A 55,946-nucleotide genomic window follows, 5' to 3' on the forward strand; every position below is an offset into this window, starting at 1 on the left:
AGATCTTTCCGCCTTTTGCTAAAGACTGAGTAACAAATACGCTCAGATAAGCATTTCTGGAGAAATCACCAGAACCGCCAATTCCATTCATCATATTTATTCCACTTATGTGTGTAGAATTGACATTTCCATAAATATCACATTCAAGGGCAGTATTCATGGTAATTACGCCCAATCTCCGGATCACTTCAGCCGCATTGCTGACACTTTGAGGGCGTAAAATAACTTTGTCTTTATATTTATCTATGTTGTTGAAAATGCGATCGTAATAAGCCTCAGAGACCGTAATAGATGAGCCGGAAGCAAAGTCCATTTTTCCTGAATCCAGCAAATCAAAAGTGCTATCCTGTAAAACTTCAGAATACATGGTCAGATGTTCAAAATCGCCCGATCTGAAACCATCTAGAACTGCATTAGCTACTTTACCAATTCCTGCCTGTAAAGGGAGCAGCGACTTTGTAAGATTGCCTTTTTTCACTTCCTGATCGAAAAAGTCAACCAGATGCTGAGCCATAGCCACGGTTGCTTCATCTGGTGCTGAAATTTCTGCCGGGCTATCTTGTTTATTGGTAATTACAACGCCTATAATCTTATTTGGATCTACATGGACATGTGTAGACCCTACCCGGGTATGTGCGGCAACAATTGGAATTTCTGAACGATTTGGGTATTCACCTGTAGAGAAAAGGTCATGCAATCCAATAATGTTTTCTGGAATACATAGGTTCACCTCTATGATAATTTTATTAGCAAGTAATGCAAAAGCTCCTGAGTTACCCACAGAAGTAGTAAGTACCAAACTGCCATCTGCTTCAATCATAGCTACTTCTATCACTGCAATATCTATTTTAGGGAAATTGTTTGCACGCAACAAATTTGCAGTTTCACCTAAATGTTGGTCTATGAACATAATTTCGCCATTATTAATGGCTTTACGCAAAACCGGGTCAACCTGAAAAGGCAATCTTAAGGATAAAGCATTCGAAGAAGCAAGGGCTCCATCCGTTCCATAACCTAAAGAAGCTCCAGTCATCAAAGTAATTTTCAAAGGATCTTTCTTTGCACGTTCTGCTAATGCAGGTAAAACAGCCTTGCTATCTCCGGATTTTGTAAAACCACTTGAGGCTACAACCATCTTGTCTTTAAATAAAGAAGCAGCTTGCTCAGGCGTTATTATTCTGTCGATTAATTCCGCTCTTTTGATTCTGTTTTCGTACATCCAATTAAGTTACACAAATTTGGAACTAATCCGATTCAGGATTGTTATTTTAAATATGAATTAAGGCTCTTAGATTAACGTACTGAAAAATGGAGGAACGTTGTCATGGAAACATTTTCTGTAATGTTCAGGGTTGGAAATCTGAACCTGAATGCAATTGTTACCGAACATAGTCATCATCAGAAATTTAAAGTAGAACTGGTGACTAAAGAGTCGGACCCGATTTTATTAGATCGTTCACCTAAGGGTGATTGGAAAGTTATACAACTAGGTCCCCGAAACTTTTCCAATAAGGATTTTGAGGAGCTTGAGTGGGCGATAGAGAAGAAGTTGATAGAAAGGTACAGCGTAAAGCATATGCTGGTGTTGACTGATTTTTCTGATGAAGCATTAAATGCAGCAAGGTATGCAACAGAACTTGCTCAGCAATTGAATTCTCAAAAAATAATCCTGTATCATTCTTATGAATCCGTTGCACTTCCCGCTACTTCTTTTGCACCCATTTCTGGATTACCCCTTGAGTCGCATGAGGTAAGTATTAAAAATATCAATATGTTAAAGACTGAACTTGAAGAAGCAGGTTCTGGCAAAGCGGAAATGGAAGTCCGTACGGATGAAAGAAACCTGATTTATGGCGTAAATTCCCTAGTTCAGCAGCTGTATGTTGGTCTTGTTGTTGCTGGTATTACAGGGAAAAGTAGTTTTGAGAGAGTGATGGTTGGCAGCAACACCCTCAGTCTTGTCAAAGATTGTATTGCTCCTCTATTAATTATACCAGCTGTAGCGAAATTCAAACCCATAAAAACCGTTGTTTTTGCCTGCGACCTTAAACGCGTTTCTGAGTCAACGCCTGTACTAGCCATAAAAACCTTTTTAAAAGCTCTGGGAGCAAAATTACTGATCTTGAATGTTGACTCTGAAGGAAAACATTTTACTACAGATACGATAAAAGAAATGACTCATTTACATGAATTATGGGATGAACAGGAGCCTGAATATCATTATATCGATCATAAAGATACTGCAGAAGGAATAATGGAATTTGCCAGGAATAAGGGGGCCGAATTGGTTATTACTGTTCCCAAACTTTATGGATTCATTGAAAGCTTGTTTCATACTAGTATGACAAAAAAACTCACTTATCATAGCTATTTACCATTATTGCTTTTTAAAGAAGACATATAGTATATTTATAAAAATATCTCGTTATGAAAATCTTTGTATTGATTGGACGTATTCTATTCTGCCTTATATTTTTAACGTCTTCAATAGGGCATTTTTCAACAGAAAGCATTCAATATTCTGCAGATAAAGGGGTGCCAATAGCAAGTATTTTGGTTCCCCTTTCGGGTGTAATAGCAGCCATTGGAGCATTGAGCATCATTTTGGGATATAAAGCCCGTTTAGGCGCATTTCTAATCATCATTTTCTTGTTACCTGTTACTTTTATAATGCATCCATTTTGGGTTGAAGCAGATCCTGTTGTACAACAAATGCAGCTGACTATGTTTATGAAAAATATCTCAATGCTCGGTGCAGCAGTACTGATAGGTTATTTTGGTTCGGGACCAATGAGTTTGGATGAAAAGTATGTGGAGGATTCACCTCTAGTATAACTTTAAGTGCTACGTTTACTTACTGCAAGCTAAAATCGTCTATGGATATATTATGGAAGTATCTTCGTCCGCATCGACTATTAATTGTTTTATCACTTTTACTTGCCGCATCTTCACAATTACTAAGTCTGCTAGATCCGATTATATTCGGGCATATCATAGATAAGTATGCCACAAACAAAGATCAGCTTCCTGAAAATGAACTGATCAGTGGAATCATATATTGGCTCTTGTTGGCCCTGGGAGTAGCTATACTGGCCAGCCTTTTCATGATTGTGTAATTCCTGTTGGCACAGATTTAGTAGCTGAAAACTTGCCAGCTCAACCTAAGGCATTAGAAGCTCCTGTAAATATGCAACCAGAAGTTCAGCAACAAGCTGTTCCAACTGTTCGTGATGTAAAATTAAATCCGGCACATGGTGCTCCAGGGCATAGATGCGATATAGCTGTAGGTGCGCCTTTAAGCTAATATTTAAGTAGCCATCCTAAGATGAGTCTTCTCTGCCTTTTTGTTGTTTACAAAAGATTTGTAGCACAGTGATTTAAGCTTTACCTTTACGGCTTCTAAAAAAAAACAGTCTGAATAATAATTTAAATATTGAAAATTCTGCTTTCTGTCCATTTGATGATTCGATTGAAATTAATGAACTGGCTAGAGATTTAAGCTTTTCTATCAACGATGAGCTACATCCGCTATGCAAGTTAGCAGCTACAGAATTACAACTTCATTTGCAGCACCAACAGGATTGGGAGCACAATTTCGGATTGTTAGCCGATGCAGAAGGAGTAGTTATTGGTAAAATGTTTGGCGTATTGGTTGTAAGGAAAAAAGAAGGCCAGATCGGATATTTAGCAGCTTTTTCAGGAAAACTGGCAGGTAAAAACCATCATCCTAAATTTGTTCCTCCCATATTTGACGGGCTGGAATCCGGAGGGTTTTTAAATTCCGGAATGGAAGAACTAAGTCGTATGAGCGAAGAAATCAGAACGCTCGAAGCTGAGGAAGATAAAAGTCTTAACCAGGAAATTCAACACTTAAAGCTATTAAGAAAAAACCATTCAAATAACCTGCAAGACAAGATATTCGAGCAATATCATTTTTTGAATAAATCCGGCATATCAAAAGGGCTAATGCAGGTTTTCGAGCATACAGCAGCAGGAAAACCATCAGCCGGAGCAGGAGAGTGTGCAGCTCCTAAATTGCTTCAGTACGCTTTTAGCAATGGTATGGAACCTTTAGCTATGGCAGAGTTTTGGTGGGGACTATCTCCTAAATCAGCACACTGGAAACACGGACAATTTTATCCTCCATGTCGTGAAAAGTGTCATCCAATTTTAGCACATATGCTATCCTAACAGTTTAGTTCTCTTAGTATAACTAACTATTATCAGCCTTTAATATGATATAAATCATTATTTTTTTGTGTACCATCCTCTAAATTTGGAACGATGGATTATATTAAAATATATAATGAGATCGGCGCTAAAGATATCGCTGAAGTTGGTGCAAAAAATGCATCATTATGTGAGATGTATAAACATTTAAGTCCAAAAGGAATAGTTGTCCCCAAAGGATTTGTAGTTACCGCCTCTGCATACAGGCATTATCTGCATTACAATGAACTGACCTGGCCACTTTCATTGCTGATGAAAGATCTAGATAGGACAGATTACCATAATTTAACAGATATTGGCAGACAGGCCAGGGCACTTATTTTGTCTGGTCGTTTAGCGAATGATATCGGTATGGCCATTATTGCCAGTTATGAATCTGTATTTAATCATACAACATTAGGCGTTGCTGTAAGAAGTACTGCGATAGCCGAAGATGCTCCCGAGGTAGAATTTTCAGGGCTTCACGATTCGTACTTGAACATTAAAGGAAATTATGCACTACTCCATGCTATAAAGCAATGTTACGCCTCACTTTATAGTGATCGGGCTATTCGTTACCGGGAAGATAAAGGATACGATCATAACAGGATCTTTTTATCAGCGGGAATTCAGGAAATGGTTCCCGCTGATATTGATAATTCTTTTGAATTTACTGAATAGGAGTAGCCTATTTAACGTAAACGGTTTTGATATTTACAAACTCCTGGATTCCGAATGAACCTAATTCACGACCGTATCCAGATTGATTGATGCCACCAAATGGTAATCTGGGATCTGATTTCACCAATGCATTTACAAAACAGGAACCAGCCTGCAATTTCGTTCTCGCAATTTCTTCACCCAATGCTACATTCTTAGTAAAAATTGCGGCACCCAATCCGAAACTTGTATCGTTAGCCAGTTTAATAGCATGTTCTGTGTCTTTAGCCGTTAAAATTGCCGCAACAGGGCCAAACATTTCCTCGCTGTAAGCCGGCATTCCTACTTTTATGCCACTAAGTACTGTAGGTACATAATAAGCATGTTTACCTTTAAGTTTTGGAATCTGACCTCCCAAAATACATTTAGCCCCTAATTCAATATTTTTCAATACCTGCTGATGAAGCTCATCCCTAAGATCTTCCCTTGCCATGGGGCCAAGATTTGTATCCTTTTCTAATGGATCTCCAGTTTTTCGCTGCTTCATTTTTTCAACAAAAAGAGATGTAAATTTCTTTTCAACCTCTTTAACAACAATGAATCTTTTGGCTGAAATACAACTTTGTCCGTTATTGATCAGTCTGCTATTCGCGCAAATTTCAGCTGCCGATTCCAGATCAGCATCAGCTAAAACCACATAAGCATCGCTACCTCCAAGCTCTAATACGGTTTTCTTAAGTAGAGCACCAGCCTGGGCGGCAACTTTAATTCCAGCTTCAGTACTTCCTGTTAGGGTAACTGCTTTAATTAAAGGGTTCTCAATTACTTTAACTACAGCCTTGCTACCGATCATTAATGTTTGAAAAACATGATCTGGAAAACCAGCATTCTTGACCAGTTTCTCAATTGCCAGTGCACAACCAGGAACATTTGAAGCATGTTTAAGTACACCGCAATTGCCCGCCATTAAAGCAGGAGCAAGGAATCTGAATACTTGCCAAAATGGAAAATTCCATGGCATTATAGCCAATATTACACCGATAGGCTGGAAACTTACATAGCTTTTGGCAGCCTCAGTTTTGATCAGCTGATCTTTTAAAAAGCCCTGAGCTTCTTCAGCATAATAGTTGCAAACTGATGCACATTTTTCAATTTCTGCAACACCTTCTTTAAGCGGCTTTCCCATCTCGTAAGCCATTAATTGCGCTAAGTTTTCCTTTTCCTTATCGAGCTGATCAGCGAGGTTAATCAGTAATGTAGATCTGATCGAAAAATCACTATTACGCCAACTGAGCCATGCCTTATGAGTTTGGGATACTTTGCGTATAACTGCTTCGTCATTATGTTCTCTATAAGATTTGATGATTTTCCCATTAGCAGGATTAATGGATTGTATGCCCATATGTATATTTTTTCTATAAATATGAGCAAATTTCATCTCAATATTCAATTCATCTTACACTTAAAAAAAGAGCGGCAGGGATGTTGCATAATGTATAGTATACATTGAATAAAATTTAAGATTATAACGATGAAAAAATTAACGGTATTTATATTTTTAATAGTTGCAGCTTTTAATGGTTTTGCGCAAGAAACACCTAATGGCTATGCAGATACCAAACCAGTAGCTGTGCAATTAAACAGAACTCCAGCAGCGTTGGGTATCTCTCAAAAAACGATGGATAGGGTAAAAGCCATGACAAATCCCCCGACAAACCTTGCTTTATTTGCGGTAGACAGGCGTCAGGATGGTGATAAAGCCAATTCTGATGTGATCATGATTATTTCATTAGATCAACAAAGTGGGAAAATAAAAATGTCTTCGATTATGAGAGATACTTATGTAGATATCGAGGGACATGGCAAGGATAAAATAAACGCTGCATATTCACTTGGAGGACCACAGCTTGCTATAAAAACCATCAATCAGAACTTTGATATGGATATTAAAGATTATATGAATGTTGATTTTTATAGTGCGGCAAAGATTGTAGATGCATTGGGTGGAGTAGAGGTGAATGTAAAACAACCAGAACTCGAATTTCTGAATAACTATCTTAATGAGTTGGCTATATATGATAAAATACCAGCTGTACATGTAAATAACGCAGGTCTTCAGAATCTAAGTGGCCGTCAGACGGTTGCATATACCAGGATTAGAGCGGTAGGTAATGGTGATTGGGAGCGTACTGAGAGACAAAGATCAGTTCTTGTAGCTTTATTCAATAAAATGAAAAATGCCGGTCCGGAAAAGTTCCCGGTATTAGCTTCACAAGTATTACCAAACTTAGAAACTAGTATGGCTAGTTTCACTTTAATGAGCTTTGCAGGAGCAATTTTGAATGCTAAAAATAAAGAGATAGATCAGGCAAGATTTCCACTTGATGGGCAAAGTGCGGGTAAAAAAATCAACAACATCTGGTACCTCACTACAGATTTAAAAACCACTACAAATTCAATTCATAATTTTATTTATAAAAGCATTAAGCCTGTGTCTAAATAGAAACAGGCTTAATTAAAATACCTGGTTGGCTATTTTTTAGGGACAAATCTGGTGACCTGGTGGTTGATAGGTTTGATCGTTTTAAGATAGGCGAACATTGCGCTTAAATCACTTTCTTTTAGACCTCCATACATGGTCCATGGCATTACCGTTTGGAACTGGTTATCAATGCTTGTACTGTCTGTGTTACCAGATTGTGCATGGGCTTTAAATTTATTGATAAATAGCTTTGCAGTCCAGTTTCCTATACCTGTAGTTTTATCAGCTGTAATATTCGTAGAATATACTGTTCCGGAAGGCATCATGAAATCTCTGCCACCTGCAAATTCCATCCCTTTCAGATTGCTGCCTTTATCTTGTTTAGTGTGACAATCTACACAAGCAGCTGCATTAACCAGATATCCACCATATTTTAATGTATCAGAAGGTAAAGGTTTTGTTTGCAATGTAGCAGGGGCAGGAATGGTGTTAACGATGAAATTTAATGGTACATTTAGTTTGCGTTCAGGAATCTCAGAAGATTGTTCAGGCAGTGTACGGATATAGGCTATAATATCGTATATATCTTCTTTATCCATTTTACTATATGCAGGATAAGGCATCAGGTTGATCAAGGCTTTTCCATCTTTTGTCACCCCTGTTGTAATCAAGCGAAAAAGTTCACCATCAGTCCAGTTTTTTAAATTAAATGGAGTGATGTTAGGGGAATATACTGTGCCAGGAAATCCAATCGATTCATCGAACTTTTCGCCACCTTTACCTAAGGACCCAGGTACAGGAGGGCCAGAAAATGAAGTCCAATCTCGTTGAGAATGGCAATCTATACAAAGCGTAACGTGGTTAGCCAGGTATTTGCCATTTTCAATACGTTCTGCTGTTACTTCTATTTTTAAATCGGGTGAGTCACCCACATTAGGTAAGGCGAATTTTACATAGCTTAAAGCTGAGCCTATCACGATGAATAACACCAGGGCTATGTAGATGAGCGTCTTTTGAAATTTTTTCATTTTTCTTTTAGTTAGAGAATGCCAATAATCAAAAATAACAATTTATCTAAAGGGAATAATTTTATTTTTTATTGAATTTTAAAAACACTGTTCTTGTATATGTAATTGAGGTTTTTTATACTATTTATATTTTGTGATCTGAAATATTTGTATTGTAATTACCTGTAATACAGTTTGTCATGGGGCGTTTGATCGCGATAAGTTTGGTTGAATTTGTTAGATATTACTTAGGTATGGAGATAATGTTTAGTTTTGACTATTATGAAAGCTTTAAAACCAACTGTTTGTATTGAGTATTGTCCGAAGTGTGGCTGGATGCTTAGAGCAGCCTATATGGCGCAAGAGCTATTAACTACTTTTACTGATGAAATTGAAGGTGTAATGTTAAAACCTGCAGAAGTAGAAGGAGCCTATATTATTAGTATTGATGGGGTAATTGTTTTCGATCGAAAGGAGCAGGGGAAGTTTCCTGAAATAAAAGAATTAAAACAATTGGTTCGAGATGTTGTTAGTCCTGAGAAGAACCTTGGGCATTCTGATAAAACGGTTTAATTGAAAAAGACAAGTAAAGATTAACCTATATTATGAAGAAGTACCTTTTGTGCTTTTCTTGTATATATGTTGTTGATTTCTAGCATTGTTTTTATTGGTTTTCAAGCAAATGCCAGGTCTTGATATATTGGTTGTTAACCAAAAGTTAATTTTTATAGTATTAGTGTATCGCTACTCGGAATCTCCAGGGATTTTACTCTATTTTTATAGGGAGGTAACAGGGGAATAATAGGGATATAACAGGGACATAACAGGGACAAATCCTTGCAATATTCTTGTTATCTCCTTTTAATATTTTATTTACTTTATGTTAATCGGTTAAGTTGGGTCTAATTATTTACTTTTTACATTAAAACAGGATTATTATGGCAATTATTAAGAATGGCATTTTAGGTGGTATTACAGGCAAAATTGGAACTGTTGTAGGTTATCGTTTAGATGATCAGGATGTTATCCGAAGCTTGCCAAAAGAACGTACTGTTCCTTTTACCAAGGGTGAATTGAAAAATCAGACGATATTTGCAGCTTCACAGGTATGGTTACAACCGATTACTGAGTTTTTACGAGTAGGGTTTATGGGGTATAGCGTGAGATATAGAGGTTTTGTCGCAGCAAAATCACATCTGTCTAAAAATTCCATTGTAAAAGATGACGCAGGTTTTTATATCGATCCTGAGTTGGTATTGGTGAGTTATGGTGATTTGGATTTGGCAGAAAATGCCAGTGTTGTATCTGAGAGTCCAAATACCGTTACCTTTAATTGGTCGGGCGGCAGGCATGTACATGATGACAGGGCGATGTTTTTGTTGTATGATCTTGATGCGGAAGAGCCGGAAGCTGAATTTGATACTGCAGCAGCAAAACGCAAGCTAGAAACCGGAACGTTTAAGCTGGAGAAAAATTTTTCTGGCAAAACTGTTCATGCATATCTTGCTTTTGTATCTGAAGACAGAAAAAGAAGAAGTAATAGTCAGTACCTAGGTGTAGTTACTGTACTTTAAATTGTTTTTTAATACAAATTACTATGTTTTCTATCTTAAAACAGTAGTGATTTATCTTCCAGAAATAAATAATTTGGCTTAATATCAGCGTAGTAGCGGATTTATTAATTAATTGTTTGGACAATATATATAGTAGCCCTATATTTGCACCACTCAAAAGGGAAACACTTAGAGTAATAGTTCAACAAGAATTATTGATTCCGTAGCTCAGCTGGTAGAGCATTACACTTTTAATGTAGTGGTCCTGGGTTCGAATCCCAGCGGGATCACTGAAAGCCTCAATGTAAATTGAGGCTTTTTTGTATTAACGGATTGCCAAAATCTCAATATAAAAATATTACTCTGCGTCGTAAGCGTTTTCAGGAACCTTGTTTGTATGATGTTGCAGGCGTGTCCAACTTCATGGGGCAGGAAAAATCCATAAAAAAATAGGGCAGCTAAAGATTTGCCTTTGTCTGCGGTTCCACCCATTTCTGTGAGAAAACTTTCCATTGGTGGTCCACCTATTTACCAGGTTAGCTGGTAGATTTTATTTGGCTTGGACCTATATTGCCCTGGCATAAACGTTTTTGGAATTTCTGTTGTAAGTCCTTTGAAACTAAAAGAAGGCTCAACAAGTTTTACTTTTGTTTCAATATCACGAATTAGTTCATCGTTTTGGTTTTTCAATGCAGCAGAATCCGTATAGATTTCAAAGTAGTTGTTCTGGGCTTTTGCTGTTAAGCAAAACCAGCTTAGTAGTAAGATTGATAAAGTCTTTCTCATATTGTATAGTTTTATCGATTAACTTAAACTGTATTTTTCAATCATCGATTGGCTCCACTTGTATAAAATGCATTTATGTTTTTAAGAAGCCTTAGCTAATCATGGTTGATGATTTCTTCTTTCGTTAGTATCAAAATAGCTTCTGTAATAAGGCCTCTTTTCTTTGGGTTGATACTTCTACTTCTGAGCCATCAGAAAGCTCTAAAGTTCCGCCATCTCCTTTACGATATTTAACTACATAAGTTAAATTGATAATTATCGAACGGCTAATGCGGGTAAAAAACTCATCGTCTAATATGTTTTCAAATTCTTTTAGGGTTTTGGATACCACTATTTTTTTACTGTCTGACAGTATAAATACGCTGTAGTTGCTCATGGCTTCAATCCTGATAATTTGAGTCTTATCTACAATATATACGCCTTCGGCAGTAGTCAACGCCAACCTATTGCTATTGACCTTTTCTTTTTTTAAGGATTTGTAGTTAGATTTTTCTGCTACACGTTTTCTTAACCGGGTAATGGCGGTTTTCAGTTCTTCTTCATCAACTGGTTTAAGCAAATAATCTACGGCACTTAACCGAAGTGCCTCAAGAGTATAGCTATCGTATGCGGTAGTAAAAATAACTTCAAAATCAAAGCTGCCTAAGCGTTCTAGAAACTGAAACCCATTTATTCCAGGCATTTCAACATCTAAAAAAAGCACATCTGGTTTAAGCTCAATAATGGAGCTTAACGCCTTGGCCGGCTGATTGAAAATGCCCACAACCTGTAATTCATCTTCAAAAAATTCAAGCTTCTGGCTAAGCAGTTTGCTCCCCTTAACCTCATCGTCCAATATCGCTGCTTTTAACATAGCTAGTTCGTTTAGTTAAATTTCGTTTATTTCTTTGGTGTATGCAATATGTTTCCAAGTTCTATTTATTTAGTTACTAAATCCAAAATGCCGTAGGTAGCACCTCCATTTCTATAAATATTCATCACCACCAACTGATCTCCGTATAAAGCAAAAATTCGATGTGATATCAATGACTTAAATCCACCAGGGCCATTCCATTTGTAGCCTGCCATGTTACCAACTAGGGTGTATTCTTGAAAAGACATCCCTTTGCTATTTTCATCAGATATCCCAAACTTATCTCCAATAAATTGATAATTTGTGCGAACAGCAACATTTGAATTCTGTTTATATAAAATACCAGTAAAACGATTGCCCTTTAGTCTATTTCCAAAAATCTTCTTTTCAAGTTTGGCGAAGGTTCGGTTGTTTACAGGAACAAGCGTAGCGCCATTAATTCTAAAATTGTATTCTCCGCTAATAAACTCGAGTTTTAGGTTGTTGTTAACAACAGTATATTTTCCTTCATGTAACTTACCATCTACAGTGAGGTATTGGAAGGTATTATTTTCGCCCATATTAAATATAAATGGTGTTTTAAAAATAGCAGTGGCAGAATTTGCATAATAACCAGTGATCACATAATCTTTAAGATCCGTAGTTTGACTGTTTGCCCTAAAAGAAGCAACAAATATTATAAAAAATACGAATATTGGTTTTATGTAATTTGAACTTTTCATAGCTTTTTTTTTATTGAGATTACATTAATCAATCACAATTGGATGGGTATGGTCGTAAACCGATATGGTTGCAGTGCGCCCTTCAACAATTGCCTTAATGGTAAAGTCTTCTTCCCAATTTCTATTAGTTAAATCGATATCTTTTAGCTCCCAATAACCAATTTTATTCGCAGTTAATGGATAGGTTCTATTTATCCTGTTTATTGGCCCTTTACCCTTACTGATGGTTTCTTTTTGATTGTTGTAAAGCGTTTCGTAATAGGTGCTTGTAATTTGTACTTTAAGTTTCATATTAGGTTCTGTATAGCCGTAAATTGAATATCTACCTCGTACCTTTTGTCCGTTTTTTGGAAAATAAATTTGAAGTCGAGGTATACGGTTAGCTTGTTGTATTTGAGTTACTTCAGGTTTTACCTTAATTTTTACTGGAGTGGTTTGTAGTACGCCAAATAAAATGTAACTGATGATGATTAAAGTTTTCATGTGCTTTTTTTTTAATTATTTCCCTAAAATTTAGAAAGTGTATTTAATACCGATACCACCATTTTCTGCAGAGAAACCAGAGGGACTACTAATAATATATGCAGGCTGCCAATCGGCACTAATGGCCAATGGCAGGTTAGCAAATTTGTATTCTAAACCTAAAACACCTGCTACACCAAATGTGGTAACGGCATCCGCATCGCTATCTTTCCAACTGAAATGGTTTACATGACCACCACCGCCAAGGTACCAATGCAAACCATCAACACCTTTAATTGGTGCATGATATTCGTAAAAGCCAGTAAATGCAATGTTGCTGCCCAAACCACTAGCACCGTTATATCTCAAAATACCCTCTAATGCAGCATTTTCTTTGATGAAGACTTTTCCAGTAAGCGCAACACCGTAGATAAATTTTAAACCAAGGGCCGCTTTGTAGCTCGTTGTATTTCCAGCATTTGCTTTAGTTTGCTTAGCAGATTTACTTGCATGTTTAACCCCAGTTTTTTCATCAGTATCTACAGGCTTAGTTGTTGTTTTGGTGGTAGCCGTAGTTTTGGCTGGTGTTGTTTTAGCGGTTATAGTTGTTTTTTTAACAGGCTTTTTTGTTTGCGCTTGGGCCATATAACAAATGCTTAAAAAGCATAGCGTAATAAATAATAAATTTTTCATAATTGATTGGTTTTAGTTTGATTGAATATTTTATTGGCAAATACGTTTCGATGTGTTTTTTATTGAGTTCACATCATCTATCGCTATCACTTTACCACCATTTGCTAAACCATTGTACAAGCCATCATTTGTCATACTCAGTTGATTGTTAGCACCTGGATTATTAAAACCCCACCACCATGCGATGTAACCAAATTCATTGTCTTGGCAAAGTTTCATCAATAACGTATAATTAATGTTGTAAGCAAGTCCGTTTTGAATATCTGCAATAGCCAGTTCGCCAAACACGATAGGCAATCCAGACTGCTTAAGCGCTCCAAAATCAGCTGTTATTTTAGCATCAGAATAGTTGCCAAAAAGCCCGTTGGTTGGCCAATATGCATGTACGCTAAACAGTAAATTATGTAAAGGGTCGGCATCCATTAGCGCCTTTCCTTTGTATAAGAAAAATACATGGTCCTTGCCCCAATTTGGAGCGTCGATCATTATAGGGCAAGTATAACCTGCATTTCTTAACGTTTTAACAGCGTTGATGTTAGCATCGGCATAACCTACGTCAGGCGCTGAACCATTATCTGGCTCGTTTGCAATATTTAAGATGATTGATTTCTGATATTTTTGAAGCATGCTTTTTATGCCGGCACTTGTCCACCATTGAGCGGCTTGTTGCAAATCTGCAGCTGCATTTGCGCTTCCAGTAAAGTCATGTAGCTCTAAAATCGGAATCATCCCTTTTGCAATGCATGAAGTAATTATTGGCTCTATTTTAGCTGCAGTTAGCGCAGTAATTGTACCACCGTTTGTCCAATCTTCATAGTTTCTTCCTAAAACAATACGCACGTTATTTGCACCAGTTTTTTCTATTTCTTCTAACTCTTTTAAACCGAAGTTTACAGCGAAGATACTTCCCATGTTTACCCCACGCAGTATAACTTTATTACCACATTTATCAGATAAATAGTTACCATCTTTTACGTGTAGACCTGTTGTGATGTCAACGTTTTGTTCTTTTTTATCTTTTTTGCAACTTATACAAATTGTAATGGCAAAAATTAGAGCTAAACTTATTTTTATTGTTTTCATGGTTATAAATTTGAAAGGTAATTTCTACAAAATTTGTTGTTTATAATTGTGATACAGCTGTACGTGGAACCACTTGTTTTTAGTTATTTTGGTATTGAGCTACCCCGGTAATATTTTTATTTTTCAATAACATTTTAATATTTTTATTACCCTTCCAAGAAGGCACAAATATTCCCAAAAGGTTCCCATTATTGTCTTTGAAACCTACATTATCTCCAAGTGCATAGCACTCTAAAAATGGTACATTGGTAGTAACTGTACTATTTGCAAACAGTTTTTTGTCTTCTGAAAAACGATAGTATTTAAAATATTCTACTATACCTACTTCGCGTATAAAAGTTTTTCCGCCCCAATTGGGAGCCTCATTTCTTTTAAACATTTCTGCGTTCAGTATTTCTACGGTGGTAGTGCCCGAAAACTTAAGGCCGTCCAATGAGATGTTACCAAAAGTATCGTTCGAAAAAGCAAACTCAAGTACAGATTCGCCATTTCCATTCAAATCAAATAGAAATTTATTACCGACCATCGTCACGGTGCTTATTCTACGAAGGTCGGGTGCATCATAATAGGCTTTTATAAGGTCACTTTCGTTTGTAAAATGCACCAAACGTAAACTATTATCAGCACGTTCAATCGCCACATAATAATCCACAAGGTCGTTAGCTTTTATTTCTTTTGTTGTATTGTCTATTTTATCTTTTTTACATGCTGCAAGGCTTAAAAGCACTAAAAGCATAGCAGTTATTTTTAAAATATTTTTTAAATTTTTCATGGTTTAAAACTTAATAGGCTTATTCAATTAATTAATCAAAAGAACAACTCTTTAGCATGGTATTTTACCAGAATGAGCGAATAGGTAAGTTTAATGAGTGAGCAAGGTTTTACGTGAGGGAAGCATTTTTCTTAGGTTAGCCAAAAAACAGTGAAAGATGGAAAATTGAAAGTGGTTGCACTTTTTAATGCCCCAGTTGGCTTGTCTAAATAATTTTTTTTCTTTTTTTATTACTAACGTGAGTTCGGGATAAGGAAATTAAGCTCTTTCGCTAGCGATAGCGCTTGAAGCCTTCGTTCAGCTTTTTTTTCGGTCTCTTGTTTTTCGGATTGCAGCAATAAGCCGAGGCACTTTCTTTGAAAGAAAAAAAGCAACCGAGAGTTTTTGTTACTTTTTGCGGTCAAAAAGTAAGAGCCCAGCGGCGGCGAGCTTAGAAATGTATCTTTAATCCCATTTTAAAAGAATTTCGTCTACTAGCTTAAACCGAACTCACGTTACTAAGGATTTTTGGCCGCTATAAATAGTTCATTTTTCCTTTCCAGTAGCATAATCGGTTTGTCTATACTCTTCCAATTAGGAAGAGATACCGCCATATACCCCCCATCAACTGTTTTAAAACCAATATTTATTAGCTCAGAAAAGTAAGGTCCGACGCCGCCCCATAATAACGCACCCCCATCTCCACTTGATCTTGGTTTGATACTAAAAGGAGTACCTGTATTGATTGTATTAAAAGGTGCATGGCTAGGTATCATTTTATAAGAAAGACCGGTAAAGATAGGTGCCGCCCTTGTCTTTATTATTGTAGCATAGGCAAGTTCGTTGCCTTGTCCATTAAAATTGAAACTATAAGATTTTAGAATTAACTTTCCAGTCGCATCTCTCTCAACAACAAAGTTATAAACCGCTTTTCCATCACCATAGTAATCAATACTGAATGCTGATTTTTTTAAAACTACATTTATAATCTTATTGCCTTCTAAAAGATGTGCCTGAGCCTTTATAGCCATATTATCTTCGGTAAAATATAATACCATTAACTTATTGGGGCCAATTGCATGTTCGGCTACAATGTAATAGTCCAATAGCTCTTTAGTTGCTATTTCTTCAGCAGCTGCATCTGGTGCAGCATCTTTCTTTTTACAGCTTACCAATACCAGTAACAATAGTACCGGCAATATTTTCAGGGCATTTTTTAAATTGTTCATAACAATGTCTTTAAAATGATTTTTTTTAATTACTTACCCAAACTTATCTATCCTAATGCGCCTGTTTTTAGGTAATGTTTGAAGCACACTTACCAATGAGTGAAGTGCCCCTTAGGATTAGCGAAGCAAGATTTTTTCTTGCATCGTTTAAGTATTGAAGCGCAGTACCTGTGTAAAAATTAAAGTTCGTCCCGCTTTTTGCTGCAATCTTTTTTTTGCTTTTGTCTGCTGAGGCACGAAGCATCTGCTTATCTGTTACGGATGCTTCGTGCCTCAGCATGACAGTATATTGGCGTTGCTGCGAAAAAAAGGATTTTCGCTGCAATCGGGGCTAGGAATTAAAGGCGGTGAAAAGTTAGACGCATAACTAGCAGGATGCACAAAAGAACCACCGGGTCTGTATTATAAACCCGATTGCAAAGCAGGGCTTCAATTGCCAAGCGCTACTAACATTGTTTTTCAAATCCTTTTTTACCTGCTATAGATTTCCTAAGCGTTTCTTTTTAATCTCCTTTGGCGGAATTGGTTGTGGATTAAGAATTATCTTATCTTTTGGATGAACTATTATGGGTTTCATTTTTTGATCGGGTATTTTGTGGACTTGTACGTAGTTGGGCTGTATGTTTGCGTACCACATTGCCGATTTTTGACCAGTATGTATTTGATAAATCGAGAGCATATAGGTGGTTCTGTTGTGGTCTACACTAGTGTTTGGTATAGAATTAGGCAAAGGTTCAATGCTTAACCCCGTAATTTCCCAGGCGCCCGTTTTACTGTCGGGAATTACATGTTTCCTTACGGTATTGATTTGCTTACTATTAGATCCTTCCATATAATAGTTCATTTGCAAATCGGCGATAATAACTGATGTAGGATACCATACACTTTTGGGTATTTTTGTAAATGGAATACCCTTAACATTAAAAGGAAAATTAACTTTTATTGTGCTTGCGCTGAGGTAACCTTCTACTTGCGGAGGTGTTAAGTTTTGTGCAAAGGCGATGTAGCTTAAGCTCATTAAAATAAAGTATAGAATGTATTTTTTCATGATGTTCAATTTTAAATCAGTCCAAATTTGTAGAAGTTTGCGTCTTCACCTTTCATCAACATAAATGTTCTCATTATACCTTTGTAATTTTCTTTAATGCTTAGGGCAAAATAAGCTTTACCGTCAAGCGTACCTTTCCATGCGCCACGAGAAATTTTTGTATAAGTTCCTTTATTAGCAGAAATCCACCACCCCCAATTATTGGTATTTTTAAAAAAGTATAAGCCATAAGGTCCATTCATATTTTCGTAAGTGTAATCTAGAATGTCAAAATCACCTAGTACATCGGATAATTTAGAAATATAACTTGCCTCTATACTCATACTTCCATCTGCTTTATTTAGAAAACTTACATTCTTAAAGCTTAAAGTTCCATTTGCATCTTTAGCAAAACTAAATTTGTAAGTGGTGTTGCCGTTTCCAAGTTCATCAAAAGTGAAGCTATCGTTTTTAATAACCACCGTTTGCGTTTTTTTAACATTTAAACCTTCTAGTGTAGCTGTAATTTCATTACCATTCTGTGTAAAATAAACTAAGCGGAGATTGGTGTTCGTTGGACTTTGCAACGTTACTACCAATTGATAATTTAATAGTTCGTTTGCCTGTATAGTAGAGTTATCTTTCTCTTTTTTACACGCCATAAAGCTTAAAAGCAATAATATTGGCAGCATTTTCAGTATGTTTTTCATGGGTTTAGATTTTAATTTGGATAATCTTGATTTTTTTGGAAAAAAACAATTGCGCTAATTACATTTATATTCGAATTTGCCTTTGATTACTTGATCAGTGGTTTCTGCACCATGGGTATATTTACTTGTTTGTATTTGTGCCAACATTCTATCATTTTCATCAAATTCATAACCGAACACAGCATTTACTTCTATATTACTGGTATTGTCTCTCAACGAATCCCTAATCGGTAAGTTTTTGCTGATGAAAGGTACACCATCTACCAAGCCAACAATTGCTTTATCAAAATCTTCTCCCATCAGTTTCGATCTGCTATCCCAATCGGTACCTGCGGCCGGTTTTTGATATCTTACAATTGCAGCGGCATAGCCGTTAGCCGCAGCTTTTTCGCATAAAGCTGTCTCGCTTGCGCCGTTAATTGAGCCTTCCGAAGGATTGCTTTCATCGTTACCACTGCCTACAACTAAAATGCCTTTAAAGTTGGTTGTGTTTACATCTGTAAAAATTTTGTAGGTAATGCCATTTACGGTTTCAGTAACTTGTTTAATATTGCCTTTAATTACTTCTTTTTCTTCGGCGGGTGTTTTATCTTTTTTACAAGAGAGAGCGATAAATAAGATACACATCGGAATTATGAGTAATTTTTTCATGGTTTTTAGGGTTTAATTCGTTAATCCATTATTCATCATCATTATCACATATTATACATGGAAGGTTTTTGGTAATAGCCGCCAGATATAGCGTGTTACCGCTTTCTAGAAGCATTAACGGAGTGGTACTATCTTTCCATTCGGGTACACAAATACCAAAGAAAAGCCCTCCATTCTCTTTCCAGCCCAAGCCATTTATTTTGGTGTAAGGTTTAGAATATTCTGGGCCTATGTAATCATTTGGAATAGGGATATAAGTGCTTGGTGGAACAAAGATATAGGTGTAGGAAACTCTTTTTTTAATGTCCCAGTTTATATTTTGCACATTGTTGGCATCTTTTTTTAACGTAAAGTAGATACCTTCCTGTGTTTTAAAGTTTACGCCTTCAAATGCAGGCACATCTTCTTTTCGGGCAATAATAGCATAGTTTAAACCTTGACTAGCGGAGGTTTTATCTGCAAATTGATACGATTTCATCACAAATTTGCCATCTGCGTTTTTGCTGAACGAAAAGCTGTAAATGTAATTCCCATCGCTATTCGCATCAAAACTAAAACCCTGTCCATTTACGCTTATGTCTCCGGTTTGTGTATAACCATCGCCCTGAAAAGTTGCCTTTACATTATCGCCTACTTTAGCAAAATAAATTAACCCTATTTTATTGCCGGAGAGTTTATGCTCAACCGCAATGTAATAAGGGATAAGTTCTTCCTTCTTTAAAAGTTCTTCTTGATTTTGGTCAGGGCCATTTGTTTTATCTTTTTTACATGATAGCGCAATAAAAGAAAGGCACATCAATAGGGTTAGTAATTTTTTCATGGTTCTTAGTTTTATGTTATTTAGTTGATTTGCTTAACAAACATATAAACCATCTATACTGTATTTTATGGCAATGATTGAAGCATGTATCTTAATGAGCGAAAGGCAATTTAAAATGAGTAAGCAAACACAAATTGGCTTACGGAACTTTAGTGAATACGCCGTATGTGAAAGTTTCTGAACCAGCACCTACCAGGTTTTTCTTATGGCAGGTAACTTCCAATTTGCCATCAATTAGTACAAGATTGTACTCCGCATAATTATCGGCAGCAGCATTTGGTGTATTGCTTCTGGCTGCAATATTTGCTATCAATGTGTAATTGCCAGAAAATGGATATGTCGTACCAGCTTTTTCATCGTAAGTATCTGGTCCAAAAGTAAACACCGAAAATGTTTTCGCTATGTTGGCCCAGTTGCCTTGATAAGACGTTCCATTCAGCTGATTTTTAGTTGGCTTTTTTTGTAGACTGTAACTGGTAAATGGATAGCGTTTAATCACATCTTCATAAGCGGTAATGGTATTATTTTCTACAGTAAAAACCATTGTACCATCAATTTTTATTTTGCCGTCTTTAAAAGTAAATGGCATGTTGCCCTCCCTCAGCAATGAGGCTTTTCCGTACTCATCAAAATTAATGATATAAGGTATTTGTACGGTTTGTCCGTTAGAGAGTTGTGCAGGTCTTCTGCCAATGATATAATAATCTGCCAAATCAATTGGCGTTTCATCTTTTGGTTCTGCTTCAACGTCGTCTTTCTTACAAGAAGCAAACAATACGATGCAAAGTATCATCCCATATTTTAGGGTATTTTTTAGAATTTTCATCAGTATATGGTTTTAAGTTTGAAAATTATCGAGTGACTAATTAAGAGAAAATGCTAGTTTGCATTCCACAATATCCATAGCTTTTGCCTACTAGTATAATCTGTAGCTTTATATCCATTATTGGCTGTAATGCCAGCTAAACCGCCGACCTGAAAAGTAACTTCGGGTTGGTATTTGGCATTATAAAACACTATAGTTATGGGACAGTCTTTACAATTTGGCAGTTTAGGGTTCAATTTATGCTCAAAGCTATAGAGTATTTGATCACGCATTTTTACCTGTACAATCTGTTTTACACCAGCCTTGTTAAGCGAATCGTTTTTAGCTATCACTTTATCAATCTGGTTGGATATGTCTTCTCTTTTAATTCCATACGTTACCCTTTGGGCGCCAGACTTACCAAATTCTGCTAAAGTATAACCATCAGCTACAAATCCCGTTGGGCCTCTGGAGTTCATAAAATAAGCTACCATATTACAATTGGCATCGTAGTAAACAAGTCCTCTTGGGCAATGGATGCAGTTGGGGATGCTTTTTACGGAAAACTCATAAACCGTTCTATTTCCGCTAAACTGTAAAACCCGCTCAAATTTGGTAGTAGTAAGATTATCTTTCTTATTCATCTTTTCAATACATTTTGGCAGGTTTTGTGCCTGGCTACCGCTTCCAATCACGAAAAGCAGTAGACTAAATATGATCCAGTTTTTCATAGTTTTTAATATTGAATTGTATTTGCAGATACTATTGTTGTCACCCTTATTTATTTGATTTTAAAGGCATTTTAACAGTTTCCATCATCATGGTTAATTTTGGTGATGCCCAGTAGTCGATGTGTTTACTCGTATAGGTATAACTTCCCCAGATCTGATTAACAAAAACAACTATTCTTCGTTCTGTTGTTTTACTATCAAACATCACTTCTATTAAAGGACTTTGCCATACGCCATTTGCATCTGCTTTAGCATTAAAATGTTGACCTCTATGTTTAGGTGTACTTACAACCAAAATTGGTTTTCCATCAGGGCTTTTCGGCAATGTATATGAGGGAGTAACATATATATTGATAGCCGTATTTGGCTCTGCCTTACCAACCATCACAAAGGGGCCATCTATTGTTGCACCAGCCGCGGGCGATGTAATGATTGGCTTAACCTTACCAGCCATAGGATCTTCTGACTTGTGTCTAGTTAGTTTTTTACCCACCTGAGCATCGGTATTTATACTGCAAATAATTAGTAGACAAACTGCTATACTAGTCTTAAATAAGTTTATGATATTCGTTTTCATAATGCAATTTTTTAAATGAATTTCCGATTTGTTTAACCAAACTTATATTCCTGGCGAGTTGTATTTTGACCAAATGATCAGGATAGGGCATACAACGAGTGAAGCATCCTTTAGGATTAGGGAAGGAGAATTTAAATTCGAAAGGTAATAACTATATTTGATTTGAGCGGTTTATCTGTTTTGTAATCAACAAAAGATAATAGAGCTAAGCGGAGAATAATAGATGTCAATAAAAATAACAGTATGTTTTTTAAGCAAAAATTACAAGGCTTTATATTAATTCTGGCTTGTTCTATGATCAATTTTGGTACTGTACTGGCGCAGACCAAAAAGATTGATTCCCTGCTCAGACGTGCTGCATCCTATACAAAACAAGATGATGTAAGAGCGAAAATTCTATTTGATCTGGCAACGCATACTCTACCACATAGTCCAAAATCCGCATTAAAGTATCCAGAAGAGATTTTATCTTTTGAAAACCAAATTAAAGATAAAAATATTGTTTCTGCTACCCATCGGATCAAAGGGCTCATTCATTTTCATTTAGCTATGTATACAGAAGCGTTGACTTCTTTAAACAAAGCTCTCAGCTTATCTATCCAATTAAAAAATGATTTACAAATCGGAGCCGCTTTATCTAATATCGGTGCAGTCTACTTGGTACAATCTAAATTTCCAGAGTCCTTAAAATATTTACTAGATGCGCTAAAATCGTTTGAAAAAAACAAAAATGAGCAACAAGCTGCAAATGATTTAGGCACAATTGGAATAGTATACACCGAAATGGGAGATTTTACGCAAGCAATGAAATATTATCAAAAATCACTTGCATTACACTATAAACTAAAAAATTATGTTGGTCAATCGAGTATCTTAGCAAACATTGGCATTATACAATTTAAAAACAAAAACATTCCTGAAGCCATAAAATATAGCCAGAAATCCCTTAAAATTGCTGATTCTATAGCTGATTTACGTGCAACTGCGAGAGAGAACGGAAATCTTTCAGCATATTACAACGAACTAAAAAATAATGATTTAGCCTTAATGTATGGATTAAAGGCTATTGAAATTAACACCAAGACCAATAACAAAAGGAGCTTGGGTATTAACATGCAGAACGTATCTGCAGCCTATCTGGGCAAGGGTAACTATCAAAAAGCTAAATCATACGGACTTAAAGCATTTCAAACGGGTACCGAACTGAATATCACTGAAATTAAACGTGATGCCAGTCTAGGTCTCAGTGAAGTTTATGAGGCCTTGAGGATGCCCGATAGTGCCCTGCTCTACTATAAACAATACACCAAATTTGCTGATACCATCAGTAATGACAAAAAGAAAAATGAGATCACCAGAATGGGTATCCAGTTTGATTTTGATAAAAAGGAATTCTCTTATAAGCAGAAGGAATTATTGACCGGGGCACAACTCAAACAGCAGCAATTAGAATTAGCCTTAAGCCAGGCTGAATTACAGAAAGGACTACAGTTTCGAGATTTACAAACCGTACAGTTACAAAATGAAAAATTACGATCTGAAGAAAAAGAAAAACAACTTCTGATCGCCAGAAACAAAGAGAAGTTACAGGCCAGTAAGGTGAACGAACTTTCGCAGCAACAAAAATTAAACAAGTTAGAATTAAAGCAATTGTGGCTATACGGAATTTTGGCGCTGGTTGTTTTAATGTCTGTATTAGTTTACCTGTTAAACCTTTACAGGATTAGACGATTGAAATATAAAAACGAACTTCAGTATGAGCAGGCAGCACAAAGTGAGTTGAAACTGAAACATCAATACCAACTAACTGAGAGCGAATTGAAAGCCATCAGATCACAAATGAACCCCCATTTCATCTTCAATGTACTGAATTCTATTGAAGCCTATGTGATGGACAATGAGAAAAAGAAGGCTTCACGTCTTATCCAAAAATTTGCTTCCCTAAGCAGGTTAATCCTCGAAAATTCCACCAAAAGTTTAGTTACAGGAGATAAAGAATGGAAAGCTTTAATGCTATACACCGAGTTAGAAGCCATGCGTTACGATGATGCTTTTACTTATACATTTACAGTAGCTGATGACATTCAGCTAAGAACATTGTACCTCCCGCCAATGCTGATCCAACCTTTAATTGAAAATGCCATTCTACATGGGCTAATTGTAGATCCAAAAGCAGATGCCCATCTCTCTGTAACACTTAAAACGAAGGGAGATGGAATTTCTATCATCGTAGAAGATAATGGTGTTGGTTTAGAAAATGAAAACATTAAAAATGCTAAAAACCCCGTGAAAGAACAATCCTTGGGTTTGGCTTCTATTAAAGAAAGGATTGATATGATCAACAAGCAGCAACCAGCCCACCAGGCTAGCTTTATGATAAAACCTAGCGCAAATCAGCAAGGAACCATTGCAATTATATGTTTGCCTTTTTTTGAACGGGAGCTCGGTGACAAAACTTAAGAAACAATACAATATTGACATAAGGAGGGATAAACTATTTTGATGACTGAAAAAATAAAAGCAGTAAGATCATCGAAATTATGACATGGATATAAATCTAATTTAGATTAATCCCATCTGTGCGGCCATTTTAACTAGTGATGCAATATTGCGAGCCTGAAATTTGGCAAGGAGATTTTTTCTGTGGCTATCAACAGTGGTTACGCTAACAAAAAGTTTAACCGCTATTTCATTATTGGTCATGCCATCTGCAATGAGTTCCAGCACTTCTTTTTCCCTTCGGGTAAGCACAATGGTTTTGTGCTCCTGTTCACGGAGCATCTGAAAAGCATCGCTGCTCAGGTAGGTTCTTCCAATGCTTACCGTGCATATAGCTTCTAATAATTCGTTCTTCGTGGCATTTTTGAGCACATATCCTGAAGCCCCATTTTCTATTATTTTTTGAATAAAGCTTTGTTGGTTAAAGGTGCTTAAACCAAGAATTTGAATAGCCGGGTATTTTTCCTTGATCGTTTTGCAAAGGTCTATTCCACTCTCTTTGCCTAAGTTGATGTCCATTAATATTACATCAGGCTGATGGTGCTGTAAAAAAGCAAGGCATGATTCTAAAGAAGTGGCATGTCCAATCCACTCAATACGGTTTTCGTTTTGCAATAGTGAACGAACACCCTCAATTACAAGGTAATGGTCATCTACAATAAAAACAGTTACCGCATTCATACCTTAAACTCGATTAATACCGATGTACCATGGTCAGGTTCGCTTTTAACATCTACCTTTCCCTTTAAAAAGTCGACACGGTTTTTAATGTTAGCCCAGCCTATTCCATGTGTTTCAGTTAATAGATTAGGATTAAACCCTTTGCCATCATCTTCTACTGTAACCGTAATAGTTTTTTCAGCTTTAGCCAATTGCACAATAACATGAGTTGCGGCCGCATGTTTCACAGTGTTGTTAAGCAGTTCCTGCACGATCCTAAATAGGGTAATAGCTGTAGTATCATCCAAACTCACATCCTGCATTCCTATCGACTGGTAATTAACCTTTAATGCACCAGATAAATTAATATCAGTACAAAAATCTTTTAGCGCCCTATCCAATCCAAATTTTACTAAAGCTTCCGGCATCATGTTATGGGCAACCCTGCGCATTTCTTTAATAGAGCTATCCAGCATATCCATACTTCTGTTAAAGGCCAGAGAGTTTTCTGGCGTCATGATTAAATTCCCTTTCATGGTACCAAATGAGTGTTTTATTCCAGATAGCATTCCACCCAATCCATCATGCAGGTCTTTAGCCAAACGTGTTCTTTCTTGTTCTTCGCCTTTTAATACAGCTTCGGTAGCAGTCAATTGTTTTTCAGTTTCTAACTCGGATATCCGTTGCTGTTGCAGCTTTCGTTTGTTGCTATAATTGCGGTAACTGAGCAGGGAAATGATGAGCAATGCAGCTGCGCTGCCAATTAAAATGGCATTGAGAATGTTTTTTTGTTTGATGGATGCCTGCTGTAATTTTATTTGCGCTTCTTTTTTTTCGGATTCGTAATGTTTCTCAAAATTTGCGGCATTTTCTACGTAAGTTTCGTTTGCAATTTCTTCTTCCTGAGCCAAAGCCTTCCGGTAATAGCGCTCGCCGGAAACTACATCATGCAGCGCATAAGATATATTGGATAGTATCCGAAAACAATTAGCATTTTCCTGATTATAATTTTCTGCATTTGCAATAGCCAACGCATTTTCTGCATATTGTTTTGCCGTACCATAATTCTTTTTTTGAAGGTTTGCCAGCGCAAGTCCCTGAAGAGACAAACATTCTCCATCTTTTGATTTGACCTCCCTGTGCAACTTTAATGATGTAGCTGCATATAGTTCTGCATTGGCATAATCTCCCTGTTGTAAACATAGGTCGGATAAATTGATAAGGATTGCTCCTTTTGCAAAGTGATCGTCAAGCTTATCGGCAATTGCAAGTGCTTCGTTAAGCATTTTTTGTGACGACTTTAGCTCATTCACTCTTTTGTAAGTCATTGAGATGTTTGACAATGCCCGCATCAAAATTTCGTTATCTTTCAATTGTTTGGCCATTTCTATTGCCTTTTGGCCATATTCAATGGCCTTCTTATAATTGGGTAGGCTGTGATAAAACAATTGAAGGTTATTGTAAGTATTTGCCACCATCGGTTTACTGCCAAATTTTTCGATAAGTTTCAACCCTTGTTCAAAATTGATAATTGCCTCGTTATTCATCGATAGCTTCCGATAGGTGCTGCCCAGGTTGGAAAAAGCAATTCCCATTTGAAGCGAATCAGCTTTCTGCTGCGCTTTATGGAGATTGTCCTTGAAGAGCACAATGGCCGAGTCGTTTTTTCCCAGGTTTGAATACAGGTTAGCCATACGACCGTTACTTTTTAGGCAACCGTCAAAATAACTGATCTCACTGCTAAGGACATGAGCTTCGCGATAAATCCTCATGGCGGTATCAGGAAAATTGTTTTCATACAATTTTCCTAACTGAAGCATCAACTTCACTTTGTTAGAATCTTTTTTTGCAATGGGCAACGCCCTTAACAAGCTGTCTTTATTTATCGTTGTCTGGGCGCTCGCTGATAAGCTAGTTACCAATGCGGTTAAGAAAAGTAGTAGATGCCTCATTTAGTATATCATTACGGGTTTTAGAATACAAATTAACTAAGTATAAGAAATCTTTTTTTCCCCCTTTTCCATGATTTTTTCGATAGGGAATTAAAAATTGACGGCGAAGCATTAAAACCATTTGACTTATTAAATATAAAAATAGTTTTTCATCATCTGCTCACTATGAAGCAGTTAAATTCAAAATCCTGTTTTTAGGGGATAGCGTTCATCAAATTTTCAGCGCAGTTTTATCTCATCAAATTAAAAATCATAGTTATGAAAAACTTAAGCTTATTATTCATCCTCTTTATCAGCTTAGTAGCTTGTAAAAAAGATAAAAATACCGAAACGCCTATTGTTGACGAAGGTGTTGCAATTGTTTTTACGGCAGGCACGGTGGTAGACGCAACTGGCAAAAGCAAAGCCTGTTATTGGAAAAGCGGTACACTTACCCTACTTAATATGCCCGAAACTGCCTATGGTGTTGCAAACACGATTATCCAAAAAGATAAGGACATTTATGTATGTGGCAGTTACAACAATAACGGAAGTTTTGTAGGTTGTGTATGGAAAAATGGCGTGAAACAAGATTTAACGCCTGTTGATGGTTATCCTCGTGTATCTCCCGCAAAAATGTTTATTTCTGGTAATGATGTGTATGTAACTGGCTCGTGCAGTAATGGTTTTGATAGTAAAATTTGTTACTGGAAAAACGGAGTATCAACCGTATTAACTGATGTGTATGATGCAGGCGCTATTAACGGTACTTCTTCTATTTGGGTTAATGGCAATGATATTTATATTACAGGTTTAAGTGTAAAATACCCAAGTATAGAGGTGGCAAGCTATTGGAAAAATGGCACTCGTAGTGATTTAACGATTACCCACACCACTAAATGGAGCAGAGGCAAAACCATAAAATTTACCAACAATACACTTTATGCAGGTGGCTACGCTTATAACGCTAACAACACCATGAGCCAAGCCATGATTTGGAAAAACGGTATGGGACAGGTACTACCAACATTGGGCGAGGCTAGCGTAGAAGATTTAGATATAAACAACACCGATGTTTATGCCGTAGGCTGGTATCAGCGTAGTCTTAATGCAATTAATGAAGCTTGCTACTGGAAAAACAATGCCATTGTACCGCTAGAAACCCAACAAAGCAGTCAATCGCAGGCAAGCAGTATCCACATAGATAATAGCGACATCTACATTGCTGGCACAATTCGTAGTGCAACAACTAAATTAAACACTCCTGTGTATTGGAAAAATGGCACGTTGGTGCAATTGTCTGGCCCAAATGGAAATCAAGAAGGTGGTGCAGCCGATATTTTTATTGGCAGAGAATAGCAATTTCAGCGCAAGTTTATTTCATCAAATTAAAAATTATGGAAACGATTAAAATAGCATTGATGCTTTTACTGTCCTATACGGCTGTTTTTGCACAGCAGTATAATAATTCGGGATGGCTTTCAGTAACCTTAAACAGTGTGGCATGCCAAGGTAAAGCAACAGATGATGCTTTGAATTTTGATGGCTGGGGAAACGAAGTTTATATCGTTACCTTTTACTCCATTGCTAGTGCAAATGGCGCTACCAAAGCATCCTGGAGAACTGTTTCTAAAGTTTATGGAGATGTCAACCGTTTCCCCGACCGCATTAAAGCCGGCGAACTAAATCCGGATAGAGTAAGTGGTGGCTTACAAAAAGGAAGTCAGTTTTTTCCCGGTGCAGAATATTCGCACCTTAAGAAAATGAAGGTAGAATCTACCGATTTTTTAACCGTTATACCCACCATTTGGGAATGGGATAACAATAGCAACAGCAGCGTACAAGCTAAGTTTGAAGAAAGAATGTTGTACGCTTTTCATGCTATTAATTTAAAACTGCCCCAACTGATGCAACATTGTTATGGCGATTACAAATGTTATGATATTACCAATGGATTAGGCGCTGCAAAACCTTCTTTTAAGGATATTTTGGAACCTGTAAATGGCACTACAGGCAGCAGGCCAATAGGCATGTCTACAGATGGCGAATACTACCCCTTCGCATTTACCATAAGTGGCAAAATGCTTCAAGTAAAAGACAACAGTGGTTTTAACAATACCCATGCAATGAGCAATCTCGAATTTGCTGTTAATGAAGAAAGCCTGGGCAATACCAGAGATAAAGGCGCTTATTGGTTTAGGTTTAATACCAGCTATGAAATAGATGTTACAAAACCAAATGTACCGCCGCCAGCACAAACTCAGGCACAAGGTACATTTATACGACCGGTAAATGCAAACCTACCAATTTCTAACAGGGCAAATATTAATCATATAGTTCCCAATTATTTAATAGGTAAATGGCAAGGCATACAAACTACCGATAGTGGGCAATATCCACAAGGTATACAGTTTGAGCTAACAGCTAATAAAGAATTTATCATAATGGCTGGCTCAGCTTTAGCGGCAAAAGGCAATTACCAATTTACAAACAATCAATTTACAGGCAGTTACAAATTATTAAGCAGTGGCGAAACCATATCTTTTAATGGTAATTATGATACCGCAACCAAAAAACTAAGTTTTACACTCGGTTCTGGTACAGCTACCACAGGACAAGGAAAAGCAGAAGTAAGCAAGCAATAAAAAAGGATTAGAAAAGCAAGGCCCGGTATTTCATTGGTGCCGAAAGCCCTGCCTTTCGCTTTACTCGCCAGTTTTATTCTTCAAAATAAAAGCTACCAAAAATTATCCTTTTAGGGGATAAGTATAAGCGGTGTTAAGCTTTGTTTTACTAAACAAATATTGCGGATTTAAAAAGAATATCCATGAAAAAGCTACTACTTACAGCCATAATTTTGATGCTTAACATTATCGTTATTGCACAAACAAAGCCAAAATCTAAATCGGCTGCAGAAAAACCACCTACGCAAAAAGAAATGCAGGATATGCTGAAACAGGCGCAGAAAGAAATGGACAATTTGAGCCCGGAAGATAAAAAGATGATGGAAGACATGGGCATCAAGCTTCCTGATACAAAAGTGATTAAAAAAGCGATGGATGGCATGAGCGATGGGCAGATTAAATCATCAGTAGAAAACGATAACAGAGTTGTGCCCTTAAAAGATATAACGAGAATTAACAAGGCTTTAGCAGTAAAATTAACCACTGCACAAATGAGCCAATACATTAGCGAAACACACCAGACGGTTTTAACAAAATTATCGCCTACGGTTAAGGCTAAAGCGCTAGAAATTTACCAAAAACTCAATGCTTCAAAAAAATCGCTTGGCAATACAGCCGTTGCATTTTGGATAGAGGGTAAACCAACATTGGCTCTTTACCTCATGGGCGAAGCCTGCAAAGCCGACATCACCGATGATAACAACCTAAACAATTATGCTTCCTTTTTAACCATGTGCGGGGCAGAGCAATTAGCGATCCCCATTTTAAACAACTTAAATAATCGCTATCCAAAAAACACAAGCATCCTTAACAATATAACCCAGGCTTGGCTGGGATTAGGAGATGTGGCAAAAGCCGAAAAATATGCGGATAGCACACTTCGGTTATTCGCCAGCCATTCGCAAGCCAATATGGCTAAATGTTTAATCGAAGAAAGTAAAGGCAATATTCCTAAAGCAATAGAAGCCGCTAAAAAAAGTATTCGCAATGCCTACAGTAGCGAAAAAGAAAGAAAACTTAAAAAACTGGGCTACAAACTGAAAGCAGAAGATATAGATTGGAATGCACCGATGCCACAAGATGCCTTAGGTTTAGCAAAATTTACATGGCCAGAATATCCGATGAAAGTAGAAGATAATGCTTTTTTAGAGAAAGAATGGAATGATTTTAAAGCCCTTCGTCAGGCTCAAATTGACCAATTGAGAGCCAAACAATCGAAATTAGAAAAGGAATACACGGACCAATTGGCCTTGCGCAACCAGCAATTAATTCAGGCAAGCCAAAAAGGGCAATATGCACAACCTGTGCCAGTTTTTATGGCAAAAGCGGTTATAAAATTAGGTCCAAGTGTAAGCGATGTATTTGGCAATACCTCATTTGTGTTTGCCAACGAGTTTAACAAGGTTCTGCAAGCCAAAGAAAAGGTTACAGAATACGAAACCATTTTAATTGAAAAACAAAAAGGTATTGATGAAAAATACAAAGACCTCATTGGCGAAGGAAAAGCCAACCCTTTTGAGGCTGTTTGTAAAGATGAAAATGGAATTAGGTCGGAGTTTTTAGCTAAGGCTAACGACAACTTAAAAATAGCTAATCAAACCTATTTAAAATATGCCCAAAGAAAAATAAACGACCTTTTATATTACTATCAATATACTACCTGGCCCGAACAATTTGAACTGTTTAAAGTGATTGCACAAATTGCCTGGCTAAAGCAAATAAAAGATCAACCTGTAGCTTTTAAAACAGAAAGCCGTTACTGCCCAAAACCAATTGTAAAACCTGGCAAATTGAGGTCACTACAAAATTTCGATGATGTGGCTTGCCAATATATAAGCGTACTACATTTAGGTGTTTATAAAATTGTATCGAGCTGTAGCAATTTAACCGGCGCTTTTGATTTTGGTGGTTTAAAAATAGACGTAACCAGCAATGTAGAAACCGGAATATACTCAGGCTCAGCAGAAGTGGGTGTGAGTAAAGGCTATAAAGGGCCAAGGGGAAGCAAGACCGAAGCCGAAGTTTCGGTAACCGGAACGGTGGAATGGGATAATACGGGTATGACCAATGTAGGTGCGGTTGTAGGCGTAGATGGCAAAATAAATGGGGTGAACATTGTAGGTGTAGAGGTAAAAGCCACCATAAACAGCGGTGTAAGCACCACCGGAAAAGGAATATTATCAGGTATTAAATAAAATAGAGATGAAAAAATTAATAGTATTATTAGCTGGTGTATTGTTTTTGCAAACCGCTAATGCGCAAATTTTTAAGAAAATAGGCGATAAAATAACAGATAAAGTTAACCGCACCGTAAACAACACTATCGATAAAAAAATTGATAAGGCGGTAGATAAAACTGCCGAAAAAATTGAAGGAGTAGTTACAAACCCTGCTAAAAAATCTGGCAAGGATAAATCAAAAAGCGATACAGCAGAAACATCATCAAGCAAAAATATTGAAGTAAATGAGAAAGCTGAACAAGCAGATGTTTCTATACAAGATTGCGACCCTGAATTGTTAAGGAAAAAACCCGGAACGTGGAAAGAAGGCTTAAAAGGCTCCATAAAAAATGTAAGCGCAACAGACCTCGCCAAAGAAAAAGCGGTAATGGCAGGCGTACACAACATGCTTTTTACAAATTATAAGCCTGTGGGCAACCAAAGTAGCTACAGTACATCATTTGGCAAACATGTTGTTGCTGGCGATAATTGGTTGGCAGATCCTTATTATTACACCATTTATATCCTGAGCTATCTTTGCGACCCTCAAGTAAAAAACAAGCATTACGTTCAAATCAGTACCTCCACAAAACTTACCATAGGCGCCAATGCTTTCTTTCCAATAGATTTATATCCGGTATTGCCTGTTAACGGTCCACGGGGTTATTTAGGTTTAAAAACAATGCCAGTAAAAAAGAATGGACACTATTTCACGGGCGAAGAAATTGATATCGACAGAAAAATAAAAACAACAAGCTGGTTAATTACTTATGATGACACAATGCCCTTTGTTTACCTTACCCGAAAGGAATATTTATTGATACAGAAAAAACGCTTAGAGCAAGATATTAAGGATAATCCAAAGGAAAAAGAATATTACACCTCATTCATCAATAATGTAGATAACTACCTTAAAAAATCTGAAGCAGAACTCAATAAAACTGCCATTTACAATCCACAAGAAGAAGAGCGCTTTCAAGCATTTATGAATGAAGGCGATAAATATTCGCTCATTGCAGTTAAACCCAATCCTGCATATTACAATAAAAAATTACCAATGTCATCGCCACAATTCTTTTCCGTGGAGTATCAGGTTGCTTATGGTAGCCCCAATCATGTAGATAATATGGAAGCTATTAAAAAAGCTGTCGATTTTAATAAGCTGAAAAGCATGTTAGGCAAGTAGAAATAAAATTTTATCCATACCAAAAAAATAAAACCTATGAAAGGCACCTATATTTTTATCATCGTTTTGTTGGTAGGACTACAAGCCTGTGCGCAAAAAAAAGAAAGTTTCGACCAGGTTTCTTATAGTCCGCCAAAGGGCTGGGCAATTGATAGGAAAGAGCAAACGGTAACATTTAGTAAAGAAGAGGGCAACCAATTTTGTGTAATCTCTTTAGGCAAAAGTATAGATGCCACAGCCGATGCACAACAGAATTTTGATAACAGCTGGCAAATAATAGCCCAAACAAACCTGGGTGCAGGTACAGTACAAATGCAACCTGGCAGTACCGACAAGGGCTGGGAAACAAAAATTGGTTCGGCTCCATTTAATAAGGAGGGTTTAAAGGGCTCGGCTATTTTAATAAACAGCAGTAAAAACAACAGGCAGGTAAACATTTTAATTATTGCCAATACAAACGAATATCAAAAAGAAATGGAGGCATTTTTAGAAAGCATTGATTTAAAGGAAATAGTTACAACAAATAACAATACCTCTACAACAGCACAATCTTCCAATAAATCAACCAACAAGCCTGAGTTATGGGTTAACTGGCGAGCATCGCAAAAAAATATGTTAAGCCCAAAAACTAGTAGCAATATCAAACAGGTTATAGACTTTTATGCCATTTACCCTAATGGAGATTACTTTCCAGAAGTGCCATGGCAGGGATTAACAAACTTCAATAAATCGTACAATACTCAATCTTGGGGCAAGTTTACTATGCAGGGGACAAAAGGAAAATTTAAAAGTAAATATCAGGATATAGAAGTGATTAAGGTGTCGCAAACCAAGATGGAACAGACGGGATTTTATAATTATGGTTTTTACAAATGTTTGCCAGTAGACGGATTGCGGATAGATGGCGCATACAATGTAGTGTCAGAAAACTGGGGTAAAGACCCACAGTTGGATTATCTTAATGGACCAGGTTGTCAATTTGTGATTTATTTCAAGAAAGATGGAACATTTGATGACAAAGGCATTTTTTACACAGGTCCTATGCCGAGTTCAGGAAATTGTAGCGGCGGAAAAGGAACTTATAGCATTGACAATTATACCATCATTTTTAAATATAATGACGGCCGAGTAGTCTATAGGTTATTTACATTACCTGGTACCAGAAACCCTGCTAGCTACGATGAAGCTATATATTTAGGAGAAACAGCCTATTATAAAAAGCGGTAGCAAATGTATTATATTTTCTCTTAAAATCATCTTTTTAGATGATACCAATTGAACTCATGGCTATATAACTTTATATCAATAAATTTTACATAAAATGAAGAACAACACCTTAATTTTCGTAGCAATAATATTGGCAATGTTTGCCAATTCATGTACCAGCAATAGCGATAGTAAAGAACAAAGCGTGAGCATCGGCTTCGCCAAGGGAGCCAAAATAAGTTCATCGGGCTTAAAAACGGTAAACGATGGGCTTACATTTAAAGAAAGTTATTTTATTGCCGATGGTGTAAAAACCGAAAGCAACGAAGTACAAATAGGTCAGAAAGTAGCCATTGTTTTTGAAGGCATTGAAGGCTTTAAAGAAAAGAGCGGTAAAGTTTTTCCAGCACTTAGCATTTTGGTATTGGATGCCAAAAATCAAGTTGTGGTTACTTACGATAACTTGTTAAAATCTGAAACAGGTTATGATGTAAAAGATGCTACCATGCTAACTGGATCATTAACTATTGGCGAGCCACTAAAACACGGCGAAAGCTACACCCTTACCGTAACCGTTGGGGATAAAGAAAGTGCAAATGGTATTGTAGGTAACATTACACTAAAAATAAAGTAAGAAGAGGTCTTATCATCATTAAAAATTTAACTATGAACACTCCGCAATCAAACCCAAGTGAAAGCAAAACCATTGCTTTGATTAGCTACCTCACCATAGTTGGCTGTGTAATCGCATTCGTAATGCATGGAAATAACAAAACCAGTTTAGGTGTTTTTCATTTACGTCAATCGGCATTTTTAATGTTGCTGGCAATTGGTTTATATACCATTCAATTTTTCTTACTGTTTATTCCGCACATTGGGTGGATGTTATCTACTGTATTTGGCATACTAGGTTTGGGATTGTTTATCCTTTGGATCATGGGTTTACTATCAGCGGTAAATGGAGAAGAAAAGCCATTGCCTGTTGTTGGTGATAAAATTCAGCAGCTTTTAGGTTCAATTTCTTGATGTAAGTTTCTTTATGAAAGCCCTGAAAATATGTACCTGTTTGCTAACGGTTTCTATTTTGATAGCATCCTGCAGAACCGTACCCATCACAGGGCGCAAACAACTAAACTTAGTGCCCGATGTATTGATTAGAGAAATGGCCTTTACACAATATGACCAGGTGCTAAAGCAAAGTAAAACTTTGCCAAAAGACGATGAATTGGCTAAACTGGTTACAAAAGTTGGCACTAAAATTCAAATGGCATTAGAAACCTATATGAATGCCAATGGAATGCAGAAAGAGATGAAAAAAATGCAATGGGCTTTTAACACTGTAGATGAGAACATTGCAAATGCATGGTGTATGCCAGGTGGCAAAGTAGTTGTTTATGCTGGCTTACTTCCAATAGCTCAGTCTGAAACTGGTTTGGCGGTAGTAATGGGACACGAAATAGCACATGCTTTAGCCAGACATGGAAATGAACGAATGAGCGAAAGCCTATTGGTAAGCTTGGGCGGAATGGCTTTACAAGAGGCATTAAAAGAAAAAAAACAAGAAACTCAAGCGCTCTTTTTAGGTATGTACATGGTAGGAAGTCATGTAGCTTTATCATTGCCCAATAACCGTAAACAAGAAAGTGAAGCTGATAAACTAGGTTTGATCTTTATGAGCATGGCGGGTTACAATCCCGAAGAAGCTATACCGTTTTGGCAACGTATGAGTATGTTAAAAAAAACAAAAACACCAGAATTTCTTTCAACACATCCCTCAGATGAAACCCGAATAAAGAATTTGTCAGGTTTAATACCAAAAATAAAAGCCGAATATTATAAGTAAGGCACATTAATTGACAATACCAATATGGTCTATTATTCATTATTTTAGTGTGATAAATTATGATAAAAGGTTAATAATGCTTATATTTAATATAGCAATTGCATCTAAAACGTATTAAAAAAAAATGGTGAGCGATTCGGTGAGTCGAATTTAAAAACCCTGCCAAATACTTTTTAAACGCTGATATTTGAACAAGGTTCGAATCCCAGCGGGATCACGTTACCGGAGTAAAATTTCTTGAAAAATTTTACTCCGGTTTTTTTATGTCTTAACTTATTGTTAATGTGGTAGATAAGCTGAGCTGCTTCATTGATTTCAGGGGTTCAATGTATTTCCCCGTCAAAAACCCATTTTTCTGGATAGATCGAACTCACAATCGCCCTTTTTACTTCAGAATCTGCTGTTGCGTAGCATTCAGTAAGGTTTTTTAGGTTTGCAACTGCTAAATCAGCTAAACCAGCTATGTCAAGATCCGGATTACTCCGCTGATTCTGCTTCACATATTACGATGGTATTGTCGCTTTCTTTTCTGAGTTTCTGATACTCTTCGCCAGTAATTGTTTTGGAGATCAACAGTTCTAAAGCTCTTGTTTTCCGATTATTTTGCTCTGCAATCTGAGCAATTTTTTGATTTTGGTTCGATAAGGATATTTCGCCATTTTCCATATAGGAATCGCAGATGACAGCCTTAAAAAGTTCAGCCATTCCAGGTTTTGGAACAAATTGACTGAGATTGCGTTCAAACAGTGTATTTACCATATCTGCCTGAAATCTTACGCCGCAACTGGATTTACAATGGTAATATGGATAATAGACACCTTTTTTTCCCCTAGATGCGCTACCGGTCATAGTGTGACCACATTTTGGACAGATCAGAAATCCCCGTAGTGCCAATGAACGCGGTGATACGGCTTTAGTACCTTTTTTCTTAAAATTTCGTTTCCTTAGTTCCAATACTTCCTGCACCCTATAAAAGAGTACTTCAGAAATTATTGGAGTATGTTGTCCGTCTGCAAGGTGCGCTGGTTCATCTTTAAATGCCGGAATCGGTATTTTACCCATATACCCAGGATTAGTGAGATGTTTCCAGAAAGTGGTGCGGCTGCTCCTTAATCCTTTTTCTTTGGCCTTCATCCAGACATGATCTATGGCCAATGCACCTTCTGCTACCTGTTCAAAAGCCCATCTCATGTGGCTGGCTTGTGGTTCGTCGATAGCAATATACTTTTTACCGTTTTCCGTGATCCTATTTTTATAGCCTGCTGGAGGTCGTCCCATCCATCGACCCTCTTTCTTTGCTCTTCTCATCCCATAGGTTACGTTTAAAGCCCTTCTGTCATTTTCTACTTCCGGCATGGATAAATAGACCGCCAGAATCGTTTTGCTTTCGGGTATAGTTAGATCCAAGGGCTGTTCTATGGCAATTGGTTCAATCTTTAAGTCCAGGGTAAGGGTACGAATCATCTGATAAGCATCTGCCGTATTCCGGCTAAATCGATCCCATTTTGTAAACATGATATAGTTAAGGTCGTTACCTTTTGATTTTTTCAATTCAGCCAGCAGTTTTATCCATTGGGGACGGTTAAATGTCTTTGCTGAATAATCTTCAAAAATGATCTTCTTGATCTCAATATTATTCTTTTCACAATGAGTCTGTAATCGTTCTGCCTGATCCCGTTGGGAAAAGCCTTTGTCTGCCTGTTCATCGGTACTTACCCTGATGTATAAACACGCTTTTTTCATAGAATTTCTCCTTTCATTTTTTGTAAATTGATCTTTGTCTGAACAGCTTTCTGGGTGTTTGTTTCTCCGGTGAAATTTTACCAGAATCCCTATCAGTTAACTGTTTTACTGATAATTTAGCAAATCCATAAAGGAAGTCCAAAATAAGTTTTGCACCTTCCAGACTGACTTCTGTGCCATATTCTTTTAATAATTTGGCGGCTTTTATTGCGGTAATACTTCGCTTATCGGTAGGAATGAAATTTTTCATAAAACCGAAGTTCAGGCATTCTAAAATTAAAACTACACTAGTAGAGATAAATAATATTTACTTGCAGTGATCTGAAAAAGCAACTTGTCGCTACTAGTGATGAACAGATATTTGTGATTTAGGTTGGATAGTTAAATTGGATTACAATTTTCTCGTATGTGAGAAAATTATATATTTGAATAATTTATATGAGTGAAATGCCTAGAAAGACATATCAGGGAGCATCCAATGACAAGGGGCGATCAATCCAAAAACTTATTGATGCTGTAGGAACGATTATTAAGACAAAAGGATACACAGGATTAACGGCAACCAACATTTCCCGTGCTGCTGGTTTAAACAGGAAGCTGATTACGCTTTATTTTGGTACCGTTGAAAACCTGATTGAAACCTATGTACGCGGCAAAGATTATTGGTTGGCTGCGTCGGGAAAGGCGGCTGAGCTGATTAAAGCCAGCAAAGGGGAAAACACAAAAGATATATTGGAAAGTCTATTGCATAACCAGATGGAACATATTTTCAATGATCAGGAAATGCAGAAAATAATCCTGTGGCAGATCAGCGAAAGTACCAAAATAATGAAAGAGGTTTCTGAGGAAAGAGAACTGCTTAGCCAGCAGTTTTTTGCCCTGTCCGATCCGGAACTGCAGGGAAAAAATATAGATCTCAGAGCGGTAACGGCATTGTTGGTTGCAGGTATTTACTATTTGGTACTCCATTCCAAATCAACCGATACACGGGTCTGTGAAATAGACCTCAATACCCCTGACGGAATGTCCAGGATTAAAAATGCAATCAGCCTGATATTAGAAAATACCTATCAAGAGAAATTACTACACAAATAAAAGAAATGTCAAAAACAAAAGCTTACCAAATGACAACCGGAAGAAAAAAGTATTTAAGTGTATAACGGTTGTAGCGAATGATTCGCAGTTTCCGTTTTCCAGTTAACCAAAGAATATAAATTTCTAAATACCAATTATGATGAAAAAGTCAATCAAATATTTATTAAGCGTAACTGCCATTCTGATACTTTCAGCCTGCATGAAACAACCAGAGGATGAAATTATTGGTTGTGATCCTGTGATCTCAGTAGCAGGCTTTCAGCTGGTAGACAAAACTTCAGGTGCAGATTTATTCTTGGAAAGTACTCCGATATATAGGCCTGCCGATCTCAGGATTTACCCTGTCAACTATAAAAATGAAACAGATACCTTAGCGTTAAGATCCATCGTTTCAGGGACGCGACAGGTTTTTGTGTTTGAACTTAAACAAGCCAAAGTTAAAGACACGGTATTGTTAAAGATTGCAGACACGCGAATGGATACCTTGGCATTTACAGTCAAAATGCCGTCTAATCCTTGTTTACGTTCTACCGTTGACCAGGCCTGGTTTAATGGCAATCAGATCATTCGGGACACAGACTTACTTATCTTAAAAAAGTGAGGAATATCAGACATCAAGCCTTCCAAAAGGCTGATTATAAAACACTGAAACACATCAATTACAAAATAGAAAACCGATTTGAAATTCAGAACAGACATGAAACTTTTACCTTACTCTTCATTTCCTTATTTACGTTTAATATTAATTTTTAGCTTCTTTTCACTCATCACTGTATCCTGTAAAAAAGAAAAGCAGGTGGAAATCAAAGAACTGAAATTTCCGCAATCCACCTATTATGTACCAGAAGGATCAGAAATAGAATTATATATCCAGGATGGGAACCGAAAGTATACTGTGAATGCGGGCGATGGGAGTCTGATAGAGACTACTATTTTAGCTACGGAATGGCCTGCTGGATATATTCACCTCAAAGGATTAAAAAAAGGGAGTACGGAACTGACTGTTACCGATGAAGTCACCGGGCAGAAAGCTCATTTGGATATCCATGTGGTAGATCCCTTTTTTGTGATGAAAGTTACTGATCTAATCCCTGGAATACTGGGATCACCTTTAAGTAATGTTAAATCCATCAGAGATAAATTGAAGACTGACCCTAAATATAACTCGGATTTTTTTAAAAATGGTGAAATTGTGATACTGCGCCGCAGTACAGATGAGCAATTTTTGGTTTTCAGGAATGAAGCAGAATTAGAAAGGGGTGTGATTTATAAATCAGGAAACTACAATCTGGATCTTACTGGCAACAGTTCCAGCAAATTGACATTTACCTTTGATGAAAGCAATAAAACAATCGAATTCCTGATCCATCCTGAAACCACAAGTTATTCGATATTGCTTGATTTCTCAAAAAATAAGCTTGCTGGTCCTGGACAATTCAATCCTCAAAATCCTTATCCCTATGTTTATCTTACTAAGGATTTCACCAAGGAGTTTCAGTTAGTCGATGCCGATCTTGAACGTGTTGAATTAAGTCAGGGCATGTTTACCTATCCATATTTTCTTCCAATGAAATTCGCTGAGGGCATTTTGAAATAGCATAGGTGAATGTTGACTAGCATAAAGAGGCATAATGCTATTTTTTTCTTGTCGAATCAGGCATAGTAAATAACAATTTATTGAAAGGCAGTTTTCCTGTAGCAGGTAACTCCTTTTGTATTTCGAGTTCCTCAGGCGCTGGCTTAACGAGCATGTTTTTGCGAATGCAGAATGTCCGCTAAATAAAGTAAATTGGAACTCTCTTGGTTGATTACGTTAATTACCAGCGACATTAAATTCTTTAAATGACCTAGCTAAATTTTTATACTGTTATTTTTGAAGAATGTATCAAATCGTTTTCGAATGATTTACTAAGGTTCTTCCAACAACTTTTGAGCTATATGTAAAGTCTCAGCATCCATTGCGATGCATTTCAGCGTACTGATCTCATTTTGGATCAGGATGACTGATTTTAATTCTTTTCCTATCCATAATTTAACGGGATAGGAGAAAGGGTTAAAAAACTGGTTCCAGTGCTTTTTTATGGGAACATACATCGCATATCCCTCAAGACGAAATTCGAGTTTGCTGTCAGTATTTTCTGTTATCCAATGCGCATATTCGGTGAGGAGCAGTGTAGTCAAACTGAATTCATAGGATTCCCATTGTGCTTTGATTTTAATGTATACCATAGAATCATCAGCGAATAGGTGATCTTTGCTGACCATAAATAAATCTACAGGCCGGTTGTTGAGGATGAATTCGATGCTTGATTCGCTTTCTTCCCAGTGGGCAAGAAATGGATAGACGTTATCATTAGGGGATGCTACAAATGGAGAGAGTACCTCAAAATAATTCTGCTCAACTTCTTGGTTAGCTAAAGGTTCTTTGGGGAAGAGCGTCTGGTGTAAGGTTTGTAGCTTTTCTTTAAATTCGGGAATGGTCATAATTGTTGTTTATTCTTTTACACGCTTAAAAATCCTTTGTTGCTGCTGGTCATGATCTGATTTTATCCTATTCCCTTTTTCATCCCATTGAACAGGTAACGACTTGAAGTACAGTTTTCCTTTGATGATCTCCATTTCTATATAGTCGTTTTGATTTCTGACTGCTGGAAAGACAAGCAGGTTTCCTTTCAATTGAACTTTAAATGTTTTCGAGGGAGCGACACCTGTACCAATATCGGTAAACAGGGCATAGGGTTTCCCAGGCTCAAAATGTATCTTGATAGTTAAGGTAAAATATTTTTCCTTGTATTGCCAGGTTCCTTCAAAGGCTGATCTGATGTTTTCCGGGATTGGGCGTGTTTGTGCAATAGCGACTTTGGCTAACAGCACCATCAAAACTATAACAAGTTGTTTCATTATTATATAGCTAATTTGTCAATAAATGTCTCAAATCCCATTCTTTCCTGTTATGCCCGGCATCTATTCCACCACCAATCGTATGTATCACATCACGGGCAGAAATGCTGTGATAATTTTTAATGTCAAATGAAGCATGATTTGCTACTAGTAAATTAATGATTTTCAATTGTTTTTCTTCACCGCGATAATTCATTACTGCAGTCCATAAAGGTGTATTTCCATTTATTTCCTGAATGTCAATTTGGGCTTCTCTTTTCAACAGGTGTTCAACTATTTTATAATTCTGCATTGCCACAGCTTTATGAAGTGCGGAAAGTTCATTTCCTCGTTTATTTTTTTGGTGATTGATTGCTATTCCACAATTTAACAGGAAGTCAATCAGGTCTTGGGGTTGATATTTGTTATCATAACCATAGCCCGCATAGGCAATTAGCAGATTATTTTTATCGTAATTGTCAGTTTTACAAAAATCAATACCACTTGATTTGAAGTTTTCCAAACTCATAATGTCGTTTTCGTATATAAGTTTTATTAGGTCAGTAAATTCCATAGTTAAACTTTATGTTTGCGGTTCTTATTAATTAAACCTGTTTTATTGTCAATCTCTTATTAAATATCCATTCTGGAAAGCCCTTCTTTTAGTCTTTTGATGAGTTCGGGTGTTTCAAGACACTCCAAAGGACTCAGGCCATCAAGAGCTGGAACTTTGCGGTGTATCCATTGCAGGCTCTCTTCTCCTAATCTTGCGTACATCACTTTGGCTATATCGGTATGGTTCTTCAATGTTTGTTCCAAAAGTTTTTGGCTTTCTGAATTCGTCCAATAAGTTTCCGTTGCCCAATTTACCAATGTATCCCAAGCCTGGCTTCCGTTGCTGTCAAAGTATTGTTCAAGTCTGTTCATAGTCTGATAGGTTATGGTTTATATGCTTCAAATAATAAAAACTTATTATTTGAAGGGTCTTTAAGTGCTATACTTTTACCCAGTGGATATTCAAAGACTGTTGTACTTAATAAGCGCCCTGTAGTTTCAAATTCTTTTTGCTTTAACTTATCAAATGTAGCAGTACAGTTGGCTACTTCCAGTTCAAACAAGTATTCATCTGTGTCAGTAACCGTACCTGTTGTCAACAAAAGTATAAAGCTGGAATTGTCTTTGGCAATTAATGAAATGGTTTCCATACCGTAATCCTGGTAAAACTCAAAAAGCTTCAGTTCTTTACAATAAAACATTTCCGAATCTTTTATGGAGCTGGTTTTTAATCTCACAATTACTTTGTTCATAATTTAGCAATAGGTTAGGGGTGACTAATAATCATCTATTAAAACAACAGAAGGACTGTAAAATTCCTTGTAATATTTCTCGATCAAACCAGTTACTCTTGTTCGTTCTTTCTGACTCATTTTTTTGCCGGTACTGTCCCACTGTTTTATTGACCTTGTAAAGATAGCACCATGTGCTGCGTTAATGGTACAGATCAGTCCCTTTTCGTTTTCCATAAATAGTAGATTATCACCTCTAAATAGCACACATATGCCATATCGGTTGCCTGCATGGTCAGTAACCCGATGTACATTTTTACTGTTCATTTGATCTTCTAAAAAACTTCCCATATTATTGAATTAGTTTGGTTGTTGTGATGATTTTGCCCGATTTATGTTAAACGTATTTTTTAGTGTATCCTCCATTAATTTCCTGGCAGAGCCCATGCCATGATGATCTACGTCATTTGCTAAGAACAGCAGGTCTTTCAGATGCTTTGCGACAGCTATTTTATGTTGAAATCCTTTTTCCACGCAATCTCTTAACGACTGTATCCAGTCCCTGCTATCTGGACCCAGATCCAATAGAATGTGCAGGATAATATTATCCCTGAAATCTGTATCATTATCACAGTTGGTTAATAAGGTGAGATGGTCTTTAAGGGTCACTGTCTGCTGGATTTGATGGAGAACATCTTTTCGATATGCTTCGGGGATGAGGGGGAATTCCTGAACCAATAACCGGGTACAATCGATGATAACCGATTTGTTTCGCTGAAAAAAGACTTCATATTTTTGCATGGCAAGCTTCCGCCAGTCTGGATCATTGAGGTCAATTTTCTCATCCAAAATCCACCGGTCGGTATTTAGCCTCTCATCGGTTTCATGGATAGTATTCATTAATCTTTTATATTGTTCATTTTCTTCGGGTACCATTATTCAATGTTTAGATTAATTTTTTTTTAAAAACGCTTGTTTCACGACAATAATGAAGTGGAAACAAGCGCTAAAGACTTTGAAGCTGATATTAAGCAATAGCTAACAGATCCCACAACCAAGTTAAAAACTGTACTGCACCTTAAAAACCGATGAAGTAAGATAAAATAAAACCTTACACCGCTTTAGAATTTTATATAACGGTGTTTAATTTTCTAAAACTCGCTCCGTAAACATTAATCATTTTTTGTTCTTTTTCTAGCTTTTCAAAAAAGTTCAAGATGTCACTAAACGGATTTTTGAAATATTTTGCCAAATGTTTCAAATTATCTGTCGTTTCGAGGAAATTATAGAAGAAATAAGGATCAAGGTTAGCAATACTTTCTTTGTCTCCAAGTGAAACCTCAAGAACTTGTCCTGTTGTCAAATTCTTAAACAAACAATGTTCGCCGTGAACATCAAACCACCAATTGTTAGATAGGTTTTCTTGTCCATTCAATAAATCTGCATTTTGTATTTCGAAATAATGTCCTGCTTGAATTTTTGCTTTTTCAGGTTGGTCTGTTTCGGTAATTAACTTGTCAATAAGCAATTGAGCAATGGTTTTGTAGTTGTCCATAGCTTTTAATAATTCTTGCTCAATGTCGTTAGTGAGTTCTGTCATAAAATTACTGCCAACAATTTGGCTATATCTGTTTGGTTATCTAATGTTTGTTCCAGAATTTTCTGGCTTTAAGAATTAGTCCAGTAGGTTTCTGTCGACCAATTTACCAGATCGTTCAAAGCCTGGCTACCGCTATCATCAAAATATTGTTCAGATCTGTTCTTTGTAATATAGTAATTCATCTCCTTTTTATTTTCTTTAAGCCATTTTAGAAAAACCACGGTATCCACCTTACTCAATCTTACTGGCGTTTCACAAGAATCTAAGTAGGCTTCCATATAATACTCATCTTGCCATAATAGCAAGATATTACTACCATCATTTCCAATAATTATCTGAAAAGTTTCCTCAGAAGTAATGGCGCTAAGAAAATTCTTCTCTCTTTTTAAATAATCTGAGTTTTGAATATTTTGCTTTTTCATCAGTATATAATTTGATTTTTTAATGGTTATGAAGCTTGCAAAGCTTATTCATTATGTTTTAAGCGGTAAGCTTATGCAGGTTTCATTTCAATGCATATGCTTAATTAGTGATGAACCTTAAATATTCCTATATTATAGGTTTATGTTTCCAGATCGGGGAATTCAACCATTTTGTATCGATCTTCATAAATCGAAATATCTAGTTGAACTTTTGACTGTAATTGTATTAACAATTCTGATTGAAAAGCAACTTCCTTTTCTAATAATTGATTCCAATACTCCGGTTCCTCTGAGAAATTTTCGTAATGGTCCAGCGTGTCTATCATACCAAGAAACAGCGCAACTACGCTTGCCTTTTTTTTGTTGTCAGCCACAGCATTATCAAAAGCATCCAATATGAAAATTGATATCTGTTCCAGTTCTTCATAGTCATCCGCATATTCGTCTACTTCAGCAGTGCTTTTTTCCATAATTTCCTGATAGTTGGTTGTTGATTCATTAATAATATCGTCTATCAGCTTTTCTTTGTCAATAGGAGATTTTATATTCTGCTCGATCACCATTTGCCATCGAGGTAATTTAAAATAGAAAACCAGCGCCATTAGCTTTAATTGCTTGACTTGTTCTACGGAGAGATTATTAAAGCCCTTTTGTAAGCTTTCCGTGTGTTTTTTAATGTGTTTTACGATATCTATCATTTTTGTTTTTTTTAAAAGAATTATAACGAATAGTTTCTAGCAGGGAAGCCACCAGTGCATAAAAGATACTTTCTCATCCCTGAAAAATATTTTGATATGCCCGTCAGAAATTCCCTCGCTATCCTCTCTTAATTGAATAACCCACAGTTTTCCTTCTTTGTCCATACCCAGCCTCCCGCTTACAGCGGTTGGAAACAATTGTTTGAAATCATTCATGGTCGTATTGGCATCTATCCGGATACCTTTATAGGTGATAAAATTTCCGCTTTGAAACCGAAATTCAGCAACAGCCACACTGTCCTTACTGGTTTCAAAGCAGGAACCATCTTTGTACAGGTATTTATCATCTGGGGCTTCGGTGCCAAAGATGGTAACACATGGCGTTTCATCTTTCAGCAACTGTATGCTGTCGGGTTTCCCAAATACTTTTTTAAACTCAGCCATGGTAAAAAAGCGTTTCAGCTTACCATTAAATCTGATATCTGCTTCCTGCATCACATCTCTTTGTTCATAACCTGTTCCAGGTTTGGCAATAGCTGTTTGAGTGCCACACAATGTATATAGATCATGCTTTTGCAAAAGGGTGGTATCATATTGTAAAACCAATGGTTTATCGGGGTCATTGGTAATGTCTGTCAAGCGCTTGGTTTGCCTGTTGAGTTCTAACCAGCCTACGGCATTTTCAGTTAGCTTTTTATGGGCCGGATCGTCCGAAATATCACTGAGTACATACAATTTAATTCTTGCTTTTTCAGCAGTCAGGTATTCAAGACGGACTTTTACAAGGGTATCGCTAAAATATTTCAGTGCAACTGCATTGCTGGATTTTACGATGGCTGACAGGAGCCCGTCGCAGGACATTTCTTTGTTATCCCTGGTCATAGTTTTATTTGTTGTGTCAGATGTACTTGTTGGTTGCGATTTATGACCAGAAGGTCTCTGGCATGAAAGCAACAGCAATACCATAAATAAGGTTGAAATTCTTAACATATAATAGGAGTTATGGGGTCATTCTTTTAAAATTTCACTTATACCAAAAAATCTTGCCTGGTTCTGGTAAGGAGAAGTTACCAAACATTCAAAATACCATCATTGGGAGAAATTGGGAAGATTTCTTTTACCTGGTTTTCATGCGAACCAAACTTGCCTAACCAGCCTACAACTACATTTCCCTTAAAATAAATGTTAGCTATATCAGAAAAAAAGATCGGAAAATTTTCTATATAGCTTTTAAAGTACAATTCGTTTAAAGTCTCAACAAAGATTCTTCTTAAGTATAAATCAACTTGTACTCCAAATTTAGAATTAAATTTTTGCTGTATTTTATCAATATCAAGTTTATTATTTGATATATACGCTTTAACAATGGTGTCGGTTAACTTATTCCATGTATTCTCAATTTCATTCTTATGATTTAATGAGAGGAAAAGTTGCTTGCGGCGACCGGCTTCAATTAGCAAATTGTCTAAAGTTACAAAACCGCTAACATCCCTTTTATATGCAAGTTTCTTTTCAGCTTCGTCTATAGTATGTACTAATTCTATTCTATATTGTGTATCGAAAGCTGAGCTGACACCACAGTTTTCAAACCAATTATTTCCAATCATTTTTTCAGCAATGCTCTTCATTTCCGGTGTCAAGATGATCTTTTGTCCAAATAAATTATCTAAAAATCCCATATTTAAATTTAATTGATGGTGTGCTAATCTTCTAACATTAACACGGACTACTTTATCCCCGATGTCGCGGATTTGTATTTTGTAGGAACTACACACCTGCGCAATCGGGATTTGGGATGCTCTAACGGAACATTGCGAACAGCTAATTGGTGATAACACCAGCAACGGCGAAAGACACGCACCACTATGAAAATTATGTGGATTGCCCAAAATATAATCCACAAGATTTATTAATTTGTATATTTTTTTCGATAAAAATATACCCTATGGCATCTGCCAAAAAAAGTATATTTTTATACCCGCTTGGGAAATTGCCTCCATAGAATTGCATAAAAAAATCAAATTCTTCAAAAGCTAGTTCTTCCTGTAAAAACTTGGGTTCTCCTCCCAAAAAAGTTTCTTTATCTGTACCATCAGCAACTGTAATTTCGTAAGCTGGTATTTCGTACTTTGAGAGGTTTATGGAATCATTTTCCTTTCTATGAAAAATAATTTTTGTATTTTCTTTTATAATATCTAATTCATCTGCATCATCAACATTATAAATAACCTTATCTAAAAAATAATCTCCTTTTTCTTTACTGTATGTACTAAAAATGGAAAAAAAAGTATTTTTCTCTAAATCAATTTTCAAGACTTTAGATACAATCTCTGATGGTAGACTCAATATTAATGTCATAGGATTCTCTGAACCGTCTTTTGGCCAATAATCACTAGAAATAAATGATTTGCCTCCAATTCTTGGTAAAAGTGAGTTGCTCTCACTTGTTTTATTGAATTCAATATATTCCATAATATTATTGCTTTTTGCTTTTAGTTGTTTATAAAATTCCCGGATGTCGTAGATTTGCCTTCCGTGGCTTTATCTATTAAAAGTCCGCACTATCGGATATTCTTAAGTTCTTGTACATTATTGTTCAGCTCGACACTGTTTAATATTCCCAATTCTTTTGCTGTATGTTTTAATTTATCAAGTTTCATAGGCTGTTTTTTTTTTGAAATTCACACCATAAACATTAACCATTTTTTGTTCTTTTTCTAGTTTCTCAAAAAAGTTCAATGTGTCACTAAACGGATTTTTGAAATATTTTGTCAAATGTTTCAAATTGGCTGTTGTTTCGAGGAAATTATAGAAAAAATAAGGGTCAAGGTTAACAATACTTTCTTTGTCTCCAAGTGAAACCTCAAGAATTTGTCCTGTTGTCAAATTCTTAAACATACAATGTTCACCGTGAACATCAAACCACCAAGTGTCAGATAGATTTTCTTGTCTATTCAATAAATCTGCATTTTGTATCTCATAATAATGTCCTACTTCAATTTCAGCTTTTTCAGGTTCGTCTGTTTCAGCAATTAACTTGTCTATAAGCAATTGAGCAATGGTTTTGTAGTTGTCCATAGCTTTCAATAATTCTAGTTCAATGTCGTTAGTGAGTTCTGTCATAAAATTAGTTTTTCATTTTTTCAAACTTCCCGGTTTTGTCTAAAACGTAGGTTTCGTCTTTAAAAATTGGCTTTTCTGCATTCATCCAATTTGAACTGGTTACCACTATTTTGTCTTTCTCTATTTTGCTCGTTTTCCCGAATGCGGATTCCGCAATTTCATCGTAGGCAATTTCCAGTTTATCAATTATTTTGTCGTTCTTGTCTACAGTAAGCAATATTGTGAACAGTTCGTTTTCACCGCCCTTATAAGTAAGCACAACCGAGGTAAAGTTTTCGGAGAAAGGTATTTTGTAGTTTAACCTGAAATTTGTTGCATCCTTACGTCTGGGGTCGAACTTGATCCTTTTCAGAAAACCCTTGTCACGCATCCCAAATTTTTCAAAATTGTCGAAAGTGGTACTGTCTGTTATTGGAAGATTCCGTTCAATAAGACTTCCCGGTAAGTTTGTCTCAACATTGGAAATTTCTTTGTCTGTTTGTGTATGACTACTGTCTTTCGCAGTGCCTGTCGTTGTTAGTGATGTTTTTGTAGTTTCCTTTTCATTCTGGCTGTTGCAGGCCGTGAAAAGAAATATGGTTATCAAAATTAATATGGATCGTGTGTTCATCTTATCGAATTAAATAAGGGTTGTATTATCTATTTTATTTGAAGTATTCCCAACTTCCCATTATAGAAATAATTTCCGTTTTCTGTAATTAAGTAACACTCGGATGTAGACTTAAACTTCTTTCCACCAAACTGGTAGTAAAACATTTCGTGCATGGTTCCAAGCCTGCCGGTATTTGTCCATTTGTAAATTATGCTTTCATCAAACTCATTCAGTTTTTTTAATTTTTCATCCATTTTTACATCCGCAATGTTCCTCGCTGCAGTAGTGTCAGCTTTTATTTTTGAGTTGTAATCAGGTGCTAAAAACATGATATCATTGATTATTAGGTCATTATTTTCGTTTATCGACAACGATGATTTTGAATCTAACGTTTCTGAATGATACGTTTTGTCGTTAAATACATTTTTAAGCGCAAAGCTGTTTTTTATGCTCACCTCAGTCGCCGTTTTTTCATTACTGCCTGGATTTTTAGTTTCGGAGTAATTATGATGAGGCATTTGCGTTAGATAGACCGAGTCGCTTAAAAACGTGATGAAAGGAAATAGTGAAACTGAATCTTTTTTCTCGATGAAAATAACCTCTCCGTTTTCAATTAGTTTTTCCAGGGTTAAAACATCAGGATGTTTATCCTTATTGGTACAAGAATGAAAAAGAAAGGCTGTTGCCAAAAGTAAGGTGATTAAATTTCTCATTGTTATTCTATTTTCGAAACTACTTAATGATTAAACATCAAATTCTCTTTAAAATCTTCTTTTTTATCAATGCATATGATTCAAAACTGGATTTCAAATGCGTTTTATATCGGGTACTGGACATGCTGTGAAAGGAATGTTTTTAGTACAATTAAACTGTAAGGATAGGAACAAAGGTCAAATGTGAATCAGGTGCATGCTCAATAGCAACTTTAAAATTTTCTGTACAAAAAATATGTCCTAATTGTGGTGTTCTGAATACATCATTCCCATTCCAGCTGGCCAGATCTAAAGTGATATGGTTATATTCATCAGGAACTTTTTTAGCTTTGTCAATGACTCCTTTTGCTGTGTCTGTTGGAGAAACGATCCAAATTTCATCCATTTCCTTGGCAAGTAGTTCGTCGTGCTTTCCTTTCAATATGAAGTCTTCGGGTTCACCAGATTTAGGCTTATGAGGTATTTGTTCTGCTATTGCCCAATCCTGCCAGTCAAGAGGTATTATTTTTTTCTTTTTACCCTTCGAGAAATTCAGGCCTTTAAGCTCATATTTTTCCAAGGCTTGTTTTACTGAATCAACAACAGCAATATATTTATTATAGGAGTAAGCAGACGGTAAAAATGGCCCTATCCGTTCTATACTTATTTGATCACTTTCTTTGGAAATAAATCCATACAAAAGAATATTTCCGTAATCTCCCCATGGAGCTTTTCTATTTCTTATTAAATAAAAATTCATAGTCAATGATGTTTTGGGTATAAACTTTTTCTTATCCTTTCTTAAAACCGATGCTGTTTATTTTATTATCCTCCAATATTTTTTTGAGCTGCCCGGACACAACAATTTTATTATTTTCTGCCAAACGGACGATATGGTATTGGTAGCCGTATTCCTCCAAAGGACCTGTTTTTAGAACTGTTTTGGAGAATTTATATTTTGTTTCTGTTTTTCCATTTATTGGGCATATCTGTTTTTGTAGATATCAGCAATTACAATGGGCTCATTTTTTTTTATGGTTTGCCCGTCGTTTTGCGTAAATTCAATAGAAGTATTATCGGAGATATATTTATGATTTTCAAATTTTGCAGGAAAATCAAAATCTGTGATACAGTTTATATCCAAATCGTTTTTCTTGCTATCCATTAGTTCTTTGGTGATTTTTTTGAATTCCTGGACAAGGTAACATGCAAACATATCGTACACAATTTTGGCATAATCTACAGGCGAGATATTTTCGTTGAATAGGGTTGAATTACAAGCTATCTGAGTATCCTTATATTCCTTCCTGTTATATTTTGATATACTAAATTTTGAATCATCCGAATGATAAGGGTTTTCCTGGTGGAATTTGTGTATTTCAGGGTTATAAATACCAAAAGCCAAACAAAAATGATGCTTTCCTTTTTGTAAAACCCGATTCGGTTGTAGTATCTCGGTATCTATAAATTGAAAAACATATTCACTAACCCGGTAATCGATTCGGGGCCTTTTGAACAGCAGCTCAATGTCCGGCTCAATGGATAGAGGTTTGTCAAAATCCCAAAGCCTGGAAATATTAATTTCTCTTGTGTTTGTCATTAATCTTGTATCTGTTAGTTATTAAATAATTCCCTGTTACTATCCTCATTTGCATAGCTTTTTATATGCGTGCTCACTTTTTCAAATTCTTCTAAACTGCAACTGAACACTAAATTCTTTTTGTTCTTGAATATAAAAATTAATCTTCCATTGCTATATTCCAATTTGGTGTCTTCTATAACCACCATTCCCTTGAAGAAGTATCGACCACTGATATTGAAATTGATCTTTTCCGAAATAAAATCAATAGATCCGCAGGGCAGGTTATCTTTTTCAATATTTAGCCGAAGGTAGTGCTCCGTTATATTTTCGTGTGATGCGATTTCGGGAATTGTTGTCATATGATCAGTTATTTGTTTTTGGATTCATCAGCTTTTATGGTTCAGCGCCTAATTTTTAAAAACAGCTAAATCATCCTTGTATGCTTTCTTGTACAGTTCAATGATCTTTTCTAATATAAGGGTCCGTTCTTCATCAGAAATCTTCTTCCCGTTGTCCCATCTACGAATAGTCTTGGGATCAATCACAGCATGTCTGGCAGATATTTCACAAATCAAGGCATCATCACCTTTTTGAAAAAAGAGTTCTTCACCTCGGCCTAATATTTTAATCTTATAAGTCATCCCGTCTTGCTCCTCAAGTTCATGGGCTCCTATAATGGTTGATTTTATTTCTTTTACATATTTCATATATCAAAATAGCCTACTTCTACTGTGGCCAGCTCCGGTTTTACTAAGCTGGTTTTGATTACGCTGTCTGTTATTGGTTCCCGATTATTTTTCCATTGGGCAAAACCTCATACGTTTTCGTTTTCTTGACCGGCCGGTTCTCCATCCAGCTGATTTCATCGACTATAATTTTATCTATTGTCAGCAGGCTTTCTTTCCGAAATTGTGATTCTGCAATTTCATCATAGGCGATATCAACCTTACCAAGAATATGATAATCCCTATCATAATTAATAAGTGTAGTAATCAACTCATGTTCGTTGGGATGATAGCTAATGACCACAGATTTAAATTGAGTGGAGAATGGAACGGTATATCTGGAATAAAATCCCATGACTCCACTGTATAGGGTATTTAGTTTTAAAATACCAGCCTCCTGATTTGTCAATTTTCGGGATTCCTTAAAATTATCAAAATTTGTAGAGTCTTTGAAAGGCAGCCCGACTGACTCAATCGAATGGAACAGAGAGTTGGAAGGAACAACTATTGAGGCTCTAACTTTGGTCGCTTTTAACCTGACGATTGTTGTGTCTGTTTCAATAAAGTTGTATTCAGTTGTTTCACCTGCCTGATGCCATACACTTGCAATGGTGTCAGTTTGATATCCATCCTTGATAAATATTAATCTTCCCAGCCAATCCGGACTTCTATCCAATTTAAAATAGCCTTTTTTATCTGTTGTGGTCTGTTTCTCTTTACTGTCTTCTTCAGTTACAATCACACCTTCAATAGGTTTATCGCTCTGGTCTATGACCTTTCCCTGATAAAAATTATTTACCCTCGGTTTACACGAAAGGAGCAAAAATAAGAAGAGGGTATAATGCAGGTTTTTCATTTAGTTTCTGTTCTTTTTATAGTTCATGAGTGATCTTGACTTTATAGTATTCATACACATTGCCTGTCTCTTTGAATTGGATGACCTCTCTAAAGTAAAAGGTATTATCGTCTGTCCAGAATCCCTTTTCAATGATGCAAAGCCATTTATTGAAGTTCTTTTTAAAGGTTTTATCTAGCTCAAATACTTTTTGAAACCAACCATTTTTCTTTTCCTGGATGAAATGATAAAAACATTCCTGTCCTTCAAAGACTCTATTCAATCTGTATTTTCCACTGGGGGAGGTGATTACCAGGTCAGGATTGCCGGCATCATAGGTCTTTTGTCCGGTTTTCAGATCAAAGCTTACATCTGTAGTATGGCCCCCTTCGAGCAATAGTATGTCTTCGCTAGGAAAATAGGCTACAAATGTGCACTCCTCTAATTGATCCTTATTTCCCGAAGATGTTCCGTTGCGGAAATTGATTTTATTCACTAATAAATAGCCATCCAGTTCTTTAAAATCAACCACTCCGGCCAATTGTTTTACTACGAGCTTAAAATCGGTGATTTTCTCAGTTTTTTTATTTGTTTTTTCTTGTTGTATGGCTGACTGGAAAGCCTCTGCATTTATTTTTTCAATTTGTATTTGTGCGGGTTTGGAAGTAAGGACAGTTGTTTCTTCAACTGTTTTTACTGTTATGGTTTCTTTGGATGGATGATCTGTATTGGGTTTTACTTTCTGCTCACAGGAAATGATGAATATAGATATCAAAACAATAGCGGGTATTTTTTTCAGGAACTTGATCTTCATTTTATAGAAATTTTAAAAGGCTGTTCTTTTTTATATCCATCGATTGTACAATTTGTTACCCCCCAGACTTTGCTTTCTTCATCCTCCGGGAATTTTACTTACAGTGGGCACAATTACCTGCTTTTTATCATTTAAATGTGGTGCCCGGTTTATTTTGGTTCTTTTGCAGCTGATTGTTTTCCTTTCTGAAAACACAATCCAGCTACAGCTACTTGATTTGAAGCGATCAAAACACGAGCCATTTTTTGCTCAGGTTCTGCTCATTGCTGGATTCGATTTGAAAAAATGCTGAACCAGGGAGCCCGGTCTTTTAGCTTTTTATAATAGCGGAGGGTGGGTTGCAGACGCTAGTAAGAAATGTACAACAATTTTCTACAGATAGCTTGTCAGATTAACTAAAGAATGAAGGATAGTCAAGGGGCTATCCACTTGTCAATATCCGGCAACTACTAAGGAGCTTCGTCCCATTGAAATAGTTCAAACCACCTCGAAGAAATGAACAGATCATCTAGTAAATAATAGCCAATCCATTCATCCTAGTTCGATCACTACAAGATTTTAAAGATATTGTTCTAAGGAGTTTATTGTAGCTTGAGTGGTCTAAGCAAAGATATATTAAGAGTAAACATCTGCCAGCTGAAATAGTTAGTCTAAATCGTACACTATCTTGAAAGCTGATGGGCTTTATCTGCTTGTTGTGTCTAATTGATGGTTTATGATTTCGGGGCACCATTATTGGAAGGTTATAGGAAAAACCTATGATAGCGATTGATAATGTACAACCCTTAAGCCCTGAAAGTTTATTTGAGCTTTTAAAAACGGAATTTCCTGCTTACGTGAATGAACAGCTTGGTAGCAACCTGGCTGTGGAATTTGCACACGTGGCTGATATTGTGAATATCGGTTTCCCGGAAATTATTGACGGAAATGCTTACACGATTACAGTAGGGGAGAATAGTCTCGAACTTACTGACCATACTACTGGTGGTACTTACAATACCGAGTTGCTTGAACAGCACCTCATGGAGTTTTTGACATTAAAGGCAGGTTAATTACCTGGTTTTTTTTGTTTTATCCAGGCTGGGTTTTATGGCCTTGCCTGGATATGCTGGAAATCAGGCTCCGGCTGTGAAATTCTGAACATCTGTTTCCAGTACCAGCAGATAATAAATTTCTTTATAACGTTCGCTTAAGGATTCCAGTCCTGATAGTAAAACATCTTTAAGGTCATCTTTGTTGACCTACCCGCTTGCGCGGACTCCCAATATATGGTCGGGTAGGTGTTGAATAACGGTCAGCATACTCAGATCTTTTTTACTTTAGTAGCGTTGACGCCTTTCTTTCCGTTTTCAATTTCATAACTTACCCGGTCGTTTTCTCTCACTGGGGCACTAAGCGCGCTGGCGTGTACAAATAATTCCGGATCTCCGTTGCTGGGTATAATGAAGCCAAATCCTTTTGACTCATTAAAAAATTTTACTGTTCCTTCTGGCATGGTGTTTTTATTAAAGATTAGGTGTTCGGTAAACTTTGGTTTGTCCCGTTACGGGGATTACAACAGCAGGAATTGAGTATTTGTTTAATAAGACATTAAAATAATTTTTGTGAAACAATCTGTTTAACAATGTGTTGAATTTACGTTGACTTTAAACCTCTGGGAGGGACCAAGCGTATTTTACCGGTTGGGAAAGCAACAGATGCGTGGAAATAGTTTTACAATTCAATCAATAGATCATGAAGAATATAGCTGAAGAATTGCCGGAAGATCCGGATCAGTCGGCGATCATTAATAAAGACGCTGAGTTTGAAAATAGTGCTGT

69 protein-coding genes and 1 tRNA gene (2 of these 70 cut by a window edge) are annotated in these 55,946 nt (G+C 36.5%); 24 read left to right on the forward strand and 46 right to left on the reverse strand.

What is annotated here, in order from left to right; translation table 11 throughout:
* A protein-coding gene (locus WC623_RS21100) for a succinate CoA transferase (RefSeq protein ID WP_372854845.1) crosses the window boundary here: on the reverse strand, positions 1-1,219 show its 5' portion. Its footprint begins 272 nt before the window's first position; only the first 1,219 of its 1,491 coding nucleotides appear in the window; the start codon lies at positions 1,217-1,219; its stop codon lies off the left edge, out of view.
* Between the two features lie 105 nt (positions 1,220-1,324).
* Here WC623_RS21100 and WC623_RS21105 point away from each other — a divergent pair, with 105 nt between their 5' ends.
* The 6 genes from WC623_RS21105 to WC623_RS21130 all read left to right on the forward strand — a co-directional run bounded on the left by WC623_RS21105 (position 1,325) and on the right by WC623_RS21130 (position 4,890).
* Positions 1,325-2,404, forward strand: coding sequence for a universal stress protein (locus tag WC623_RS21105; RefSeq protein ID WP_372854847.1), 1,080 nt, complete (start codon positions 1,325-1,327; stop codon positions 2,402-2,404).
* Positions 2,405-2,427: 23 nt separating this feature from the next.
* Positions 2,428-2,835: a DoxX family protein gene (locus tag WC623_RS21110; RefSeq protein ID WP_372854849.1), complete on the forward strand. Its 408-nt coding sequence runs from the start codon at positions 2,428-2,430 to the stop codon at positions 2,833-2,835.
* 41 nt (positions 2,836-2,876) lie between these two features.
* A complete protein-coding gene (locus WC623_RS21115; RefSeq protein ID WP_372854851.1) occupies positions 2,877-3,116 on the forward strand; it encodes a hypothetical protein in 240 nt (79 codons plus the stop codon).
* 32 nt (positions 3,117-3,148) lie between these two features.
* On the forward strand, positions 3,149-3,304 hold the full coding sequence (locus tag WC623_RS21120; protein WP_372854853.1) for a hypothetical protein: 156 nt from the start codon (positions 3,149-3,151) through the stop codon (positions 3,302-3,304).
* Between the two features lie 260 nt (positions 3,305-3,564).
* The gene (locus WC623_RS21125) at positions 3,565-4,191 is read left to right on the forward strand and encodes a hypothetical protein (RefSeq protein WP_372854855.1); all 627 of its coding nucleotides are present in this window, start codon (positions 3,565-3,567) and stop codon (positions 4,189-4,191) included.
* Between the two features lie 93 nt (positions 4,192-4,284).
* Positions 4,285-4,890, forward strand: a complete 606-nt coding sequence (locus WC623_RS21130; protein ID WP_372854857.1) for a PEP/pyruvate-binding domain-containing protein — start codon at positions 4,285-4,287, stop codon at positions 4,888-4,890.
* 7 nt (positions 4,891-4,897) lie between these two features.
* On the opposite strand, the gene WC623_RS21135 is transcribed toward WC623_RS21130, so the two are convergent.
* On the reverse strand, positions 4,898-6,271 hold the full coding sequence (locus WC623_RS21135; RefSeq protein ID WP_372854859.1) for an NAD-dependent succinate-semialdehyde dehydrogenase: 1,374 nt from the start codon (positions 6,269-6,271) through the stop codon (positions 4,898-4,900).
* A 129-nt stretch (positions 6,272-6,400) separates the two neighbouring features.
* On the opposite strand from WC623_RS21135, the gene WC623_RS21140 reads away from it, so the two are divergent.
* The gene (locus WC623_RS21140) at positions 6,401-7,372 is read left to right on the forward strand and encodes an LCP family protein (protein ID WP_372854861.1); all 972 of its coding nucleotides are present in this window, start codon (positions 6,401-6,403) and stop codon (positions 7,370-7,372) included.
* A gap of 29 nt (positions 7,373-7,401) precedes the next feature.
* On the opposite strand, the gene WC623_RS21145 is transcribed toward WC623_RS21140, so the two are convergent.
* On the reverse strand, positions 7,402-8,379 hold the full coding sequence (locus tag WC623_RS21145; RefSeq protein ID WP_372854863.1) for a cytochrome c: 978 nt from the start codon (positions 8,377-8,379) through the stop codon (positions 7,402-7,404).
* A gap of 261 nt (positions 8,380-8,640) precedes the next feature.
* Here WC623_RS21145 and WC623_RS21150 point away from each other — a divergent pair, with 261 nt between their 5' ends.
* From WC623_RS21150 to WC623_RS21160, 3 genes are all read left to right on the forward strand, one after another.
* Positions 8,641-8,931, forward strand: a complete 291-nt coding sequence (locus tag WC623_RS21150; RefSeq protein WP_372854865.1) for a SelT/SelW/SelH family protein — start codon at positions 8,641-8,643, stop codon at positions 8,929-8,931.
* Between the two features lie 365 nt (positions 8,932-9,296).
* Positions 9,297-9,932: a DUF6266 family protein gene (locus WC623_RS21155; protein WP_372854867.1), complete on the forward strand. Its 636-nt coding sequence runs from the start codon at positions 9,297-9,299 to the stop codon at positions 9,930-9,932.
* 196 nt (positions 9,933-10,128) lie between these two features.
* Positions 10,129-10,201, forward strand: a tRNA-Lys gene (locus WC623_RS21160).
* A 238-nt stretch (positions 10,202-10,439) separates the two neighbouring features.
* Here WC623_RS21160 and WC623_RS21165 read toward each other — a convergent pair.
* From WC623_RS21165 to WC623_RS21240, 16 genes are all read right to left on the reverse strand, one after another.
* Positions 10,440-10,697: a hypothetical protein gene (locus WC623_RS21165; protein WP_372854869.1), complete on the reverse strand. Its 258-nt coding sequence runs from the start codon at positions 10,695-10,697 to the stop codon at positions 10,440-10,442.
* 130 nt (positions 10,698-10,827) lie between these two features.
* Positions 10,828-11,550 carry a LytR/AlgR family response regulator transcription factor gene (locus WC623_RS21170; protein WP_372854871.1) on the reverse strand — a complete coding sequence of 241 codons (723 nt, stop codon included), beginning with the start codon at positions 11,548-11,550 and terminating at the stop codon, positions 10,828-10,830.
* 65 nt (positions 11,551-11,615) lie between these two features.
* Entirely contained in the window at positions 11,616-12,272 is a 657-nt protein-coding gene (locus tag WC623_RS21175; protein WP_372854873.1) for a hypothetical protein, read from the reverse strand.
* A 24-nt stretch (positions 12,273-12,296) separates the two neighbouring features.
* A complete protein-coding gene (locus tag WC623_RS21180) occupies positions 12,297-12,755 on the reverse strand; it encodes a hypothetical protein (protein ID WP_372854875.1) in 459 nt (152 codons plus the stop codon).
* A 30-nt stretch (positions 12,756-12,785) separates the two neighbouring features.
* Positions 12,786-13,427: a hypothetical protein gene (locus WC623_RS21185; protein ID WP_372854877.1), complete on the reverse strand. Its 642-nt coding sequence runs from the start codon at positions 13,425-13,427 to the stop codon at positions 12,786-12,788.
* A gap of 30 nt (positions 13,428-13,457) precedes the next feature.
* Positions 13,458-14,510, reverse strand: a complete 1,053-nt coding sequence (locus WC623_RS21190; protein ID WP_372854879.1) for a cellulase family glycosylhydrolase — start codon at positions 14,508-14,510, stop codon at positions 13,458-13,460.
* Positions 14,511-14,589: 79 nt separating this feature from the next.
* Positions 14,590-15,282 (reverse strand): hypothetical protein, encoded by a 693-nt coding sequence (locus WC623_RS21195; protein ID WP_372854881.1) that lies wholly within the window; start codon positions 15,280-15,282, stop codon positions 14,590-14,592.
* Positions 15,283-15,779: 497 nt separating this feature from the next.
* Positions 15,780-16,490, reverse strand: a complete 711-nt coding sequence (locus WC623_RS21200) for a hypothetical protein (protein WP_372854883.1) — start codon at positions 16,488-16,490, stop codon at positions 15,780-15,782.
* Between the two features lie 67 nt (positions 16,491-16,557).
* Positions 16,558-16,770 (reverse strand): hypothetical protein, encoded by a 213-nt coding sequence (locus WC623_RS21205; RefSeq protein ID WP_372854885.1) that lies wholly within the window; start codon positions 16,768-16,770, stop codon positions 16,558-16,560.
* Between the two features lie 198 nt (positions 16,771-16,968).
* Positions 16,969-17,538 (reverse strand): hypothetical protein, encoded by a 570-nt coding sequence (locus tag WC623_RS21210; RefSeq protein WP_372854887.1) that lies wholly within the window; start codon positions 17,536-17,538, stop codon positions 16,969-16,971.
* An 11-nt stretch (positions 17,539-17,549) separates the two neighbouring features.
* Positions 17,550-18,227, reverse strand: coding sequence for a hypothetical protein (locus WC623_RS21215; protein ID WP_372854889.1), 678 nt, complete (start codon positions 18,225-18,227; stop codon positions 17,550-17,552).
* 54 nt (positions 18,228-18,281) lie between these two features.
* Complete coding sequence (locus WC623_RS21220) at positions 18,282-18,878, reverse strand: hypothetical protein (protein ID WP_372854891.1); 597 nt, start codon at positions 18,876-18,878, stop codon at positions 18,282-18,284.
* A gap of 28 nt (positions 18,879-18,906) precedes the next feature.
* A complete protein-coding gene (locus WC623_RS21225) occupies positions 18,907-19,698 on the reverse strand; it encodes a hypothetical protein (protein ID WP_372854893.1) in 792 nt (263 codons plus the stop codon).
* 139 nt (positions 19,699-19,837) lie between these two features.
* Positions 19,838-20,524, reverse strand: coding sequence for a hypothetical protein (locus WC623_RS21230; RefSeq protein ID WP_372854895.1), 687 nt, complete (start codon positions 20,522-20,524; stop codon positions 19,838-19,840).
* Positions 20,525-20,577: 53 nt separating this feature from the next.
* The gene (locus WC623_RS21235; RefSeq protein ID WP_372854897.1) at positions 20,578-21,234 is read right to left on the reverse strand and encodes a hypothetical protein; all 657 of its coding nucleotides are present in this window, start codon (positions 21,232-21,234) and stop codon (positions 20,578-20,580) included.
* Between the two features lie 46 nt (positions 21,235-21,280).
* The gene (locus WC623_RS21240; RefSeq protein WP_372854899.1) at positions 21,281-21,811 is read right to left on the reverse strand and encodes a hypothetical protein; all 531 of its coding nucleotides are present in this window, start codon (positions 21,809-21,811) and stop codon (positions 21,281-21,283) included.
* Between the two features lie 243 nt (positions 21,812-22,054).
* On the opposite strand from WC623_RS21240, the gene WC623_RS21245 reads away from it, so the two are divergent.
* The gene (locus tag WC623_RS21245; protein ID WP_372854901.1) at positions 22,055-24,271 is read left to right on the forward strand and encodes a tetratricopeptide repeat protein; all 2,217 of its coding nucleotides are present in this window, start codon (positions 22,055-22,057) and stop codon (positions 24,269-24,271) included.
* Between the two features lie 102 nt (positions 24,272-24,373).
* On the opposite strand, the gene WC623_RS21250 is transcribed toward WC623_RS21245, so the two are convergent.
* Entirely contained in the window at positions 24,374-24,991 is a 618-nt protein-coding gene (locus tag WC623_RS21250; protein ID WP_372854903.1) for a response regulator, read from the reverse strand.
* On the reverse strand, positions 24,988-26,922 hold the full coding sequence (locus WC623_RS21255) for a tetratricopeptide repeat protein (RefSeq protein ID WP_372854905.1): 1,935 nt from the start codon (positions 26,920-26,922) through the stop codon (positions 24,988-24,990). The genes WC623_RS21250 and WC623_RS21255 overlap by 4 nt, the downstream gene beginning before the upstream one ends.
* 258 nt (positions 26,923-27,180) lie before the next feature.
* Between WC623_RS21255 and WC623_RS21260 the strand changes: the two genes are divergently transcribed.
* The 8 genes from WC623_RS21260 (at position 27,181) to WC623_RS21295 (ending at position 36,039) form a co-directional block, all read left to right on the forward strand.
* A complete protein-coding gene (locus WC623_RS21260) occupies positions 27,181-28,260 on the forward strand; it encodes a hypothetical protein (RefSeq protein ID WP_372854907.1) in 1,080 nt (359 codons plus the stop codon).
* Positions 28,261-28,298: 38 nt separating this feature from the next.
* Positions 28,299-29,546: a hypothetical protein gene (locus WC623_RS21265; protein ID WP_372854909.1), complete on the forward strand. Its 1,248-nt coding sequence runs from the start codon at positions 28,299-28,301 to the stop codon at positions 29,544-29,546.
* A 182-nt stretch (positions 29,547-29,728) separates the two neighbouring features.
* Positions 29,729-31,780: a tetratricopeptide repeat protein gene (locus WC623_RS21270; RefSeq protein ID WP_372854911.1), complete on the forward strand. Its 2,052-nt coding sequence runs from the start codon at positions 29,729-29,731 to the stop codon at positions 31,778-31,780.
* Between the two features lie 7 nt (positions 31,781-31,787).
* Positions 31,788-32,990, forward strand: a complete 1,203-nt coding sequence (locus WC623_RS21275) for a hypothetical protein (RefSeq protein ID WP_372854913.1) — start codon at positions 31,788-31,790, stop codon at positions 32,988-32,990.
* Between the two features lie 36 nt (positions 32,991-33,026).
* Complete coding sequence (locus WC623_RS21280; RefSeq protein WP_372854915.1) at positions 33,027-34,217, forward strand: hypothetical protein; 1,191 nt, start codon at positions 33,027-33,029, stop codon at positions 34,215-34,217.
* 94 nt (positions 34,218-34,311) lie between these two features.
* Positions 34,312-34,830: a hypothetical protein gene (locus WC623_RS21285; RefSeq protein WP_372854917.1), complete on the forward strand. Its 519-nt coding sequence runs from the start codon at positions 34,312-34,314 to the stop codon at positions 34,828-34,830.
* A gap of 32 nt (positions 34,831-34,862) precedes the next feature.
* Positions 34,863-35,222 carry a DUF4870 domain-containing protein gene (locus tag WC623_RS21290; protein ID WP_372854919.1) on the forward strand — a complete coding sequence of 120 codons (360 nt, stop codon included), beginning with the start codon at positions 34,863-34,865 and terminating at the stop codon, positions 35,220-35,222.
* Positions 35,223-35,235: 13 nt separating this feature from the next.
* Positions 35,236-36,039, forward strand: coding sequence for a M48 family metallopeptidase (locus tag WC623_RS21295; protein ID WP_372854921.1), 804 nt, complete (start codon positions 35,236-35,238; stop codon positions 36,037-36,039).
* A gap of 477 nt (positions 36,040-36,516) precedes the next feature.
* On the opposite strand, the gene WC623_RS21300 is transcribed toward WC623_RS21295, so the two are convergent.
* Both WC623_RS21300 and WC623_RS21305 read right to left on the reverse strand, forming a co-directional pair.
* The gene (locus WC623_RS21300) at positions 36,517-37,782 is read right to left on the reverse strand and encodes a recombinase family protein (protein WP_372854923.1); all 1,266 of its coding nucleotides are present in this window, start codon (positions 37,780-37,782) and stop codon (positions 36,517-36,519) included.
* A gap of 13 nt (positions 37,783-37,795) precedes the next feature.
* A complete protein-coding gene (locus tag WC623_RS21305; RefSeq protein ID WP_372854925.1) occupies positions 37,796-38,032 on the reverse strand; it encodes a hypothetical protein in 237 nt (78 codons plus the stop codon).
* A 197-nt stretch (positions 38,033-38,229) separates the two neighbouring features.
* Here WC623_RS21305 and WC623_RS21310 point away from each other — a divergent pair, with 197 nt between their 5' ends.
* The 3 genes from WC623_RS21310 (at position 38,230) to WC623_RS21320 (ending at position 40,474) form a co-directional block, all read left to right on the forward strand.
* Entirely contained in the window at positions 38,230-38,877 is a 648-nt protein-coding gene (locus WC623_RS21310; RefSeq protein ID WP_372854927.1) for a TetR/AcrR family transcriptional regulator, read from the forward strand.
* A gap of 136 nt (positions 38,878-39,013) precedes the next feature.
* On the forward strand, positions 39,014-39,478 hold the full coding sequence (locus WC623_RS21315; protein WP_372854929.1) for a hypothetical protein: 465 nt from the start codon (positions 39,014-39,016) through the stop codon (positions 39,476-39,478).
* 96 nt (positions 39,479-39,574) lie between these two features.
* The gene (locus tag WC623_RS21320; protein WP_372854931.1) at positions 39,575-40,474 is read left to right on the forward strand and encodes a hypothetical protein; all 900 of its coding nucleotides are present in this window, start codon (positions 39,575-39,577) and stop codon (positions 40,472-40,474) included.
* Positions 40,475-40,785: 311 nt separating this feature from the next.
* On the opposite strand, the gene WC623_RS21325 is transcribed toward WC623_RS21320, so the two are convergent.
* From WC623_RS21325 to WC623_RS21430, 22 genes are all read right to left on the reverse strand, one after another.
* Entirely contained in the window at positions 40,786-41,361 is a 576-nt protein-coding gene (locus WC623_RS21325; RefSeq protein ID WP_372854933.1) for a hypothetical protein, read from the reverse strand.
* A gap of 9 nt (positions 41,362-41,370) precedes the next feature.
* The gene (locus WC623_RS21330) at positions 41,371-41,778 is read right to left on the reverse strand and encodes a DUF6705 family protein (protein ID WP_372854935.1); all 408 of its coding nucleotides are present in this window, start codon (positions 41,776-41,778) and stop codon (positions 41,371-41,373) included.
* 10 nt (positions 41,779-41,788) lie between these two features.
* Entirely contained in the window at positions 41,789-42,331 is a 543-nt protein-coding gene (locus WC623_RS21335) for an ankyrin repeat domain-containing protein (RefSeq protein WP_372854937.1), read from the reverse strand.
* Between the two features lie 59 nt (positions 42,332-42,390).
* Complete coding sequence (locus WC623_RS21340) at positions 42,391-42,684, reverse strand: hypothetical protein (protein WP_372854939.1); 294 nt, start codon at positions 42,682-42,684, stop codon at positions 42,391-42,393.
* Positions 42,685-42,695: 11 nt separating this feature from the next.
* Positions 42,696-43,064, reverse strand: coding sequence for a hypothetical protein (locus WC623_RS21345; protein ID WP_372854941.1), 369 nt, complete (start codon positions 43,062-43,064; stop codon positions 42,696-42,698).
* Positions 43,065-43,088: 24 nt separating this feature from the next.
* The gene (locus WC623_RS21350) at positions 43,089-43,394 is read right to left on the reverse strand and encodes a hypothetical protein (RefSeq protein ID WP_372854943.1); all 306 of its coding nucleotides are present in this window, start codon (positions 43,392-43,394) and stop codon (positions 43,089-43,091) included.
* 9 nt (positions 43,395-43,403) lie between these two features.
* Positions 43,404-43,979: a hypothetical protein gene (locus WC623_RS21355; protein WP_372854945.1), complete on the reverse strand. Its 576-nt coding sequence runs from the start codon at positions 43,977-43,979 to the stop codon at positions 43,404-43,406.
* A gap of 193 nt (positions 43,980-44,172) precedes the next feature.
* Complete coding sequence (locus WC623_RS21360; RefSeq protein ID WP_372854947.1) at positions 44,173-44,643, reverse strand: hypothetical protein; 471 nt, start codon at positions 44,641-44,643, stop codon at positions 44,173-44,175.
* A 68-nt stretch (positions 44,644-44,711) separates the two neighbouring features.
* Complete coding sequence (locus WC623_RS21365) at positions 44,712-45,065, reverse strand: hypothetical protein (RefSeq protein WP_372854949.1); 354 nt, start codon at positions 45,063-45,065, stop codon at positions 44,712-44,714.
* A 140-nt stretch (positions 45,066-45,205) separates the two neighbouring features.
* Entirely contained in the window at positions 45,206-45,763 is a 558-nt protein-coding gene (locus WC623_RS21370) for a hypothetical protein (protein WP_372854951.1), read from the reverse strand.
* Between the two features lie 36 nt (positions 45,764-45,799).
* The gene (locus WC623_RS21375) at positions 45,800-46,753 is read right to left on the reverse strand and encodes a hypothetical protein (protein ID WP_372854953.1); all 954 of its coding nucleotides are present in this window, start codon (positions 46,751-46,753) and stop codon (positions 45,800-45,802) included.
* Positions 46,754-46,830: 77 nt separating this feature from the next.
* Positions 46,831-47,664 (reverse strand): hypothetical protein, encoded by an 834-nt coding sequence (locus WC623_RS21380; protein ID WP_372854955.1) that lies wholly within the window; start codon positions 47,662-47,664, stop codon positions 46,831-46,833.
* The gene (locus WC623_RS21385; protein WP_372854957.1) at positions 47,636-48,235 is read right to left on the reverse strand and encodes a hypothetical protein; all 600 of its coding nucleotides are present in this window, start codon (positions 48,233-48,235) and stop codon (positions 47,636-47,638) included. The genes WC623_RS21380 and WC623_RS21385 overlap by 29 nt, the downstream gene beginning before the upstream one ends.
* A 177-nt stretch (positions 48,236-48,412) precedes the next feature.
* Positions 48,413-48,886 (reverse strand): hypothetical protein, encoded by a 474-nt coding sequence (locus tag WC623_RS21390; protein WP_372854959.1) that lies wholly within the window; start codon positions 48,884-48,886, stop codon positions 48,413-48,415.
* Between the two features lie 4 nt (positions 48,887-48,890).
* On the reverse strand, positions 48,891-49,496 hold the full coding sequence (locus tag WC623_RS21395; protein ID WP_372854961.1) for a hypothetical protein: 606 nt from the start codon (positions 49,494-49,496) through the stop codon (positions 48,891-48,893).
* A 29-nt stretch (positions 49,497-49,525) separates the two neighbouring features.
* Positions 49,526-50,191: a hypothetical protein gene (locus tag WC623_RS21400; RefSeq protein WP_372854962.1), complete on the reverse strand. Its 666-nt coding sequence runs from the start codon at positions 50,189-50,191 to the stop codon at positions 49,526-49,528.
* Between the two features lie 151 nt (positions 50,192-50,342).
* Complete coding sequence (locus WC623_RS21405; RefSeq protein WP_372854964.1) at positions 50,343-50,930, reverse strand: hypothetical protein; 588 nt, start codon at positions 50,928-50,930, stop codon at positions 50,343-50,345.
* 216 nt (positions 50,931-51,146) lie between these two features.
* Positions 51,147-51,770 carry a hypothetical protein gene (locus WC623_RS21410; RefSeq protein WP_372854966.1) on the reverse strand — a complete coding sequence of 208 codons (624 nt, stop codon included), beginning with the start codon at positions 51,768-51,770 and terminating at the stop codon, positions 51,147-51,149.
* 14 nt (positions 51,771-51,784) lie between these two features.
* On the reverse strand, positions 51,785-52,111 hold the full coding sequence (locus WC623_RS21415; protein ID WP_372854968.1) for a hypothetical protein: 327 nt from the start codon (positions 52,109-52,111) through the stop codon (positions 51,785-51,787).
* Between the two features lie 48 nt (positions 52,112-52,159).
* Positions 52,160-52,459 carry a hypothetical protein gene (locus WC623_RS21420; protein WP_372854970.1) on the reverse strand — a complete coding sequence of 100 codons (300 nt, stop codon included), beginning with the start codon at positions 52,457-52,459 and terminating at the stop codon, positions 52,160-52,162.
* A 70-nt stretch (positions 52,460-52,529) separates the two neighbouring features.
* On the reverse strand, positions 52,530-53,333 hold the full coding sequence (locus WC623_RS21425) for a carboxypeptidase-like regulatory domain-containing protein (RefSeq protein ID WP_372854972.1): 804 nt from the start codon (positions 53,331-53,333) through the stop codon (positions 52,530-52,532).
* 16 nt (positions 53,334-53,349) lie between these two features.
* Positions 53,350-54,126: a hypothetical protein gene (locus WC623_RS21430; RefSeq protein ID WP_372854974.1), complete on the reverse strand. Its 777-nt coding sequence runs from the start codon at positions 54,124-54,126 to the stop codon at positions 53,350-53,352.
* Between the two features lie 758 nt (positions 54,127-54,884).
* On the opposite strand from WC623_RS21430, the gene WC623_RS21435 reads away from it, so the two are divergent.
* Positions 54,885-55,178, forward strand: a complete 294-nt coding sequence (locus tag WC623_RS21435; RefSeq protein ID WP_372854976.1) for a hypothetical protein — start codon at positions 54,885-54,887, stop codon at positions 55,176-55,178.
* Between the two features lie 251 nt (positions 55,179-55,429).
* Here WC623_RS21435 and WC623_RS21440 read toward each other — a convergent pair whose 3' ends face one another.
* Entirely contained in the window at positions 55,430-55,621 is a 192-nt protein-coding gene (locus WC623_RS21440) for a cold-shock protein (protein ID WP_372854978.1), read from the reverse strand.
* A 239-nt stretch (positions 55,622-55,860) separates the two neighbouring features.
* Between WC623_RS21440 and WC623_RS21445 the strand changes: the two genes are divergently transcribed.
* On the forward strand, positions 55,861-55,946 hold the 5' portion of the coding sequence (locus WC623_RS21445) for a hypothetical protein (protein ID WP_372854980.1). Its footprint extends 178 nt past the window's final position; 86 of the gene's 264 nt are visible here — the first part of the coding sequence; it begins with the start codon at positions 55,861-55,863; the stop codon falls past the right edge of the window.

Origin of the sequence: Pedobacter sp., assembly GCF_041645105.1 — a bacterium.
Lineage (GTDB): Bacteria > Bacteroidota > Bacteroidia > Sphingobacteriales > Sphingobacteriaceae > Pedobacter.

Excerpts from the sequence above, each read along its gene's own strand:
- WC623_RS21105 (WP_372854847.1), top strand. The coding sequence starts at position 1,325 with ATGGAAACATTTTCTGTAATGTTCAGGGTTGGAAATCTGAACCTGAAT.
- WC623_RS21110 (WP_372854849.1), top strand. The coding sequence starts at position 2,428 with ATGAAAATCTTTGTATTGATTGGACGTATTCTATTCTGCCTTATATTT.
- WC623_RS21115 (WP_372854851.1), top strand. The coding sequence starts at position 2,877 with ATGGATATATTATGGAAGTATCTTCGTCCGCATCGACTATTAATTGTT.
- WC623_RS21130 (WP_372854857.1), top strand. The coding sequence starts at position 4,285 with ATGGATTATATTAAAATATATAATGAGATCGGCGCTAAAGATATCGCT.
- WC623_RS21135 (WP_372854859.1), bottom strand. The coding sequence starts at position 6,271 with ATGGGCATACAATCCATTAATCCTGCTAATGGGAAAATCATCAAATCT.
- WC623_RS21140 (WP_372854861.1), top strand. The coding sequence starts at position 6,401 with ATGAAAAAATTAACGGTATTTATATTTTTAATAGTTGCAGCTTTTAAT.
- WC623_RS21145 (WP_372854863.1), bottom strand. The coding sequence starts at position 8,379 with ATGAAAAAATTTCAAAAGACGCTCATCTACATAGCCCTGGTGTTATTC.
- WC623_RS21150 (WP_372854865.1), top strand. The coding sequence starts at position 8,641 with ATGAAAGCTTTAAAACCAACTGTTTGTATTGAGTATTGTCCGAAGTGT.
- WC623_RS21155 (WP_372854867.1), top strand. The coding sequence starts at position 9,297 with ATGGCAATTATTAAGAATGGCATTTTAGGTGGTATTACAGGCAAAATT.
- WC623_RS21165 (WP_372854869.1), bottom strand. The coding sequence starts at position 10,697 with ATGAGAAAGACTTTATCAATCTTACTACTAAGCTGGTTTTGCTTAACA.
- WC623_RS21170 (WP_372854871.1), bottom strand. The coding sequence starts at position 11,550 with ATGTTAAAAGCAGCGATATTGGACGATGAGGTTAAGGGGAGCAAACTG.
- WC623_RS21175 (WP_372854873.1), bottom strand. The coding sequence starts at position 12,272 with ATGAAAAGTTCAAATTACATAAAACCAATATTCGTATTTTTTATAATA.
- WC623_RS21180 (WP_372854875.1), bottom strand. The coding sequence starts at position 12,755 with ATGAAAACTTTAATCATCATCAGTTACATTTTATTTGGCGTACTACAA.
- WC623_RS21185 (WP_372854877.1), bottom strand. The coding sequence starts at position 13,427 with ATGAAAAATTTATTATTTATTACGCTATGCTTTTTAAGCATTTGTTAT.
- WC623_RS21190 (WP_372854879.1), bottom strand. The coding sequence starts at position 14,510 with ATGAAAACAATAAAAATAAGTTTAGCTCTAATTTTTGCCATTACAATT.
- WC623_RS21195 (WP_372854881.1), bottom strand. The coding sequence starts at position 15,282 with ATGAAAAATTTAAAAAATATTTTAAAAATAACTGCTATGCTTTTAGTG.
- WC623_RS21200 (WP_372854883.1), bottom strand. The coding sequence starts at position 16,490 with ATGAACAATTTAAAAAATGCCCTGAAAATATTGCCGGTACTATTGTTA.
- WC623_RS21205 (WP_372854885.1), bottom strand. The coding sequence starts at position 16,770 with ATGCTGAGGCACGAAGCATCCGTAACAGATAAGCAGATGCTTCGTGCC.
- WC623_RS21210 (WP_372854887.1), bottom strand. The coding sequence starts at position 17,538 with ATGAAAAAATACATTCTATACTTTATTTTAATGAGCTTAAGCTACATC.
- WC623_RS21215 (WP_372854889.1), bottom strand. The coding sequence starts at position 18,227 with ATGAAAAACATACTGAAAATGCTGCCAATATTATTGCTTTTAAGCTTT.
- WC623_RS21220 (WP_372854891.1), bottom strand. The coding sequence starts at position 18,878 with ATGAAAAAATTACTCATAATTCCGATGTGTATCTTATTTATCGCTCTC.
- WC623_RS21225 (WP_372854893.1), bottom strand. The coding sequence starts at position 19,698 with ATGAAAAAATTACTAACCCTATTGATGTGCCTTTCTTTTATTGCGCTA.
- WC623_RS21230 (WP_372854895.1), bottom strand. The coding sequence starts at position 20,524 with ATGAAAATTCTAAAAAATACCCTAAAATATGGGATGATACTTTGCATC.
- WC623_RS21235 (WP_372854897.1), bottom strand. The coding sequence starts at position 21,234 with ATGAAAAACTGGATCATATTTAGTCTACTGCTTTTCGTGATTGGAAGC.
- WC623_RS21240 (WP_372854899.1), bottom strand. The coding sequence starts at position 21,811 with ATGAAAACGAATATCATAAACTTATTTAAGACTAGTATAGCAGTTTGT.
- WC623_RS21245 (WP_372854901.1), top strand. The coding sequence starts at position 22,055 with ATGTTTTTTAAGCAAAAATTACAAGGCTTTATATTAATTCTGGCTTGT.
- WC623_RS21250 (WP_372854903.1), bottom strand. The coding sequence starts at position 24,991 with ATGAATGCGGTAACTGTTTTTATTGTAGATGACCATTACCTTGTAATT.
- WC623_RS21255 (WP_372854905.1), bottom strand. The coding sequence starts at position 26,922 with ATGAGGCATCTACTACTTTTCTTAACCGCATTGGTAACTAGCTTATCA.
- WC623_RS21260 (WP_372854907.1), top strand. The coding sequence starts at position 27,181 with ATGAAAAACTTAAGCTTATTATTCATCCTCTTTATCAGCTTAGTAGCT.
- WC623_RS21265 (WP_372854909.1), top strand. The coding sequence starts at position 28,299 with ATGGAAACGATTAAAATAGCATTGATGCTTTTACTGTCCTATACGGCT.
- WC623_RS21270 (WP_372854911.1), top strand. The coding sequence starts at position 29,729 with ATGAAAAAGCTACTACTTACAGCCATAATTTTGATGCTTAACATTATC.
- WC623_RS21275 (WP_372854913.1), top strand. The coding sequence starts at position 31,788 with ATGAAAAAATTAATAGTATTATTAGCTGGTGTATTGTTTTTGCAAACC.
- WC623_RS21280 (WP_372854915.1), top strand. The coding sequence starts at position 33,027 with ATGAAAGGCACCTATATTTTTATCATCGTTTTGTTGGTAGGACTACAA.
- WC623_RS21285 (WP_372854917.1), top strand. The coding sequence starts at position 34,312 with ATGAAGAACAACACCTTAATTTTCGTAGCAATAATATTGGCAATGTTT.
- WC623_RS21290 (WP_372854919.1), top strand. The coding sequence starts at position 34,863 with ATGAACACTCCGCAATCAAACCCAAGTGAAAGCAAAACCATTGCTTTG.
- WC623_RS21295 (WP_372854921.1), top strand. The coding sequence starts at position 35,236 with ATGAAAGCCCTGAAAATATGTACCTGTTTGCTAACGGTTTCTATTTTG.
- WC623_RS21300 (WP_372854923.1), bottom strand. The coding sequence starts at position 37,782 with ATGAAAAAAGCGTGTTTATACATCAGGGTAAGTACCGATGAACAGGCA.
- WC623_RS21305 (WP_372854925.1), bottom strand. The coding sequence starts at position 38,032 with ATGAAAAATTTCATTCCTACCGATAAGCGAAGTATTACCGCAATAAAA.
- WC623_RS21310 (WP_372854927.1), top strand. The coding sequence starts at position 38,230 with ATGCCTAGAAAGACATATCAGGGAGCATCCAATGACAAGGGGCGATCA.
- WC623_RS21315 (WP_372854929.1), top strand. The coding sequence starts at position 39,014 with ATGATGAAAAAGTCAATCAAATATTTATTAAGCGTAACTGCCATTCTG.
- WC623_RS21320 (WP_372854931.1), top strand. The coding sequence starts at position 39,575 with ATGAAACTTTTACCTTACTCTTCATTTCCTTATTTACGTTTAATATTA.
- WC623_RS21325 (WP_372854933.1), bottom strand. The coding sequence starts at position 41,361 with ATGACCATTCCCGAATTTAAAGAAAAGCTACAAACCTTACACCAGACG.
- WC623_RS21330 (WP_372854935.1), bottom strand. The coding sequence starts at position 41,778 with ATGAAACAACTTGTTATAGTTTTGATGGTGCTGTTAGCCAAAGTCGCT.
- WC623_RS21335 (WP_372854937.1), bottom strand. The coding sequence starts at position 42,331 with ATGGAATTTACTGACCTAATAAAACTTATATACGAAAACGACATTATG.
- WC623_RS21340 (WP_372854939.1), bottom strand. The coding sequence starts at position 42,684 with ATGAACAGACTTGAACAATACTTTGACAGCAACGGAAGCCAGGCTTGG.
- WC623_RS21345 (WP_372854941.1), bottom strand. The coding sequence starts at position 43,064 with ATGAACAAAGTAATTGTGAGATTAAAAACCAGCTCCATAAAAGATTCG.
- WC623_RS21350 (WP_372854943.1), bottom strand. The coding sequence starts at position 43,394 with ATGGGAAGTTTTTTAGAAGATCAAATGAACAGTAAAAATGTACATCGG.
- WC623_RS21355 (WP_372854945.1), bottom strand. The coding sequence starts at position 43,979 with ATGGTACCCGAAGAAAATGAACAATATAAAAGATTAATGAATACTATC.
- WC623_RS21360 (WP_372854947.1), bottom strand. The coding sequence starts at position 44,643 with ATGACAGAACTCACTAACGACATTGAGCAAGAATTATTAAAAGCTATG.
- WC623_RS21365 (WP_372854949.1), bottom strand. The coding sequence starts at position 45,065 with ATGAAAAAGCAAAATATTCAAAACTCAGATTATTTAAAAAGAGAGAAG.
- WC623_RS21370 (WP_372854951.1), bottom strand. The coding sequence starts at position 45,763 with ATGATAGATATCGTAAAACACATTAAAAAACACACGGAAAGCTTACAA.
- WC623_RS21375 (WP_372854953.1), bottom strand. The coding sequence starts at position 46,753 with ATGTTAAGAATTTCAACCTTATTTATGGTATTGCTGTTGCTTTCATGC.
- WC623_RS21385 (WP_372854957.1), bottom strand. The coding sequence starts at position 48,235 with ATGGAATATATTGAATTCAATAAAACAAGTGAGAGCAACTCACTTTTA.
- WC623_RS21390 (WP_372854959.1), bottom strand. The coding sequence starts at position 48,886 with ATGACAGAACTCACTAACGACATTGAACTAGAATTATTGAAAGCTATG.
- WC623_RS21395 (WP_372854961.1), bottom strand. The coding sequence starts at position 49,496 with ATGAACACACGATCCATATTAATTTTGATAACCATATTTCTTTTCACG.
- WC623_RS21400 (WP_372854962.1), bottom strand. The coding sequence starts at position 50,191 with ATGAGAAATTTAATCACCTTACTTTTGGCAACAGCCTTTCTTTTTCAT.
- WC623_RS21405 (WP_372854964.1), bottom strand. The coding sequence starts at position 50,930 with ATGAATTTTTATTTAATAAGAAATAGAAAAGCTCCATGGGGAGATTAC.
- WC623_RS21410 (WP_372854966.1), bottom strand. The coding sequence starts at position 51,770 with ATGACAAACACAAGAGAAATTAATATTTCCAGGCTTTGGGATTTTGAC.
- WC623_RS21415 (WP_372854968.1), bottom strand. The coding sequence starts at position 52,111 with ATGACAACAATTCCCGAAATCGCATCACACGAAAATATAACGGAGCAC.
- WC623_RS21420 (WP_372854970.1), bottom strand. The coding sequence starts at position 52,459 with ATGAAATATGTAAAAGAAATAAAATCAACCATTATAGGAGCCCATGAA.
- WC623_RS21425 (WP_372854972.1), bottom strand. The coding sequence starts at position 53,333 with ATGAAAAACCTGCATTATACCCTCTTCTTATTTTTGCTCCTTTCGTGT.
- WC623_RS21430 (WP_372854974.1), bottom strand. The coding sequence starts at position 54,126 with ATGAAGATCAAGTTCCTGAAAAAAATACCCGCTATTGTTTTGATATCT.
- WC623_RS21435 (WP_372854976.1), top strand. The coding sequence starts at position 54,885 with ATGATAGCGATTGATAATGTACAACCCTTAAGCCCTGAAAGTTTATTT.
- WC623_RS21440 (WP_372854978.1), bottom strand. The coding sequence starts at position 55,621 with ATGCCAGAAGGAACAGTAAAATTTTTTAATGAGTCAAAAGGATTTGGC.